The sequence below is a fragment of the Rhodococcus sp. 14-1411-2a genome (assembly GCF_002259485.1).
In the GTDB taxonomy this organism is placed as follows: Bacteria; Actinomycetota; Actinomycetes; order Mycobacteriales; family Mycobacteriaceae; genus Rhodococcoides.
Genome location: NZ_NPGA01000019.1, coordinates 460818 through 518488, shown reverse-complemented (window position 1 = coordinate 518488; position 57671 = coordinate 460818). Strand labels below are relative to the sequence as shown.

48 protein-coding genes, 1 tRNA gene and 1 pseudogene (2 of these 50 cut by a window edge) are annotated in these 57671 nt (G+C 65.0%); 21 read left to right on the top strand and 29 right to left on the bottom strand.

Annotation, left to right across the window (positions count from 1 at the left end):
- From argC to infC, 8 genes are all read right to left on the bottom strand, one after another.
- Positions 1-294: the beginning of an N-acetyl-gamma-glutamyl-phosphate reductase gene (gene argC / locus CH291_RS21095; protein WP_094688519.1), read on the bottom strand. It extends 762 nt beyond the left edge of the window; 294 of the gene's 1056 nt are visible here — the first part of the coding sequence; it begins with the start codon at positions 292-294; the stop codon falls past the left edge of the window.
- Positions 295-346: 52 nt separating this feature from the next.
- Positions 347-904 (bottom strand): hypothetical protein, encoded by a 558-nt coding sequence (locus CH291_RS21090; protein WP_068050959.1) that lies wholly within the window; start codon positions 902-904, stop codon positions 347-349.
- Between the two features lie 113 nt (positions 905-1017).
- Entirely contained in the window at positions 1018-3504 is a 2487-nt protein-coding gene (gene pheT / locus CH291_RS21085) for a phenylalanine--tRNA ligase subunit beta (RefSeq protein WP_094669220.1), read from the bottom strand.
- A 56-nt stretch (positions 3505-3560) separates the two neighbouring features.
- Positions 3561-4628, bottom strand: a complete 1068-nt coding sequence (gene pheS / locus CH291_RS21080; RefSeq protein ID WP_068283211.1) for a phenylalanine--tRNA ligase subunit alpha — start codon at positions 4626-4628, stop codon at positions 3561-3563.
- A gap of 73 nt (positions 4629-4701) precedes the next feature.
- Entirely contained in the window at positions 4702-5508 is an 807-nt protein-coding gene (locus CH291_RS21075; protein ID WP_094688518.1) for a TrmH family RNA methyltransferase, read from the bottom strand.
- Between the two features lie 38 nt (positions 5509-5546).
- Entirely contained in the window at positions 5547-5936 is a 390-nt protein-coding gene (rplT, locus tag CH291_RS21070; RefSeq protein WP_032378959.1) for a 50S ribosomal protein L20, read from the bottom strand.
- Positions 5937-6022: 86 nt separating this feature from the next.
- On the bottom strand, positions 6023-6217 hold the full coding sequence (gene rpmI, locus CH291_RS21065; RefSeq protein ID WP_008715923.1) for a 50S ribosomal protein L35: 195 nt from the start codon (positions 6215-6217) through the stop codon (positions 6023-6025).
- 116 nt (positions 6218-6333) lie between these two features.
- Complete coding sequence (infC, locus tag CH291_RS21060) at positions 6334-7074, bottom strand: translation initiation factor IF-3 (RefSeq protein WP_045199680.1); 741 nt, start codon at positions 7072-7074, stop codon at positions 6334-6336.
- A gap of 382 nt (positions 7075-7456) precedes the next feature.
- On the opposite strand from infC, the gene CH291_RS21055 reads away from it, so the two are divergent.
- The gene (locus CH291_RS21055; RefSeq protein WP_068050975.1) at positions 7457-7843 is read left to right on the top strand and encodes a DUF1844 domain-containing protein; all 387 of its coding nucleotides are present in this window, start codon (positions 7457-7459) and stop codon (positions 7841-7843) included.
- 112 nt (positions 7844-7955) lie between these two features.
- Here the strand turns inward: CH291_RS21055 and uvrA are convergent, their stop codons facing one another.
- Positions 7956-10886, bottom strand: a complete 2931-nt coding sequence (gene uvrA, locus CH291_RS21050; RefSeq protein ID WP_094640381.1) for an excinuclease ABC subunit UvrA — start codon at positions 10884-10886, stop codon at positions 7956-7958.
- Positions 10887-11146: 260 nt separating this feature from the next.
- Here uvrA and CH291_RS21045 point away from each other — a divergent pair, with 260 nt between their 5' ends.
- The 3 genes from CH291_RS21045 (at position 11147) to CH291_RS21035 (ending at position 15634) form a co-directional block, all read left to right on the top strand.
- Positions 11147-11836, top strand: a complete 690-nt coding sequence (locus tag CH291_RS21045; RefSeq protein WP_094688517.1) for an MBL fold metallo-hydrolase — start codon at positions 11147-11149, stop codon at positions 11834-11836.
- Positions 11837-11973: 137 nt separating this feature from the next.
- Entirely contained in the window at positions 11974-13164 is a 1191-nt protein-coding gene (locus CH291_RS21040) for a DoxX family protein (protein WP_068050978.1), read from the top strand.
- A 148-nt stretch (positions 13165-13312) separates the two neighbouring features.
- Positions 13313-15634, top strand: coding sequence for a HelD family protein (locus CH291_RS21035; RefSeq protein ID WP_094688516.1), 2322 nt, complete (start codon positions 13313-13315; stop codon positions 15632-15634).
- Between the two features lie 70 nt (positions 15635-15704).
- Here CH291_RS21035 and CH291_RS21030 read toward each other — a convergent pair whose 3' ends face one another.
- Positions 15705-16157: a universal stress protein gene (locus tag CH291_RS21030; RefSeq protein ID WP_068050983.1), complete on the bottom strand. Its 453-nt coding sequence runs from the start codon at positions 16155-16157 to the stop codon at positions 15705-15707.
- 184 nt (positions 16158-16341) lie between these two features.
- Between CH291_RS21030 and CH291_RS21025 the strand changes: the two genes are divergently transcribed.
- Both CH291_RS21025 and CH291_RS21020 read left to right on the top strand, forming a co-directional pair.
- Positions 16342-19197 carry an alpha/beta fold hydrolase gene (locus CH291_RS21025; RefSeq protein WP_094688515.1) on the top strand — a complete coding sequence of 952 codons (2856 nt, stop codon included), beginning with the start codon at positions 16342-16344 and terminating at the stop codon, positions 19195-19197.
- A complete protein-coding gene (locus CH291_RS21020; protein ID WP_068050992.1) occupies positions 19194-20051 on the top strand; it encodes an ABC transporter permease in 858 nt (285 codons plus the stop codon). The genes CH291_RS21025 and CH291_RS21020 overlap by 4 nt, the downstream gene beginning before the upstream one ends.
- Positions 20052-20057: 6 nt before the next feature.
- Here CH291_RS21020 and CH291_RS21015 read toward each other — a convergent pair whose 3' ends face one another.
- Together CH291_RS21015 and uvrB are read right to left on the bottom strand one after the other, a co-directional pair.
- On the bottom strand, positions 20058-20924 hold the full coding sequence (locus CH291_RS21015) for an SCO6745 family protein (protein ID WP_068050988.1): 867 nt from the start codon (positions 20922-20924) through the stop codon (positions 20058-20060).
- Between the two features lie 19 nt (positions 20925-20943).
- Positions 20944-23106, bottom strand: a complete 2163-nt coding sequence (uvrB, locus tag CH291_RS21010) for an excinuclease ABC subunit UvrB (protein WP_068050990.1) — start codon at positions 23104-23106, stop codon at positions 20944-20946.
- A 78-nt stretch (positions 23107-23184) separates the two neighbouring features.
- Here uvrB and CH291_RS21005 point away from each other — a divergent pair, with 78 nt between their 5' ends.
- Positions 23185-23730, top strand: a complete 546-nt coding sequence (locus CH291_RS21005) for a DUF402 domain-containing protein (RefSeq protein WP_094688514.1) — start codon at positions 23185-23187, stop codon at positions 23728-23730.
- Positions 23731-23746: 16 nt separating this feature from the next.
- On the opposite strand, the gene coaE is transcribed toward CH291_RS21005, so the two are convergent.
- Positions 23747-24964 carry a dephospho-CoA kinase gene (gene coaE / locus CH291_RS21000; RefSeq protein ID WP_094640082.1) on the bottom strand — a complete coding sequence of 406 codons (1218 nt, stop codon included), beginning with the start codon at positions 24962-24964 and terminating at the stop codon, positions 23747-23749.
- A gap of 129 nt (positions 24965-25093) precedes the next feature.
- On the opposite strand from coaE, the gene CH291_RS20995 reads away from it, so the two are divergent.
- Positions 25094-25303: a hypothetical protein gene (locus tag CH291_RS20995; protein WP_068050934.1), complete on the top strand. Its 210-nt coding sequence runs from the start codon at positions 25094-25096 to the stop codon at positions 25301-25303.
- Between the two features lie 157 nt (positions 25304-25460).
- Here CH291_RS20995 and rpsA read toward each other — a convergent pair whose 3' ends face one another.
- Positions 25461-26939, bottom strand: coding sequence for a 30S ribosomal protein S1 (gene rpsA / locus CH291_RS20990; RefSeq protein ID WP_027497255.1), 1479 nt, complete (start codon positions 26937-26939; stop codon positions 25461-25463).
- A 215-nt stretch (positions 26940-27154) separates the two neighbouring features.
- Between rpsA and CH291_RS20985 the strand changes: the two genes are divergently transcribed.
- Positions 27155-27982: a class I SAM-dependent methyltransferase gene (locus CH291_RS20985; protein WP_094688513.1), complete on the top strand. Its 828-nt coding sequence runs from the start codon at positions 27155-27157 to the stop codon at positions 27980-27982.
- A gap of 15 nt (positions 27983-27997) precedes the next feature.
- Here CH291_RS20985 and CH291_RS20980 read toward each other — a convergent pair whose 3' ends face one another.
- A complete protein-coding gene (locus CH291_RS20980; RefSeq protein WP_094688569.1) occupies positions 27998-29095 on the bottom strand; it encodes an isocitrate/isopropylmalate dehydrogenase family protein in 1098 nt (365 codons plus the stop codon).
- Positions 29096-29105: 10 nt separating this feature from the next.
- Here CH291_RS20980 and CH291_RS20975 point away from each other — a divergent pair, with 10 nt between their 5' ends.
- From CH291_RS20975 to trxA, 3 genes are all read left to right on the top strand, one after another.
- The gene (locus CH291_RS20975; RefSeq protein WP_094688570.1) at positions 29106-29612 is read left to right on the top strand and encodes a 2'-5' RNA ligase family protein; all 507 of its coding nucleotides are present in this window, start codon (positions 29106-29108) and stop codon (positions 29610-29612) included.
- Positions 29613-29821: 209 nt separating this feature from the next.
- Positions 29822-30820, top strand: a complete 999-nt coding sequence (locus CH291_RS20970) for a helix-turn-helix domain-containing protein (protein WP_068051869.1) — start codon at positions 29822-29824, stop codon at positions 30818-30820.
- Positions 30821-30906: 86 nt separating this feature from the next.
- Entirely contained in the window at positions 30907-31278 is a 372-nt protein-coding gene (trxA, locus tag CH291_RS20965) for a thioredoxin (protein WP_037192657.1), read from the top strand.
- Between the two features lie 84 nt (positions 31279-31362).
- Here the strand turns inward: trxA and polA are convergent, their stop codons facing one another.
- Positions 31363-34104 carry a DNA polymerase I gene (polA, locus tag CH291_RS20960; RefSeq protein WP_094688512.1) on the bottom strand — a complete coding sequence of 914 codons (2742 nt, stop codon included), beginning with the start codon at positions 34102-34104 and terminating at the stop codon, positions 31363-31365.
- A gap of 260 nt (positions 34105-34364) precedes the next feature.
- Between polA and CH291_RS20955 the strand changes: the two genes are divergently transcribed.
- From CH291_RS20955 to CH291_RS20940, 4 genes are read left to right on the top strand one after another with little or no spacing between them, the layout of a single operon-like run.
- On the top strand, positions 34365-35705 hold the full coding sequence (locus CH291_RS20955) for a branched-chain amino acid ABC transporter permease (RefSeq protein ID WP_068052133.1): 1341 nt from the start codon (positions 34365-34367) through the stop codon (positions 35703-35705).
- A 7-nt stretch (positions 35706-35712) separates the two neighbouring features.
- Positions 35713-36702: a branched-chain amino acid ABC transporter permease gene (locus CH291_RS20950; RefSeq protein WP_068052136.1), complete on the top strand. Its 990-nt coding sequence runs from the start codon at positions 35713-35715 to the stop codon at positions 36700-36702.
- Entirely contained in the window at positions 36695-37792 is a 1098-nt protein-coding gene (locus tag CH291_RS20945) for an ABC transporter ATP-binding protein (protein WP_256980927.1), read from the top strand. The genes CH291_RS20950 and CH291_RS20945 overlap by 8 nt, the downstream gene beginning before the upstream one ends.
- Positions 37789-38589, top strand: coding sequence for an ABC transporter ATP-binding protein (locus CH291_RS20940; protein WP_032394315.1), 801 nt, complete (start codon positions 37789-37791; stop codon positions 38587-38589). Before CH291_RS20945 ends, CH291_RS20940 begins: the two co-directional genes overlap by 4 nt.
- A gap of 143 nt (positions 38590-38732) precedes the next feature.
- On the opposite strand, the gene CH291_RS20935 is transcribed toward CH291_RS20940, so the two are convergent.
- Positions 38733-40067, bottom strand: a complete 1335-nt coding sequence (locus tag CH291_RS20935; RefSeq protein WP_068052226.1) for an ABC transporter substrate-binding protein — start codon at positions 40065-40067, stop codon at positions 38733-38735.
- A 173-nt stretch (positions 40068-40240) separates the two neighbouring features.
- The gene (locus CH291_RS20930) at positions 40241-40873 is read right to left on the bottom strand and encodes an ANTAR domain-containing response regulator (RefSeq protein ID WP_094688511.1); all 633 of its coding nucleotides are present in this window, start codon (positions 40871-40873) and stop codon (positions 40241-40243) included.
- Between the two features lie 120 nt (positions 40874-40993).
- Between CH291_RS20930 and CH291_RS20925 the strand changes: the two genes are divergently transcribed.
- From CH291_RS20925 to CH291_RS20920, 3 genes are all read left to right on the top strand, one after another.
- Positions 40994-41070, top strand: a tRNA-Leu gene (locus CH291_RS20925).
- A gap of 58 nt (positions 41071-41128) precedes the next feature.
- Positions 41129-41305, top strand: coding sequence for a hypothetical protein (locus CH291_RS26915; RefSeq protein WP_176460260.1), 177 nt, complete (start codon positions 41129-41131; stop codon positions 41303-41305).
- Positions 41306-41308: 3 nt separating this feature from the next.
- Positions 41309-42040, top strand: coding sequence for an AAA family ATPase (locus CH291_RS20920; RefSeq protein ID WP_094688510.1), 732 nt, complete (start codon positions 41309-41311; stop codon positions 42038-42040).
- Here CH291_RS20920 and CH291_RS20915 read toward each other — a convergent pair.
- Entirely contained in the window at positions 42025-43119 is a 1095-nt protein-coding gene (locus tag CH291_RS20915) for an AraC family transcriptional regulator (RefSeq protein ID WP_256980926.1), read from the bottom strand. The genes CH291_RS20920 and CH291_RS20915 overlap by 16 nt on opposite strands.
- A gap of 18 nt (positions 43120-43137) precedes the next feature.
- Between CH291_RS20915 and CH291_RS20910 the strand changes: the two genes are divergently transcribed.
- Positions 43138-43629, top strand: a complete 492-nt coding sequence (locus tag CH291_RS20910; protein ID WP_094688566.1) for an anthrone oxygenase family protein — start codon at positions 43138-43140, stop codon at positions 43627-43629.
- Here CH291_RS20910 and CH291_RS20905 read toward each other — a convergent pair.
- Positions 43605-43808 carry a hypothetical protein gene (locus tag CH291_RS20905; protein WP_141215240.1) on the bottom strand — a complete coding sequence of 68 codons (204 nt, stop codon included), beginning with the start codon at positions 43806-43808 and terminating at the stop codon, positions 43605-43607. The genes CH291_RS20910 and CH291_RS20905 overlap by 25 nt on opposite strands.
- A gap of 57 nt (positions 43809-43865) precedes the next feature.
- On the opposite strand from CH291_RS20905, the gene CH291_RS20900 reads away from it, so the two are divergent.
- Entirely contained in the window at positions 43866-44384 is a 519-nt protein-coding gene (locus CH291_RS20900; RefSeq protein WP_094688509.1) for a DNA-deoxyinosine glycosylase, read from the top strand.
- Here CH291_RS20900 and CH291_RS20895 read toward each other — a convergent pair.
- The 9 genes and pseudogenes from CH291_RS20895 to trpB form a co-directional block, all read right to left on the bottom strand.
- Positions 44350-45174, bottom strand: a complete 825-nt coding sequence (locus CH291_RS20895) for an acyl-CoA thioesterase (protein WP_231893833.1) — start codon at positions 45172-45174, stop codon at positions 44350-44352. The genes CH291_RS20900 and CH291_RS20895 overlap by 35 nt on opposite strands.
- Before the next feature lie 105 nt (positions 45175-45279).
- The gene (pyk, locus tag CH291_RS20890; protein WP_082073683.1) at positions 45280-46698 is read right to left on the bottom strand and encodes a pyruvate kinase; all 1419 of its coding nucleotides are present in this window, start codon (positions 46696-46698) and stop codon (positions 45280-45282) included.
- A gap of 122 nt (positions 46699-46820) precedes the next feature.
- Positions 46821-48326 carry a glutamate synthase subunit beta gene (locus CH291_RS20885; RefSeq protein WP_094640088.1) on the bottom strand — a complete coding sequence of 502 codons (1506 nt, stop codon included), beginning with the start codon at positions 48324-48326 and terminating at the stop codon, positions 46821-46823.
- Positions 48319-52902: a glutamate synthase large subunit gene (gene gltB / locus CH291_RS20880; RefSeq protein WP_094688565.1), complete on the bottom strand. Its 4584-nt coding sequence runs from the start codon at positions 52900-52902 to the stop codon at positions 48319-48321. The genes CH291_RS20885 and gltB overlap by 8 nt, the downstream gene beginning before the upstream one ends.
- Positions 52903-53168: 266 nt before the next feature.
- Positions 53169-53663, bottom strand: a pseudogene (locus tag CH291_RS27455) (TM2 domain-containing protein); the annotation flags it as partial.
- 140 nt (positions 53664-53803) lie between these two features.
- Positions 53804-54739, bottom strand: coding sequence for a TM2 domain-containing protein (locus CH291_RS20870; protein ID WP_256980925.1), 936 nt, complete (start codon positions 54737-54739; stop codon positions 53804-53806).
- Positions 54732-55751: a prolipoprotein diacylglyceryl transferase gene (gene lgt / locus CH291_RS20865; protein ID WP_094688507.1), complete on the bottom strand. Its 1020-nt coding sequence runs from the start codon at positions 55749-55751 to the stop codon at positions 54732-54734. Before lgt ends, CH291_RS20870 begins: the two co-directional genes overlap by 8 nt.
- Complete coding sequence (gene trpA / locus CH291_RS20860; protein WP_068052599.1) at positions 55748-56551, bottom strand: tryptophan synthase subunit alpha; 804 nt, start codon at positions 56549-56551, stop codon at positions 55748-55750. Before trpA ends, lgt begins: the two co-directional genes overlap by 4 nt.
- On the bottom strand, positions 56548-57671 hold the 3' portion of the coding sequence (gene trpB, locus CH291_RS20855; RefSeq protein WP_068052608.1) for a tryptophan synthase subunit beta. It continues 148 nt past the right edge of the window; only the last 1124 of its 1272 coding nucleotides appear in the window; its start codon lies off the right edge, out of view — the gene reads right to left on this strand; its stop codon occupies positions 56548-56550. The genes trpA and trpB overlap by 4 nt, the downstream gene beginning before the upstream one ends.

The following is a 57671-nucleotide window of genomic DNA, read 5'->3' as shown; positions in this document are numbered from 1 at the left end:
CTGCAGCGCGAGTTCGGCGGACTTGCCGTGCGGGAGCCCCAGGAACACGACATCGTGACCCGCGAGCTCGTCGACGGTGGTCGGCGCGAGAACGCGGTCTGCGAGAGGCAACAGATGGGGATGGAATTCACCCAGCGTCGCTCCGGCATTGCCGCCCGCGGTCAGCGTGCCGATGACCAAGGAACCGTCGCGCACTCCCGGGTGCCCGAGCAGCAATCGAAGAATCTCGCCGCCGGCGTACCCACTTGCGCCCGCCACCGCGATGCGCCTCGGCGTGGCCTCCGAAATAGTCATGCGGTTTATTATGCAGCATCATGCAAGCTCATTCATGAACGGGTCCGGTGTGTCAGCGTCCGCCCATGGACCTGCGGATCTCGTCGAGCTTCTTTCGGCCGGCGTCCTGCCGCTCGTTCCACTGCTCGTCGAGGTCACGGCCCGCCCTGGACTCTCGGTCCAGTTCCTCCGCGCCGACGGCTGTGCCCGATCGCTGTTCGACCTTGTCGCGTACACCGTCCCACGTGGGCACCCCCGAATCGGTGAAGTCACCGATCGGCGCGCTCACCGCACCGGCACCGTATCCGCTACCGACGGGCTGGTCCTCGACCAGCTCCGCATCGATTATCCCCGGAACCGTGCCGCCGAGCGGAGCCCCCGGCGGTGGATCACCGAGCGGCTGGTCGATCCGCGGCTTGGTCACCTGCGGAACGTCGACGTCGGGAACCGTCCCGGGTGGTGCACCGCGATCGGGTCCAGTGGATTCGGGCTCAGCATTGCGCAACTCGACCGCCAGCGCCGATGCGGCTGCCGCCACCGGGGCCAACCGGGACCGACCGGCCACTGCAGCCAGGATCTCCTCGATCACCTGAAGATCCGTCGCCGCACCGTCTGTTCCGAATTCACTCATGCGCTGCTCCCGTCACCCGTCGTACTCGTGACTCCACGCTACGGACACCGGAGCCCGGGTGTGCACGGATCGACTGCGCAACTGCGCTGGTTCAACTGCGCAGCTGCGCTGGTTCAACTGCGAAGCTGCGCGCCGACGGCCTTCGATGCCGCGTCGACCGCCGCATCGCGTGCAGCCGTTGCCTGATCCTCGGTCAAGGTGCCGTCTGCACCTCGGAACCGCAGCGCGAATGCCAGCGACTTGCGACCCTCGCCGACCTGTTCACCCTCGTAGACGTCGAACAGCCGGATCGACTCGAGCAGGTCGCCACCGCCGATCGTGAGCGCGGCTTCCACCGACGCCGCAGGTACGGACGCGTCGACCACCACGGCCACGTCCTGCAGCACCGCCGGATACGGCGACACCTCGGGGGCAGGGAGCGACTCGACGACGGGAAGAGCGCTCAGGCTCAACTCGACGGCACACGTACGCGGCGGCAGGCCCGCCCGCTCGAGCACGGCCGGATGCAGCTCGCCCGCGTATCCGACGACCTCACCGTCGAGCAGGACCTCCGCGCACCGACCCGGGTGCCACGGAAGGTGTTGCGCCGCCCGAAGATCGACGTGCACTCCGGACGCCTCGGCGACGGTACGCACCGCAGCGAACGCATCGGCGGCCTCTGCGGCGCGGCCGGGACCCCACGGACCCGACAACTCACGCTGACCGGTGAGCACCATGCCCACGTGCACCGGCTGCGCCGGCAACGAACCACGAAGCATGGCGATCTGGTCGTCGGTGGGCCGACGGTCGACCGGCAACGCGTCCACAGCTGCGGTGGCGTCGTGTCGGAGCACCACCTGAGCAATGCCGAACAGCGAGACGTCTCGCTGACCGCGCGCGATGTTCCGGCTCAGCATCTCGAGCAAACCGGGAAGCACAGTGGTCGCGAGCTCGGGACGGTCGGCCTCGAGTGGATTGAGTACCGAGGTGGTCGCGCGCCGTGGGTCGTCCGCGTCGAGACCCCACGTGTCGAACACGCCTTTGGGCAGGAACACCGGAGGCAACACCTCGACGTACCCGGAGAACGCGAGAGCCTTGCCGACGGCACGCCTGCGCTTCTGTTCGGCAGTGAGGCCACGACCGCCCGGGGCCGACGGCAGTACCGACGGGATCTGTTCGAGCCCTTCGAGCCGCAGCACCTCTTCCACCAGGTCGGCGCGCTGCACCAGGTCCGGTCGCCAGGACGGCGGGGTGACGATGAGCTGGCCGTGTCCGGCGTCGTCGACCGATACCTCGACTCCGCAACCGATCTGCGTCAACCGTCGGGCAGCGGTTCCGTTGGGGTACTGCACTCCGGCGATTCGGTCCGGCAGGTCGAAGTCCATCGTGACCGTGGGATATTCGGATGCCTCGCCGATATCGGTCAACACGGGCTCGATCCGGCCGCCGGCGATCTCGACCAACAACTGTGCGGCCCGATCGAGTGCTGCGACAGGCAGAGCCGAATCCACGGTCCGCTCGAAACGCTTGCTGGCCTCGCTGGAGAGCTTGTGGCGACGACCGGTGCGGAACACCGCGAGCGGATCGAACGACGCAGCTTCGAGGACGACCTCGGTGGTCGAGTCGTCGACTTCGGTGGACGCGCCGCCCATGACACCGGCCAACGAGATCGCTCCCGATCCGTCGGCGATGACGACGTCCTCGGCATCGAGAGAACGCTCGACGCCGTCCAGCGTGGTCAGCTTCTCCCCCGCATTCGCACGCCGGACGACCAGATCGCCGTCGAGCTTTGCCGCATCGAACGCGTGCAACGGCTGCCCGAGTTCGTGGAGCACGTAGTTGGTGACATCGACGGCCGCCGAGATCGGGCGTACGCCGGCCAGCAGCAGTCGACGCTGCATCCACCAGGGCGTCGTCGCCGTCGGATCGATGCCGACAATCTTGCGCAACGCGAATCGCGAAGCGCCCGAGTTCGGTTCGACGGTGACCGACCAGGCGTCACCGGTGACCTCGGTGGGGACCGTGCGCGCCGGATCCACGAACGGAAGGTCGAAACTGCAGGCCAGTTCGCGGGCGAGGCCTCGGACCGAGAAGGCGTAGCCGCGATCCGGGGTCACGTTGAGCTCGATGACCGAGTCCAGCAGACCGAGAACGGCTTTGGCGTCGTCGCCCGGAGCGGCCGTGCCCTCGGGCAGCACCAGAATTCCGGAGTGATCCTTACCCAACCCGAGTTCGAGCGTCGAGCAGATCATGCCGTTGGAGTTGCGGCCGTAGGTCTTGCGCGACGCGATGGCGAATCCACCGGGCAGGACGCTGCCCGGCAGCGCGGCCACGATCAGGTCACCCTCGGCGAAGTTCCTGGCACCACACACGATTTCCTGTGGCTCGGCTGCTCCGACGTCCACCAGGCAGAAGCGAATCGGCTTCTTGAACTCGGTCAGCTCCTCGATCGAGCCGACCCGACCGACCACGAGTGGCCCGGTCACGTTGTCCAGCGAATCGAGTTCCTCGACCTCGAACCCGACCCGCACGAAACCGGCGTCGAGTTCCTCGGGCGAGACGGCCCAGTCGGGCGTTCCCGCGTGCAGGACCTCGGTCAGCCAGGATTGTGGGACTCGCACGTGTGCTCAGCTCTTTCTTGTATCCGAGAAGAAGTGGGGCGGGTGAAGAACGTCCGTCAGGCCTGAACGCCGAAGGGCAAAGTGAACCTGATGTCGCCCTCGACGATGTCGCGCATGTCCGGGATGTCGTTGCGGAACTGAAGCGTCCGCTCGAGACCCATTCCGAACGCGAATCCGGTGTAGACCTCGGGATCGATGCCACTGGCCTGCAACACCTTCGGGTTGACCATTCCGCAGCCACCCCACTCGACCCAACCGGCCCCGCCCTTCTTCTTCGGGAACCACACGTCGACCTCGGCCGACGGCTCGGTGAACGGAAAGTAGTTGGGGCGCATGCGTGTACGGGTGTCGTTGCCGAACAACGCCTTCGCGAACGCATCCAGTGTGCCGCGCAGGTGCGCCATGGTCAGGCCCTTGTCGATCGCGAGACCCTCGACCTGATGGAAGACCGGAGTGTGCGTCGTGTCGAGTTCGTCCGTGCGGAACGTCCGTCCCGGGCAAACGACGTAGATCGGAACCTCACGCGAGAGCATCGACCGGACCTGCACCGGGGAGGTATGAGTACGCAGAACCTGACGCGAACCCTCCGGCGCGATGTGGAACGTGTCCTGCATCGTGCGTGCCGGGTGGTCGGGCAGGAAGTTCAGCGCGTCGAAATTGAAGTGTTCGGTCTCGACCTCGGGGCCTTCTTCGACCTCCCAGCCCATTCCGACGAACACATCGGCAACCTGTTCGGCGATGATCGTGATGGGGTGCCGAGCACCGACGGGAGCTCGGTCGGTCGGCAGTGTCACGTCGATGGTTTCCGCGACCAGGATCGCTGCGTCACGCTCGGCCGACAGCACGGCGCGTCGCTCGTCGAAGGCCTTCTGCACTCGATCACGCGCTGCCTTGACGCGTTTGCCCGCGTCCGCCTTCTGGTCCCCCGGGATCGCACCGAGCGCGCGCTGCGCCAGTGCCAACGGAGCCTTGCCGCCCACGTGATCGATCTTGACCTTGGTCAGAGCATCGAGGTCCGACGCGTCGGCGAACGCCTGCTCGGCCGAGTCCACTGCGGATCCGAGCGCGGACTCCTCGAGAACGGACGGATCTACCGGCTCGGGTCCGCCATCTTTCTTCGCCACGACAGCTGCACTCCTCGAGTAATAGTCGGTGTCTGCTCAGAACAGACAGGTAACGATCCTAGGTGAGACCTGCTCACGGGGTTTCGGAGCGTCGCTGCGCCCTGGCACTCGCGTACAGGCAGATCGCCGCGGCGGTCGCCAGGTTGAGGCTCTCGGCGCGGCCGTGGATCGGGATTCGAATGCGGTGATCGGCGCCGCGCGTCACGGACTCCGAGAGTCCGTGTGCCTCGTTGCCGAACAACCACGCGGTCGGTTGCGTGAGCAGCTCGTCCGCGTCGTCCAAGTCCACTTCGCCATCGGCGGCCGTCGCGACGATGGTCAGACCCGCCCTGCGCAACGCGTCGATCCCGGACTCGATCGATCGCTCCCGAGCGATGGGCAGATGGAACACGCTGCCCGCCGAGGCGCGGACGCATTTGCCGTTGTGGGGATCCACCGAATCGCCCAGCAGAACGACCGAATCCGCTCCTGCCGCGTCGGCGACGCGAATCACAGTCCCGGCATTGCCCGGCTCGGCCGTCTCCACCGGTACGGCCACCAGCCGCGGTGTTCCGGCCAACGCACGGACGATCGGGACGTCGACCAACTCGGTGACCGCGATGAGACCCTGCGGAGTGACCGTGTCGGACAAGGCTTTCGCAGCACGGTCGGTCATCGGATGAACTCGTGCGCCACCCGCCTCGACGGACGCGATGAGGTCGCGGTGGCGCTCGAGAGCATCCGCGGTGAAGAACAGCTCACGAACCAACCGGGACCGGGCCGCCTCGGACACCGCATTGAAGCCTTCGGCCAGAAAGAGCCCGGTCTTCTTGCGTTCTGCGGCTCGAGCGAGCTTGACGGCCGAAACGACCCGCGGAGTTCGCTCGGTCAGCGAATCCACGGGCCGTTTCGGTGTTGAGTCGTCGTACGTCGACTCGCTCAGGCTGCTTCTCCGGCCGGAGCGTTGACATCGGCAGGCAGCGCGGCCTTGGCGATGGCGACCAGGCTTGCGAACGCCGCAGCATCCGACACAGCGAGCTCGGCGAGGATCTTGCGGTCGACCTCGACGCCTGCGGCCTTGAGGCCCTGGACGAAGCGGTTGTACGTGATGTCGTTGGCGCGAGCTGCAGCGTTGATACGCGTGATCCACAGCTTGCGGAAGTCACCCTTGCGCGCGCGGCGGTCCCGGTACGCATAGGTCAGCGAGTGGAGCTGCTGCTCCTTGGCCTTGGTGTACAGACGTGAGCGCTGTCCGCGGTAGCCCTTGGACGCTTCGAGAATCGAACGGCGCTTCTTCTGGGCGTTGACGGCCCTTTTTACGCGTGCCACTGGTGAATCCTGTCGATCTGGGGGTGTGTGAAACCCCGAATGGTAATGGGATGAAGCCGACCGAAATCAGTCGGCGGCGGGCCGAATCAGATGCCGAGCAGGCGCTTGATCCGCGGCACGTCGGCCTTCTTGACAACGGCGACACCATCGAGGCGACGAGTCACCTTGGTGGGCTTGTGCTCGAGCAGGTGGCGACGGCCGGCCTTCTGGCGCAGGATCTTGCCGCTGCCGGACACCTTGAATCGCTTCTTGGCACCACTGTGGGTCTTCTGCTTGGGCATGAAATCCTCTTCTTCTGTAATAGCTCTTCGGTGTTGCATGGCACAGCCGTACATCGCTACGGACCAGCTGTGTACCGAAGCAGGTGTAGGGCTGTCTTACTGGTAGAGCGCGAGGCTCAGTTGGTCTGCGCCGGAGTAGCCGGAGCTGCTGCGGCCGGTGCTTCGGCAGCCGGGGCTGCATCGGCGGGCTGTTCCGGCGCGGGGGCCGGTGCGCGCTGCGCGGGCGGAGCCGCTGCGCTCTCCTGTGCCTTGACGCGAGTCTTGGCACCCTTGTGCGGTGCCAACACCATCGTCATGTTGCGGCCGTCCTGCTTGGCCGAGGTCTCCACGAAGCCGAGCTCCGCGACGTCCGCGCCCAGGCGCTGCAGCAGACGGAAGCCGAGCTCGGGACGCGACTGCTCGCGACCGCGGAACATGATGGTGACCTTGACCTTCGAGCCGGCTTCGAGGAAGCGAACGACGTTGCGCTTCTTCGTCTCGTAGTCGTGCGCGTCGATCTTGGGACGGAGCTTCTGCTCCTTGATGACGGTGAGCGTCTGGTTCTTGCGCGATTCGCGCGCCTTCTGCGCAGCCTCGTACTTGAACTTCCCGTAGTCCATGATCTTGCAGACCGGCGGACGTGCGTCGGGAGCTACTTCTACAAGATCGAGGTCGGCTTCGAGAGCCAAGCGGAGTGCATCTTCAACACGCACGATCCCCACCTGTTCACCGCCCGGTCCGACAAGCCGGACCTCGGGAACTCGGATGCGATCGTTGATGCGGGTCTCAGTGCTGATGGGGCCTCCTAGGTAGTGCGGTGTGGTGTGTAACCCGACCGCCTGCCACTGGCACAGCCCGTCGCCGTCGATCCTCGACATTCCCCGCAGCGATGTGAACCGCTGCAACGAAAAAACCCTGCTCTCGGTGTGATCCGATAGCAGGGCCCGATGTCGACCGGTCGACCCGTACGACAACTGTCGTCGTACAGTCTCCTCACTGGGAGGAAGCACGCAGGAGGCCGATGAGGACTTCCTTCGTGCGACCGGACCGGGAAGTAGCTTGTTGAAGGCTACGTGCCGGTGGGAGTCGGGCTCCACTTGCTGCCTCCGTGCGGTGAACTCCATCGAGGAGCGCACGCCGAAGACGGTCGTCGAGTTACACTACCAGCCGATTCGAGAAACCGACAATCGAGCCCGATCGCCCCCGACAGCGTCGGCACCCGATTCTCCCCGCTGCAGGCGGCGTGGGATTCTCGTAGGCATGACCAGCGCCCCCACTCCCGCCGATGGCGATCCCGCGGGTGCCGACCCCGTCGGCACCGAGCCCGAAGTCCGTGAACTCGCCGAAGTCCCCGCGGTCGAGGTCATCAGCCGCGCTGCGGTGATGCTGATGAGTTCCGCAGCCGAGAAGTTGGGACTGTCCGAGCCGGATCCCGCGGAGAGCCCCTACCTCGACCTCGACGAGGCACGCCGCGTCATCACCGCCTTGGCCGGCCTGGTCACCGCGTCGGTGGAATACCTCGGCCCCCATGCCGGACCCATCCGCGACGGCCTGCAGGCACTGCAGCGCGCATTCCGGGAAGCCTCGGCCCATCCGGACGAGCCGGGAAAGGGCCCCGGCGAGAAGTACACCGGTCCGGTGCACTGAGCAGAACACCAGCCAAGTCGAGACCGACGCACGAAGCCGCATCCGGTGACTACCGGATGCGGCTTCGTCGTTCACGGGGTCCGAACCGGACGGTGCCAGCTGACTGCAGCGCTTATCGGACGGCGGCGACCTTGCGAGGCCTACGCTTCTTCGCAGCCGCCTTCACCGGCGGGGCGACGACCGACTCCCGGGTGAGCGCCTCCTGCAGGAACTTGCCGGTGTAGCTTTCCGAGACCGCCGCCACTGCCTCCGGATCACCCTGCGCCACAACCGTTCCGCCGCCCGAGCCACCTTCGGGGCCCATGTCGATGACCCAGTCCGAGACCTTGATGACGTCGAGATTGTGCTCGATCACGATCACCGTGTTGCCCTTGTCCACCAAGCCGTTCACGACGCCGAGCAGCTTGCGAATGTCCTCGAAGTGCAGGCCGGTGGTCGGTTCGTCGAGAATGTAGACCGTGCGGCCGGTGGACCGCTTCTGCAGTTCCGCTGCCAGCTTGACGCGTTGCGCCTCGCCGCCGGACAACGTCGTTGCCGGTTGGCCGAGTCGGACGTACCCGAGACCGACCTCGACGAGTGTCTTGAGGTAGCGGTGGATCGAGGTGATGGCCTCGAAGAAGTCGGCAGCCTCCTCGATCGGCATGTCCAGGACCTCGGCGATGGTCTTGCCCTTGTAATGGACTTCGAGCGTCTCGCGGTTGTATCGCGCACCCTCACAGACCTCGCACGGAACGTAGACGTCCGGCAGGAAGTTCATCTCGATCTTGAGTGTGCCGTCTCCCGAGCATGCCTCGCACCGGCCGCCCTTGACGTTGAACGAGAACCGACCGGGCTGATAGCCGCGCACCTTGGCCTCGGTGGTCGCCGCGAACAGCGTGCGGATCTTGTCGAACACACCGGTGTACGTGGCCGCGTTCGAGCGCGGCGTGCGTCCGATCGGCGACTGATCCACCCGCACCAGCTTGTCGAGCTGATCGAGGCCGTTGATGCGGGTGTGCCGACCGGGAACCTGGCGGGCACCGTTGAGCTTGTTGGCCATCACCGTCGCGAGAATGTCGTTGACGAGTGTGGACTTGCCCGAACCCGACACCCCGGTGACCGAGGTCAGCACACCGAGCGGGAAGCTGACGTCGATGCCACGGAGATTGTGCTCGCGGGCACCGACCACGGTGACCTGACGCTTCTTGTCCACGACACGACGGGTGTCGGGCAGCGGAATCTCCATCCGTCCGGACAGATACGCACCGGTCAGCGATTCCTCGTTGGTCAGCAGGTCCTCGTACGAACCGCTGTGCACGACGCGTCCGCCGTGCTCACCCGCCAACGGACCGATGTCGACGATCCAGTCGGAGGTACGGATGGTGTCCTCGTCGTGCTCGACGACGATGAGGGTGTTTCCGAGGTCGCGCAACCGCGTCAACGTGTCGATGAGCCGACGGTTGTCGCGCTGATGCAGTCCGATCGACGGCTCGTCGAGAACGTACAGAACACCGACGAGTCCCGATCCGATCTGGGTGGCGAGTCGGATGCGCTGGGCCTCGCCGCCGGACAGCGAGCCTGCGGTCCTGGCCAGTGACAGGTATTCCAGACCGACGTCCAGCAGGAAGCCGAGGCGAGCCTGTACCTCCTTGAGGACCTGCCCGGCGATTGCTTCCTCGCGGCGACCGAGAGTGAGGCTGTTGAGGAAATTCGCGGTGTCGGCGATCGACAATTCGCACACCTCGGCAATCGACTTAGGGCCGAAGTCGCCCGCCGCGATCGTCACCGACAGGATCTCCGGCCGCAGCCGCGCCCCGTTGCAGGTGGGACACGGCACGTCGCGCATGTAGCCGTCGTAGCGTTCCTTCATCTGCTCGGACTCGGTCTGCTCCAACCGGCGGTGCAGGAACGGCATCACACCCTCGAACTCGGCGTAGTACGAGCGCGTGCGACCGTAGCGGTTCTTGTACTTCACGTGCACCTGGTGATCGCTGCCCTCGAGGACTGCGCGCTTGACCTTGGCGGGCAACTTGTTCCACGGCGCGTTCAGGTCGAATCCCATGGCGTCGGCGAGCCCGGAGAGCAGGCGGCCGAAGTACTCCGACGTCTGGCCCATCGACCACGGTGCGATGGCACCGTCGGCGAGGCTGAGATCGCCGTCGGGAACGACCAGCTCCGGATCGACCTCCTTGCGCACGCCGAGTCCGACGCAATCCGGGCACGCACCGTACGGCGAGTTGAAGGAGAACGACCGCGGTTCGAGATCGTCGATGGACAACGGGTGTCCGTTGGGGCAGGCGAGCTTCTCGGAGAACCGGCGCTCACGGTCCGACGCATTCTCGTCACGGTCGACGAAGTCGAGCACCACGATGCCGTCGGCCAGCCGAAGGGCGGTTTCCACCGAGTCGGTCAGACGCTGCTTCGAGCTCGACTTGACGGTGAGGCGGTCGACGACGACCTCGATGTCGTGCTTCTCCTGCTTCTTGAGCACCGGCGGGCTCGTGAGCTGATGTACGACGCCGTCGACGCGAACACGCGAGTAGCCCTGCGTGTTCAACGAGTCGAACAGGTCGACGAACTCACCCTTGCGGGTACGAACCACCGGCGCTAGAACCTGGAACTTCAGGCCCTCCTCCATGTCCAGCACCTGATCGACGATCTGCTGCGGAGTCTGCTTGGCGATCTGCTCGCCGCACACCGGGCAGTGAGCCGTTCCTGCACGCGCGTACAACAGCCGGAGGTAGTCGTAGACCTCGGTGATGGTGCCTACGGTCGATCGCGGGTTGCGGTTGGTCGATTTCTGATCGATGGAGACCGCAGGCGAGAGGCCCTCGATGAAATCGACGTCCGGCTTGTCCATCTGGCCGAGGAACTGCCGCGCGTATGCGGACAGCGACTCCACGTAGCGACGCTGCCCTTCGGCGAAGATCGTGTCGAAGGCGAGTGAGGATTTGCCCGATCCGGACAGACCCGTGAACACGATCAGCGCATCCCGCGGCAGGTCGATGTCGACTCCCCGCAGATTGTGCTCCCGTGCACCTCGCACTATCAGGCGATCCGCCACTGTGTTCCCTTCTTTCCGAACGAGCACGTCCAGCCGAGTTGCTGCGGGGCGCAGCACTGCACGACCTTCGAGTCGCGTGATGACGTGTGATGCCGACGCACCGGTCACACGTCGTGTAACCGTGGACCCCACGTCGAAAACCTGTTGTGGTGAGGGACGAACCTCACGCAGTAGCAATGGTAGATCCAGGCACCGACACCCTTTTCCAGCTGCGCGACCCCGACGCCCATCATGCCGTCGACGACGGTAGCGTCCTGGAAATGGACGAGCACCTCATGGTCATCGATGACAACTACACCGGCGTCGTCTCTCAGGGCTCGCAGCCGCAGCGGCGAACGATTCCCGGAGCGACGATCACGAAGATGTCGGTCGGCCCCATGGACAACAACACCTACCTTGTCGTCTGTTCCGCAACAGGCCACTCGGTGCTGATCGACGCTGCAAACGAGGCCGACCGCATCTCGTCGCTCATCGACAGGAACGCGCCGACGCTCTCACTCATCGTGACGACTCATCAGCACGCCGACCACTGGCAGGCGCTGGCAGACATCGCCGGCGGTACGGACTCTCCGACCGCAGCCCACGAACTCGATGCAGGTCCCCTGCCTGTGGCTCCCGACCGCCTGCTCGCCGATCGGGACACCGTGACGGTGGGAGAGCTCACGTTCGATGTGGTGCACCTGATCGGACACACTCCCGGCTCCATCACACTCGCACTGACCGATGCCGAGGGCGCGCGCACCCACCTCTTCACCGGAGATTCCCTCTTTCCCGGTGGCGTCGGCAAGACGGGCAGCCCCGAGGATTTCACCCGTCTGCTCGACGACGTGACAGCGAAACTGTTCGACCGCTTCGACGACGAGACCGTTGTCTACCCGGGGCACGGTAAGGACACGACGCTCGGTGCCGAGCGCCCTCACCTGGACGAATGGCGCGCCAGGGGTTGGTAACGATCGGCGTGCTTGAGACCGCGAACCACGGGGTATGAATAGTGTGACAAAAGGACGCACAGCGGTAGGTTTTCGGACCGCCGTGCCGTCCATGGTTCCACCGCCGATGACACGAGAAACTACGCAGGAGGCTGTCAATGCTGGTCCGCCGTATCGCCCGTCCGCTGATGTCTACGATTTTCATCGCAGGGGGCGTCGACGCACTCCGTAATCCCACCGGCAAGGCCCAGGCCGCCACCCCGTTGATCGAGCAGGGCAAGGACGTCCTCCCCAACGAGGTCACCGCGAACGTGCCGAACGACCCGGAGACGCTGGTCCGTATCAACGGTGGAATCCAGGTCGCGGGTGGCATTCTGCTGGCCACCGGCAAGGCACCGCGCATCGCCTCGCTGGCTCTCGCCGGAAGTCTCGTACCGACGACGCTCGCCGGACACGCCTTCTGGAACGAGACCGACCCGGAGACCAAGGCTGCGCAGCGAATCCACTTCTTCAAGAACCTGAGCCTGCTCGGCGGACTGCTCATCGCAGCCGTCGACACCGAGGGCAAGCCGTCCGTCGCATGGCGTAGCAAGCGGGCAGCACGCCGCGCGCAGGAGACCGTCGTCTCGGCACTGCCGGGTCACTCCACCCATGAGACCGGTGAGCGCGTCAAGGAAATCGCAGCCGTCGCCGCGAGCCGCAGCGCCGATCTGGCCGAGGCTGCACAGCCGAAGCTGGCCAAGTTCGCCGATGCCGCCCAGCCCAAGTTGGCCAAGCTCGCCGATATCGCTACCGAGAAGGGCTCGGAGCTGGCCGACGTAGCTCAGCCGGCACTGAACCGCTGGGCTCACGTGGCCGCCGACAAGGGTTCGGTGCTCGCCGAGGAAGCACAGAAGCGTGGATCCAAGCTCGCCGAACTGGCCGCCGACCGCGGTAGCGACTTGGCCGACGAGGCACAGAAGCGCGGCTCCAAGCTCGCCGACAAGGCAGCCCATCGCGGGACCGACCTGGCGGAGCTCGCACAGAAGCGTGGCTCCAAGCTCGTCGACGTCGCTGCCGATCGTCGCGGCGAATTGGCCGATGTCGCGCAGAAGCGCGCGTCCAAGCTCGCCGATCTGGCGGCCGAGAAGGGTTCCGTCCTCGCCGACGAGGCGCAGAAGCGCGGAGTCACGTGGGCCGATCTGGCGTCCGATCGCGTCGACACGCTGAGCAAGCGCGCTCGCAAGCGCGCCGAGAAGCAGAGCAAGGAGCTCGAGAAGGTGACCGAGCAGGCTCGCGCCAAGCTCGAGAAGCGAGTTGCCAAGGCTCAGAAGAACTTGGACAAGAAGCTGCAGCAGTACGCGAAGTAATTTTTCGCAGACACCACACAGCGACGTTCGCGTAGACGGCCCTGCCCCGGAACCAGCGGTTCTGCGGCAGGGCCGTTGTGCGGCGTAGACTGCTCTGGCTGATTTCGAGGCGATATCTTCGCCTCGGCCGAACTCCCGAGGAGACCCTTTGCCGGACGACGGCCACACATCGAGCGACTCCGTGGTGCCGCTCGAAGAAGACTTAGAGCAGGCGCATCTGACGCGGCTGTACACGCAGCTCGACGCGTTACGCGAGTATGCCGCGAACCGACTGCGCGCAGTGCTGTTGGAGACCGGCGGCACCCCGCAGGCCCGCAGCGAACGGGAATCGTTCAACCAGATGTACACAGAGGACATCGCCAAGTACGACGCCGCCGAGAACGGACTGTGCTTCGGGCGCATCGACCTCGATCCCGAGACCCTCGACCCCAAGGTCGACGACCGGCCCGAGCGATACATCGGCCGCGTCGGGATTCTCGACGACAAGAACGACTACGAGACACTGCTGCTCGACTGGCGAGCACCGATGGCCCGGCCGTTCTACCTGGCGACGCCCGCCGCACCCGAAAACGTGTTGCGGCGCAGACACATTCGTACCCGCGGCCGGCGAGTGACATCGATCGCCGACGAATTCCTCGACCTGAACTCCGCCCGATCGTCGAACGATGCCGCCGTGGCAGGCGGCGTCGCGAGCGAAGGCGCGCTGCTTTCGGCGCTCGATGCCGCACGTACCGGTCAGATGAACGACATCGTCGAGACGATCCAGAGCGAGCAGGACGCGATCATCCGATCGCAGCATCGCAGTGTGTTGGTGGTTCAGGGCGGACCGGGGACCGGCAAGACTGCCGTCGCGCTGCACCGCGCCGCCTATCTGCTCTACACCTACCGTCAGCAGCTCGGTAAGAGCGGCGTGCTGATCATCGGACCCAACGCCACGTTCCTCGACTACATCGGTCAGGTGCTGCCGTCACTCGGCGAGACGGGCGTGCTGCTGTCCACGATCGGCGACCTCTACCCGGGAGTCCGTGCGCAACGCGAGGACTCGGCCGTGGCGACCGAGGTCAAGGGCAGGCTGTCGATGGTGGAGGTGCTGACGCAAGCGGTACGCGACCGTCAGGAAGTTCCCGCGCAGCCCCGTCGGCTGAAGTTCGACACCTACGACATCACGCTCGATCGCAAGATCGTCACCAGGGCTCGCGGCCGTGCCCGCTCGTCCCGGCGACCGCACAACCTGGCTCGTCCGCTGTTCGTGTCCTCGGTCATCGACCAGTTGGCCAACCAATTGGCAGCGAAACTCGGACAGAACCTCGTCGACGGGTCCAGCCTGCTCAGCGCCGACGACATCGCGGACATGCGCGACGAGATGCGCGAGGACCGGGACGTCATGGCCGCCGTCGACGAACTGTGGCCGGATCTGTCTCCCCAGCAGGTTCTCCGCGACCTGTTCGCCTCGCCCGAGAAAATCGCCTCGGCCGCGCCTGCACTGGACGAGATGGAGCGCGAAGCCCTCGTCCGCCGAGGCCACGGGTTCTCGTCGGCCGACGCTCCCCTGCTCGACGAACTCGCCGAGCTACTCGGCGTCGACGACGCGGCCGAACGTGAACAGGCACAACGTCAGTGGCGCGGCCAGATCGCCGACGCCCAGGGTGCCCTGGACATCCTGACCGGTTCGGCACCTCAGGACCTCGAGGACGAACTCGACCCGGAGATCCTGATGGCCTACGACCTCATCGACGCCGATCAGCTTGCGCGACGGCAGAATTCGGGCCAACGACTCACGACGGCCGAACGGGCCGCCGGTGACCGAACGTGGACCTACGGGCACGTGATCGTCGACGAAGCGCAGGAACTCTCTGCGATGGCGTGGCGAATGGTCATGCGGCGCATACCGAATCGGTGGATGACACTGGTGGGCGATACGGCGCAGACCGGTGATCCCGCCGGTACCTCGTCGTGGGGTTCGGTTCTGGAACCGTATGTGGCCAAGCGCTGGAAGCGAACCGAACTGACGGTGAACTATCGAACACCGTCGGAGATCATGACGGTGGCACACGACGTGTTGGCTGCCATCGACCCCGAGCAGTCCGAGCCGCGGTCCATCCGCAGCACCGGGGTACGACCGTGGGCCCAACGAGTGGCACCGGACGATCTGATCACCGCGGTCGAGAAGCGAGTGGCCGAGCACCCTCGCCCAGGCCTGAGTGCCGTGCTGGTTCCCGCAGGCCACGTCGACCGATTCCGCCATCTGGCATCGGAACTGGTCACCGTATCGACGGTCAAGGACGCCAAGGGACTGGAATTCGACTCGGTGCTGATCGTCGAACCCGGTGCCATCGTGGCGGATTCGGTCAAGGGTATGAACGACCTGTACGTGGCGCTCACCCGAGCGACTCAGCGACTCGGCGTCGTGCACGCGGACGCACTACCGGGTGAGCTCTCGGCGCTGCAGCCGTTCGAGCCGGAAGCCTAGAGAACCGCATACACCACCGGCCCGCTCCGTCGATTCGACAGAGCGGGCCGGTGGTGTGTGCAGCGTGCACTCAACGGACGGTGTGCACGATCAGAACGTCGCAGGTGGACTTGCGAGCGGCGTCCGACGGAACCGAACCCAACAGACGGCCCGTCAACGAGTTCAGGCCGCGGTTGCCGACGACGAGCAGGTCACCCTTGACCTCGTCCACGAGTGCCAGCAGCGACTCGACGGGAGCACCGACGATCGCCTTCTCCTCGATGTTCTTCGCACCGGCCTTGGTGGCGTGCTCGCGCGCCGTGCGCAGAATCTCACGCGTCGGTGCCGATCCGGTGATCTGGTAGGCGTCCTCGCGCAATGCGTCGGCGGCAGCGGACGTGTCCTTCGGATCGGCCGGGTAGTACGCACAAGCGATCACCAGGGTGGCAGCGGCGTCTCCCGCCAACGCCGCGGCCTTCTCCACTGCCCGCAGTGACGATTCGGAGCCATCGGTCCCGACGACGACGGTGCGGTAGGCGCTCATTCATTCCTCCATTTGTCGGTCACACACACAGATGTGACACTTCTGCTCGAACTCGATTGGTGCAAGTCACAGGACCGAAAAACGTGGTCCGGGGACTGATTCGCTGACATTAGCCGGAACCGGCCGATCGGCACGTGAACTTGGGGAACAACACGATCCGCGCCACTCACATACATTGGTTTCCATGCCGATTCCCCGCCCGCCACTGTCGAGACGGGCCATGACTGTCGGTGCCGCCGTGATTGCGGTTCTGGCTGTAGCCGCCCTCGCATTCGTACTCCTCCCCCAGGATTCGAGCGCCGACACATCCACGCGTGATGCGCGCATCACGCTACCGGACAGCCCCGGATCGACGGGCACCGTCGACATCGACGCTCGTCTGTACGTCCCCGCCGTCACCCCCGCTCCGACGGTGCTGCTCGCCCACGGCTTCGGCGGCAGCAAGGACTCGGTCGACGGCGAGGCACGTGACCTCGCAGCCCGCGGGTACACCGTGCTCGCCTACAGTGCACGCGGGTTCGGCGACAGCACGGGATCGATCTCTCTCAACGACCCCGACCGCGAGGTCGCCGACGCACGCGAACTCATCGACTGGCTCGCCGAACAACCGGAGGTGGAACTCGACGCCCCCGGTGACCCGCACGTGGGTGTCGCCGGCGGATCGTACGGCGGCGCACTGGCTCTGAGCGCAGGCGGCACCGACCCCCGGATCGATTCGATAGCCGCAGCGATCACCTGGAACGACCTGGGTCAGGCGCTGTTCCCCAACTACGGCGTCACCTCCGCCGAGGGCCGAGAGGCCCTCGGCGACACCGCCACCCCCGCAGCTGCCGAATACGGCGGACCCGGCGTCCTCAAGCGCGGCTGGGCGGGAGTGTTCTTCGGAGTGGGCGCGTCCGGTGCAGCACCGGCCGGCGACGGAAACGGCACCGACGGCACCCAAGCGGGCACCGCCGAGGAGACATCCGCCTGCGGACGGTTCGCACCCGAGTTCTGCGACGCCTACGCCCAGTCCGCAGTGACCGGAATACCCAGCCAACAGCTCCTCGATCTGCTCACGGCCCACTCGCCGGTCGCGGTGGCGTCGAACATCACCGCGCCGACCCTGCTGGTTCAGGGTAGCCAGGACACGCTGTTCGGTCTGGATCAGGCCGACGCGACGGCTCGTCAGATCGCGGCGGCCGGTGGGAACGTCACCGTGCGATGGTTCGACGGCGGTCACGACGCAGGTGGGACGGACGGCACGAGCGATCAGGCCATCGCCGACTTCTTCGACACGACCTTGCGTGAGAGCGATGCTGCTGCAGATAGCCAGCCGTTCGTCTACTCCACTCAGCGGGCAGCCGACGAGCGCGGTGGCGACCGCAACCGCCGAATGACGGCTCCCGACTACCCGGGGCTCATCCCCGACTCCGACCCCACCGAGACTCGATCGCTGACGTTCACTCCCGCTGCGGAGAACCAGTCGATCATCCGTCCGCCCGGAGCGTCGCCGTCGGCGATCTCGTCGATACCCGGTTTGGGCTCGGTGCTCTCGACCCTGGGATCGACCGGGGCCGGAGCAGCCCTGACCGCGGACCTGCCGGGCCAGTCTGCAACGTTCACCAGCGAACCCGTCGATTCGTCCGTGACGGTCACCGGTGTGCCGCGGGTGAATCTGCGGGTGGCGTCGTTGGCCTCGCCGGGTCAAGCGGTCCTGTTCGCGAAGCTCTACGACGTTGCGCCGAACGGCACGAGAACGCTTCCGGGCGGGGCTGTCTCGGCGATCCGCCTGCCCGACACCGAGGGCATCGATCCCGTCGATGTCACCGTTGCCCTGCCGGGCATCAGCTACCTCGTCCAGCAGGGTCATCGCCTCGAACTGAGCATCTCCACCACCGATCAGGCGTACGCCGTGCCGCTCGAACCCGCACAGTTCAGCGTGGCCATGACCGACAACACCATCGCGTTGCCCACCGTCCCCGCGGAAGCGAGCGCCAACAGCACCGTTCCGGTGGCACCACTGATAGGCATCGGGATCGTCCTGCTCGCGGTCGCCGGTGCGATCGTGACCGGGGTCGTGCGGACCAGACGCCGCGCGGTCGCCGAAGTGGACGAGAGTCTGATCGACACTCCTCTGGTGATCACCGATCTGGCCAAGACGTACTCCAACGGCTTTCGCGCAGTCGACGGCGTCAGCTTCGAGGTGAAGCAGGGCCAGGTTCTGGGTCTGCTCGGGCCGAACGGTGCAGGCAAGACCACCACCCTGCGCATGTTGATGGGCCTGATCACTCCCACCGGTGGTGACATCAGGGTCTTCGGCCACAAGGTGACGCCAGGAGCACCGGTGCTGTCCAGGTTGGGCTCCTTCGTCGAGGGGTCGGGCTTTCTGCCGCACCTGACCGGAACACAGAATCTGCGGCTGTACTGGGAAGCGACAGGTCGCCCGATGGAGGACGCCCATGTCGAGGAAGCCCTCGAGATCGCAGACCTCGGCACCGCGATCGAACGCAAGGTCAAGTCGTACAGCCAAGGCATGCGGCAGAGGCTCGCCATCGCCCAGGCCATGCTGGGGTTGCCGGATCTGATGGTCCTGGACGAGCCGACCAACGGACTCGACCCACCGCAGATCAGGACGATGCGCGACGTGCTGATCAACTACGCGAAGACCGGACGAACCGTGTTGGTGTCGAGCCATCTCCTCGCCGAAGTGGAGCAGACCTGCACCCACGTGGTCGTCATGAATCGCGGATCGGTGATCAGTTCCGGCACTGTGCGCGAACTGACCGCGGCAGGCGGACAAACGGAGATCAGGGTCGACGACGCCGCCCGCGCGCAGTCGGTGCTCGGTACCTCCGGCCACGAGGGCGCAGTGATCGTCGACGACGGCACGGTGACCGTCGACCTGACCGACGCCGATGCCGCCGTCGTGATCCGAGAGCTCGTCACCGCGGGGATCTCGGTGCGCGGATTCTCGCAATCGACGCGCCTCGAAGACGTGTTCCTCGACCTCGTCCACCGAGACACCCCAGGGTCTTCCACCAGCAAGGATCGTTCATGAGCACCACACACGCAGACGGGCGCGCTGCCGGATACACCGGCGGTAGCACCTTGCCGTTCCGTACCGAGCTACGCAGGCAACTGGGTCGTCGACGCACTCAGCTGGCGATCGGCTTCCTGGCGCTGCTGCCGGTAATTCTCGCCATCGCCTTCACCGTCGGCAGCTCGAGTGCGGACTCGGATGCCGATGGGCTCATCGAGCTCGGCACCCGCGGTGGCATGAACTTCACGGTCTTCGCTCTGTTCATGTCCGTGGGCTTTCTGCTGATCGTGGTGGTGGCCCTGTTCTTCGGCGACTCGGTGGCAAGCGAAGCCTCGTGGTCGAGCCTGCGGTACCTGCTGGCCATTCCCGTGCCCAGGAGTCGTCTGCTGACGCAGAAGGCACTGGTGTCGGCGACGCTGTCCAGTGTTGCGATCCTGGTGCTCGTCGGGGTGTCGCTGTTGATCGGCACCGTGATGTACGGCGCGGAATCGCTGATCACCCCGCTGGGTGAAGGACTGCCCTACGGCACCTCGCTGGTACGGCTGCTGATCGCGGTCGCCTACATCGGGATCAACCTGCTGTGGGTCGCGGGCCTGGCCATGCTGCTGTCCGTGCTCACCGACGCCCCTCTCGGGGCCGTCGGCGGTGCGGTGATGACGTCGATTCTGATGCAGATTCTCGACCAGATCACGGCACTGGGATCACTCCGCAACTACCTGCCCGGGCACTACGCCAATTCGTGGATCGATGCATTCGGCACGAGCATCGACTGGAACGACATGGTGGTCGGTTCGTTCTCGGCCGTCACGTACGCGGCACTGTTCGGGTTGATCGCGTGGCGACGCTTCGGCACCAAGGACATCACCAGCTGAGGCGGGCTACTTCTTCTTGATCGCGGGCCCGAACACACCATCCGGAATGACGCCCGCACCGACGATCGTCTCGCGCCACGGCGTCGCGAGCGAAACCAGCCGAGCGGCACCGTCCTCGCCGAGGGCGGCCCACGGTGCAACGGCGAGGTCGTTGGTGATGTCCTCGACCAACGTACGGAGATCTTTCCCGTCCTGGGTCAGCGCACCGTCGGACGAGAGCAGCTCACGGTCGGCCAGAGACGCGACCGCCCCGTCCCACTGCTCGGTCGACCATCCGCGACGCTTGCGGGCGAACTCCTTCTCGAAGCCGTAGCCGGTGGCGGTATGGGTGATGAGTGCTTCGAGACCGCTCAGTCCCGCCGTCTGCAGCGCCGCGAGGTGACCGTCGCCGCGGTATTCGCGGATCAGAGTCAGGGCGTGCCACAGCACGAGATGCGGAGCTGTCGGCCAGTCGAGCTCGGCATACGCGGCGTACAGGGGTCGGCCGTCGTCACCGGGAATGCCACGGGCTGCGATCGATGCCAGGTCTGCGGCCTCGGCCATGTCCGCGGACGTCAGGACCTCGGGCCCGAGCAATCGGGCGAAGGCGGCATCGAGCGTGTCGTACCGGATTGCCATGATCTCGTCGGGCGACGCGATATCCCAGGCGGCCGGAATGAGCGGCGCGATCAGTTCACGATTGAAGTTGTAGAACGTAGCGGTGACGACACCTGCACCGACCCGCCCCAGAGGCGCTGCCCGGCCCGCGAAATAGCAGGCCCGCGGCGGCAACCCTGCGGCGACGAGAGCGTCCTGCGTCTCTGGAAGGAAATAGGTCATCGAGTGAATGAGCTCGAGCGCGCGAGAGGTGCGGCCGGCGGTGGTTGCGTCCATCGTTGAACCGTAACCGAACCTATTTGAGGCCTGCTGCATCCATCCCGCGCAGCTCCTTCTTCAGATCCTGGATCTCGTCGCGCAGTCGGCCGGCGAGCTCGAACTTGAGCTCGCGTGCCGCGTTCATCATCTGATCGGTCATGTTCTTGATCAGATCGGCCAGTTCGGCGCGGGGCATCGACGAGACGTCCTGGCCCTCGTACACCCCGGTGCTGACCGACCGGCCCGCCTCGCCCTGCGCTCGCCGACCCCGGCTGGCGTTGCGCCCGGATCCCCCGACTTCGACGACCGACTCGGTGTCCTCGGCTTCCTGGTACACCTGGTCGAGGATGTCGGCGATCTTCTTGCGCAGCGGCTGAGGGTCGACGCCTCGTTCCTTGTTGTACGCGATCTGCTTCTCACGCCGACGCTCGGTTTCCTCGATCGCGTAGGTCATGGAGTCGGTCATCTTGTCGGCGTACATGTGGACCTCGCCGGAGACGTTTCGGGCGGCACGGCCGATGGTCTGGATGAGGCTGGTGCCGCTCCGGAGGAAGCCTTCCTTGTCGGCGTCGAGAATCGCCACCAGCGAGACCTCGGGCAGGTCGAGACCCTCACGGAGCAGGTTGATGCCGACCAGCACGTCGTACTCGCCGAGTCGGAGCTGCCGGAGCAGTTCGACGCGGCGCAGCGTATCGATGTCGGAGTGCAGGTAGCGGACACGAATGCCCAGTTCGAGCAGGTAGTCGGTCAGATCCTCCGACATCTTCTTGGTCAGCGTGGTCACCAGCACACGCTCGTCCTTCTCCGCGCGTTCTCGAATCTGATGGACCAGGTCGTCGATCTGGCCCTTGGTCGGTTTGATGACGACCTTGGGATCGACGAGTCCGGTCGGACGGATCACCTGCTCGACGAACTCTCCCCCGGTCTGGCCCAGCTCGTACTTTCCCGGAGTTGCCGAGAGGTAGACCGTCTGACCGATCCGCTGAGTGAACTCCTCCCACGTCAACGGCCGATTGTCGGTCGCGGACGGCAGGCGGAACCCGAAGTCGACGAGGTTGCGCTTGCGGGACATGTCGCCCTCGTACATCGCCCCGATCTGCGGAACCGTCACGTGAGACTCGTCGATGACGAGCAGAAAGTCCTCGGGAAAGTAATCGATCAACGTGGCAGGCGCGGTACCTGCACCGCGTCCGTCGATGTGCCGCGAGTAGTTCTCGATACCCGAGCAGAACCCGACCTGCTTGATCATCTCCAGGTCGTATTGCGTCCGCATCCGCAGCCGCTGAGCCTCGAGCAGCTTTCCCTTGCCCTCCAGCTCCGCGAGCCGACCTTCGAGTTCGGCTTCGATGTCCTTGACGGCCCGTTCCATCCGCTCCGGCCCGGCAACGTAGTGCGTGGCCGGGAAGATGCGCACCGAATCGACCTGCCGAACGATGTCGCCGGTCAGCGGATGGAGGTAGTACAGCGCTTCGATCTCGTCGCCGAAGAACTCGATGCGAATCGCCAGTTCCTCGTAGGACGGAATGATCTCGACCGTGTCACCACGAACTCTGAACGATCCGCGGGTGAAGGCCATGTCGTTGCGGGTGTACTGCACGTCCACGAGCAACCGGAGCAGCGCGTCACGCTGCACTTCGACGTTGACCTCCAGCTCGATCGACCGATCGACGTAGGACTGCGGGGTACCGAGACCGTAGATGCACGACACCGACGCCACCACGACCACATCGCGGCGCGAGAGCAGAGATGCCGTCGCCGAGTGCCGCAGCCGCTCGACATCGTCGTTGATCGACGAGTCCTTCTCGATGTAGGTGTCGGTCTGCGCGATGTACGCCTCGGGCTGGTAGTAGTCGTAGTACGAGACGAAGTATTCGACTGCGTTGTTGGGCAACATGTCTCGCAGTTCGTTCGCCAACTGCGCCGCCAAGGTCTTGTTCGGTGCCATCACCAGAGTGGGGCGCTGCAGCTTCTCGATGAGCCAGGCAGTGGTGGCCGACTTACCGGTACCGGTGGCACCGAGCAGTACGACGTCCTTCTCGTCCGCCTTGATCCGCCGTTCCAGCTCGGCGATGGCGGTCGGCTGATCGCCTGCCGGCGTGTGTTCGCTGACGACCTCGAACGCCGGTCCGGTGCGCTCGATTGCGCCTACCGGACGGTGCTCGGAGTGCGCGACAACGGGATGTTCGGATGCAAACGCCATTTCACAAGCGTAGACGCGACCACCGACAAGTTCCGTCGGGCAGACCCCGGACGTCGGTTCCCGGTAGCTTCTACAGGCATGGTCGCTCACACGTCAGCCGGTGCGCACACCGTCGTTCATGCCCCCAAGCACGAGACGTTCGACCTCGTCGCCGAGACGAACGTGGATCCCAAGGGGTTCGTCCGTGTCGTCGACGAATACCGCGTCGAGCCGTGGGGGCTGTACATGGCCCGCCCGTCCGATCACGCCCACTTCGACTACCTGGAGTCCTGGTTGCTGCCCGCTCTGGGGCTACGGGCCTCGGTGTTCCACTATCTGCCCGCGCACGCCCGCGATCAGGACTACTACGTCGACATCGGCGAGTACACCGCCGGCGCCACCCGATGGACATCCGTCGACCACTATCTCGACCTCAGCGTGCGTACCGGCCGCGATTACGACCTGCTCGACGTCGACGAGCTGTTCGACGCTCGGGTGGCGCGCCATCTCGACACCCCCACGGCCGAGCTCGCGCTGGCCAGATCGATCACGGCCATCGAAGGACTGACGCGGCACGACTACGACCTGAACGCGTGGCTCGCATCCCTCGGAATGCCGACCGAGTGGAACGGCAAGCCGTCCTGACTCGGTCGGCCCCGATTCACGCGGTCCAGTCGGTCTGCTCCGCCCACTGCCATGCCCGACGGTATGCCACATCGAACCATGGGGCTTTCGCGTTCTCGTAGGCCTCGATGGCCGAGCCGAAGTCGGTGATTCCGGCAGCGGCCTCGGAGGCGCGTCGCTTGATTCCGGCGTATTCGGTGGTGATGTTGTCGTCCGCTCGCAGCCAGTCCCGGAACAGCAGGGCGAACGTCTGATTCGGCCAGCCGTCGACCCGGATATGTACGTTCGCCGGCCGGCCGGGGTCTGCGCTGCCGTGAAAACGCTTGGCCCACACGGCAGGATCGGCTTCTCCGCCGATTCCGTATGCGGGCTTTGGATAGTCGAAGTTGCTGGCCTCTCGCCGAGGGAACCCTGCCACGCGCAGCTGCTCGGCGACAGCATCGGCGTCGTCGAGCCCGCGCACGGTGATCTGAATGTCGATGACATCCTTCGCGTCGAGACCGGGCACCGCGGTGGAGCCGATGTGGTCGATTCGGACCGCTTTGTCCGCGCAGGCAAGGGCCAGGCGCGAGATGATGCGTCGGGCCTGCGATTCCCACGTGGGGTCGGCCGTCACCTGTTCCGGATGAACGCGCGCGATGATCCCCTCCCTGATGTTGCGCTCGAAGGGAATCAGGCGCTCGTTCCACAGGGCTCGGACGACGTCGTCGACGCTGCCTGGCGCACCGGTGTTGTCGATCCACACGTCTGCTGCAGCGCGGCGCGCATCATCGGTTGCCTGCGCTGCGATCCGCGCGCGAGCGTCGGCCTCGGGCATGCCTCGCTGTCCCGTCAGACGACGCACCCGTTCCTCGGCGTCGACCCACACGATGACCACGAGGTGAAAGAACGGGCCCATCGATCCCTCCACGAGGAGCGGAATGTCCTGCACCACTACGGCATCCGGCGCTGCACCGTCGATGATCGCGGCGGTGCGCTCGCCGACCAACGGATGAACGATGGCGTTGAGCTTCTTGCGGGATTCCTCGTCGCCGAATGCCTTGGTCGCCAACGCCGGACGGTCGAGCGAGCCGTCGGGTGCGAGAATGTCGACTCCGAAGGTGTCCGTCAGTCGTTGCAGCCCAGGCGTTCCCGGCTCCACGACTTCACGGGCAAGCACATCGGAGTCGACGAGCACTCCCCCGAGTTCGGTCAGCACCTTGGCAACGGTCGATTTTCCGGCACCTATTCCACCGGTCAGTCCCAGTCTCAGCATGCAACCAGTCTGACACTCGAACACGCCGAATCACACCAGCCTCAAATGCACCGTTTTCGGAGGTGGGTCGGTTATCTTCGACGGGCGAGACCTCGATGTGCCGACCCACAGCTATTGAAAAGGACACCCATGCGAAGCAATCAGATCCAACCGGGTCGGCACCGCCTTGGCATGGATGCAGGCGTTCATTGCATTCTCATCCCGGAAGTAGCCTCGGCGTTGGCCGACCATCGGCGTAACTGGTTCACCAACCTCCTGACCCCCGCCCGCCACAGCTTCGCCAGCATGCGCAAGCGCACGGAGAGCGTCGGCCAGTGGAGTCCAGCCACCGCCGCGTAGTTCGCACTCCCCCTCACACATGGGCCCGGTTCATCGGAACCGGGTCCATTGTCGTGTCCGCAGCTTCTCTGCTCCCCTGATTCGAAACGAGAAAGCCCCGGTTCTCACGTGGAGAACCGGGGCTCGGTGTCACACCCTCACGGGTGGACCACTTCTATCAGGCGTTGCCCGACAGCTTCTCGCGAAGTGCAGCGAGCTGCGCATCGCTGGCCAGCGAACCACCGGTCGAGGCCGGAGCCGACGCTGCGGGAGCGTCGCCTTCTGCATCGGCGGGGGCCTGACCCGACTCGGAGGAGTAGTTGGTGTTGGCGGCTTCGGCAGCTTCGTCCTTGGCCGTCTTCTCCATCTGAGCGGTGTGCATCTTGTGGCGACGCTCCGCCTCGGCGTAGCGACCTTCCCACTCTTCACGCTGCTTCTCGTAACCTTCGAGCCATTCGTTGGTCTCGGAGTCGAAGCCTTCGGGGAAGATGTAGTTGCCACCCTCGTCGTACGAGTCGGCCATGCCGTACTTGGACGGATCGAACTCTTCTGCGTAGTCCTCGTTGGCCTGCTTGAGGCTCAACGAAATCCGGCGACGCTCGAGATCGATGTCGATGACCTTGACGAGTGCGTCGTCGCCGACACCCACGACCTGGTCCGGAACCTCCACGTGGCGCTCGGCCAGCTCGGAGATGTGCACGAGGCCCTCGATGCCCTCTTCGACGCGCACGAATGCACCGAAGGGAACGAGCTTGGTGACCTTGCCGGGCACGATCTGGCCGATCGCGTGGGTGCGAGCGAACTGGCGCCACGGATCTTCCTGAGTTGCCTTGAGCGACAGCGAAACACGCTCGCGGTCCAGGTCGACGTCGAGAACCTCGACGGTGACCTCGGTGCCGACCTCGACAACCTCGGACGGGTGATCGATGTGCTTCCAGGACAGCTCGGAGACGTGCACGAGTCCGTCGACGCCACCCAGGTCCACGAAGGCACCGAAGTTGACGATGGAGGACACGACGCCCTTGCGGACCTGGCCCTTCTGAAGCTGGTGCAGGAACTCGCTGCGGACCTCGGACTGGGTCTGCTCGAGCCATGCGCGGCGCGACAGGACCACGTTGTTGCGGTTCTTGTCGAGCTCGATGATCTTGGCCTCGATCTCCTTGCCGACGTACGGCTGGAGGTCGCGGACGCGACGCATCTCGACGAGCGAGGCGGGAAGGAAGCCACGAAGACCGATGTCCAGGATGAGTCCACCCTTGACGACCTCGATGACGGTGCCCTTGACGGCCTCGTCCTTCTCCTTGAGCTCCTCGATCGTGCCCCAAGCGCGCTCGTACTGAGCTCGCTTCTTGGACAGGATCAGACGGCCTTCCTTGTCCTCCTTGGTGAGGACGAGTGCTTCGATCTCATCTCCCACGGAGACGACCTCGTTGGGGTCGACGTCGTGCTTGATGGAGAGCTCGCGGGAAGGAATGACGCCTTCGGTCTTGTAACCGATGTCGAGTAGAACCTCGTCACGATCGACCTTGACGATGGTGCCCTCGACGATGTCACCATCGTTGAAGTACTTGATCGTGGCGTCGATGGCGGCGAGAAAATCCTCTGCGGAGCCGATATCGTTGACGGCTACCTGCGGTGAGGTTGTGGTTGAGGGCATGTGTTGAGTTGCTCCGGACGGGTTGGGTATCGGTTGATGGATGTTCGGTCGGACTTGGTGAAACGTGTGCAACACGAGCATCTTCGGCGAATCCGTTGCCGGATCCGTGTGCGCCGAGGTCGAGGGAACCCGACCTGGGCGCAGCATGAACACACTCGCGTTGAACAGGGTACGCGATGCCGCAGTACCAGCACAAACCCGGTTAGAGTCGGCGTGTGACCGATCTTTCCACACCGTCGTCCACTCCCGGCCGCGGCCGAATCGATTCGGTCGCGAGTGACCGCGCGAGTCGTCTCTGGTGGGATTCCGACGCCGAGAGCTACCACCGTACGCACGGCGCGTTTCTCGGAGTGTCGACCGAATCCGGGGAGTTCGTCTGGTGCCCGGAGGGGCTGCACGAGGGCGACGTGCATCTGCTGGGCGACGTCGCGGGCAAGGACGTCCTCGAAGTGGGCTGCGGCAGTGCACCGTGCGCCCGCTGGCTCGGAACCCAGGGTGCGCGCGCGATCGGTCTCGACATCTCGATGGGCATGTTGCAGCGCGGCGTCGATGCAATGGCCGCGGGCGGGTCGACGGTTCCGCTGGTGCAGGCCAGTGCCGAGTCCTTACCGTTTGCCGACGAGCGGTTCGACATCGTCTGCTCGGCCTTCGGTGCGGTGCCGTTCGTCGCGGACTCCGCCAATGTGATGAAGGAAGTCACGCGGGTACTGCGGCCGGGCGGGATCTGGGTGTTCGCCGTCAACCATCCGATGCGCTGGGTGTTTCCCGACGATCCCGGGGTCGGCGGTCTGACCGCGACGATTCCGTACTTCGATCGAACCCCGTACGTCGAATACGACGCCGACGGGACTCCCAACTACGTGGAGCACCACCGGACGATCGGTGACCGCGTGCGCGAGCTGGTCGCCGCAGGTCTCGAGGTGCGCGACATCGTCGAACCGGACTGGCCGGAATGGCTCGACCGCGAGTGGGGACAGTGGAGTCCACTGCGCGGGCAACTCTTTCCGGGCACCGCGATCTTCAGCAGCCGCAAACCGCTCTGACCGAGTGCGCCGCGATCAGCGCCGGTGCACCCGGGCTTCCACGGCCTCGGTGAATGCGCTGGTCGACGCCTGCCCACCGAGGTCGGCTGTCGCGACCCCGGATTCGACCGTGGCGTCGACGGCGTCACGGATCCGGCCGGCGGCCGCGGCCAGCCGATCGTCCGTGTGGCGCGGGGCGAGCCACTCGAGCAGCATTGCAGCGGACAGGAAGAGTGCCGTCGGATTGGCCCGGTTCTTCCCTGCGATGTCCGGGGCCGACCCGTGCGAGGCCTGCGCCATCGCCTGGGTTTCCGAGGAGTTGATCGACGGCGCGGTGCCCAGCGACCCGGACAGCTCACCTGTCAGATCCGACAGAATGTCACCGAACATGTTCTCGGCCACGATGACGTCGTAGTCCTCGCCCCGCCGAACCAGGTGCGCCGCGAGCGCGTCGACGTGCTCCTCGGTGACCTGGACGTGAGGAAATTGCTCGCCCACGGCGCGGCACGCATCGCGGAACAGCCCCGTCGTCATCGACAGCACGTTGGTCTTGTGCACGATGGTCATTTTCCTGCTGCGTCGCTCGGCCAGCGAGAATGCCTCACATGCAATGCGTTCGCAGGCCGCGCGCGTGAACACTCCGACGGCCAACGCCACATCGGGAGTGGGCATGAACTCCCCGCTGCCGACGAACATGTTGCGATCTGCGTAGAACCCCTCGGTGTTCTCCCGCACGACCACCAGATCCATTCGCGGGGACAGCGCCCGTACGCCGGGCAGTGCCTTCGCCGGCCGGATGTTGGCGAACAGGTCGAATTTCTTGCGAATCCGTCCGCCTGGAGTCAGTTCGGATCGGAACGGCTCCGGATACGACGCGCTGTCGTGCGGTCCCAGAATCCAGCTTTCGAGCTCACCCAATTCGTCCAGCGTGCTCCCGGGTACCGGCGTTCCGTGCTGGTCGATGGCGTCCATGCCCAGCGGGAGGCGCACCCAGTCCACGGCCGGGCCGCCGACGGACGCCAGGGCCGCGTCGACCACCCGGATCGTCGCGGGCACTATCTCGTGGCCTATCCCGTCGCCGGTCATGGCCCCGATCCTGAGCGTCGTCGTATTCCGGCCGTCAGTCTGCGACATCATGGGCTCCATGGTGCAGTCCGCAGAACTACTACTCGACTCCGGCCTCGACGCTGCGGTGCGCCGCGAGTGGGCGGCGCTGTCCGAGGCCGGGCTCCCGAGCCAGAACCGCCACCGCGGTGAGTCGAATCGCCCGCACATCACCGTCGCAGTGGCGTCGTCGATGCCGACCGCGGTGGACGATGGCAATGCGGTCCGATTCGATCCGTTCGATGTGCGCCTGGGCGGGCTCGTCGTGTTCGGCGGTCGAACGATCACCCTGGCGCGACTGGTCGTTCCGTCGAGCGAGTTGCTCGATCTGCACGGCCGGATGCACGAGGCCGTGGGCGAACGTTCGCTCGACCACCTCGAACCCGGCCGATGGACACCGCACGTGACGGTGGCTCGCCGGTTGACGCCCGAGGAGGCAGGAGCGGCGGTGCGCCTGCTCTCGGCGGACATCGACGATCTGGTGGGATCTGCGGTTGCGCTGCGCCGGTGGGACGGCGATGCCAAGCGCGAATGGCGGATCGGCTGACCCCGGGCACCCTAGAACCGGAAGTCGCCGAACTGGGTCACCTCCGCGTGGGTATCGGGAGCGAGGCCTGCGAGCACGAGGACGTCGAGGGCCAGGAACAACAGCACAACTACCAATACAATTGTCATGCCGCTAGCCTCCAACCTGCGAACAGTGCGCACGAGTGGCAGTAAAGCCATATATCGACGACTTTCTGCCATACTTTTTTCATGCTGAAACGAGTGGTTGTCGCGCTGATGCCGTTGACCGAACAGTTCGAGCTGGGCGTCGCCTGCGAGGTGTTCGGATTCGATCGCTCGGACGAGGGCCTACCCACCTACGACTTCTCTCTGATCGCAGGTGTCCCCCAACCGATCCGCACCCGCGTCGGTTACACCATCGACGTGCCGCACGATCTCGACAGTCTCGACAGCGCCGATCTGATCATCATTCCGGCCGGTGGCACCGAGACGGCTGTGGACGGCAGCTTCGTGTGCGGAACCGAATACGACGCATCCATCGAACCCCTGCTGGCCAAGCTTCGCGCAGCGGTGGAACGAGGCGCGATGGTCGCGAGCCTGTGCAACGGTGCTTTCGTACTCGGCAAAGCGGGACTTCTCGACGGCAGACCCTGCACGACGCATTGGCGGCACTCCGCCTCACTGGCCGCAAAATACCCCCTGGCACAGGTGGATCCGAACGTCCTCTACGTGGATGCGGGCAACGTACTCACCAGCGCAGGGACGGCAGCCGGAATCGACCTGTGCCTGCACATCGTGCGCAAGTACCAGGGCAGCGTCGTGGCCAACGGGATCGCTCGCCGGATGGTCGTTCCTCCGCATCGTGATGGCGGCCAGGCTCAATTCGTCACCAGTCCGCTGCCCGCCACTCGTACCGAGACACTGGCTCCGCTGCTGGACTGGATGACCGAGAATCTCGACTCCGAGCTGACCATCGGTCGACTGGCGGCGCGGGTGAACATGTCGGCGCGAACCTTCGCCCGCAAGTTCGCGGCCGAAACCGGAACCACACCCGCGCGCTGGCTCAACGACCAACGAGTACTGGCGGCGCAGCAGCTGTTGGAGAACTCGGATCTGCCGATGGATTCGATCGCCGAGGTGGTCGGTTTCGGCAATGCCGCGGCCCTGCGGCAGCATTTCGTGAGGTTGCGATGCACCACGCCGAATGCGTATCGCCGCACGTTCCGTGCCGCACCCCAGCCCGCCTGATACAGGCGCTCCGACCCGACCGGGATGATTCCGGTCAATACCTGCGTTGAGACACACCAGAAGCGCAATCAATCGAAAGGGACCGCGTGGCCACTCAGACTTTGACCCAGCAGAATTTCGACGAGATCGTGACGAACAACGACGTGGTGTTGGTCGATTTCTGGGCGTCCTGGTGCGGACCGTGCCGCCAGTTCGCGCCGACGTTCGAGAAGTCGTCCGACGCGCACCCCGACGTGGTGCACGCCAAGGTGGACACCGAGGCCGAGCAGGGACTTGCTGCCGCGGCGCAGATCCAGTCGATCCCGACGATCATGGCGTTCCGCGAAGGAATTCTGGTGTACGCACAGCCCGGTGCACTGCCTGCGCCGGCGCTCGAGGACCTCGTCGGTCAGATCAAGGCACTCGACATGGATGTCGTGCGCCAGCAGATCGCCGAGCAGGCTCCCGCGGCGGAGTAGTTTTCCGCCGCTGCACACGACGCGAAGGGCCGCTCACCGAATTCGGTGAGCGGCCCTTCGTCGTTCTTCCTGCGCGGCCTCGAATCAGTGCGCAGCGGCATCCCAGCTGCGGCCGGTGCCGACCGAGACTTCCAAGGGCACCGACAGTTCGATGGCCGAGGACATCTTGTCGCGTACGAGCGCTTCGACTTCCTCACGCTCGGATTCGACGACCTCGAGCACCAGTTCGTCGTGGACCTGCAACAGCATTCGTGACTTCAGCGTCGACTCCGCCAGTGATCGGTGCACGTCGATCATCGCGACCTTGATGATGTCTGCGGCGGTGCCCTGGATCGGGGCGTTGAGAGCTGCCCGCTCGGCGACCTCGCGGCGCTGACGGTTGTCGCTGTTGAGATCGGGCAGGTAGCGGCGCCTGCCGTACAGCGTGGAGGTGTATCCCACCTTGCGCGCTTCCTCGACGGCGTTGCGCAGGTAGTCACGGACACCACCGAACCGCGCGAAGTACGCCTCCATCTGCTGCTTCGCCTCGTCGGTGGAGATCTTGAGCTGCGCGGCGAGACCGAATGCGCTGAGTCCGTATGCCAATCCGTACGACATCGCCTTGACCCGGCGACGCAGTTCGGGGGTGACCTCCTCGATCGGCACGCCGAACGCCCGGGCACCGACGAAACTGTGCAGATCCTCGCCGGTGTTGAACGCCTCGATCAGACCTTCGTCGCCGGATACGTGCGCCATGATGCGCATTTCGATCTGGCTGTAGTCGGCAGTGAGCAGCGTGTCGTATCCGGCCCCGACGACGAAGCCGTCACGGATGTGGCGTCCCGCCTCGTTGCGTACCGGAATGTTCTGCAGGTTCGGCTCGGTGGACGACAGTCGTCCGGTGGCCGCGACCGTCTGGTTGAACGTGGTGTGAATGCGTCCGTCGTCGGCGACGGATTTCAACAGGCCGTCGACCGTCACCTTCATCCGCGTCGCGTCCCGGTGATCGAGCAGGAATTTCAGGAACGGATGCTCGGTCTTCTCGAACAGCCCCTGCAGCGCATCGGCATCGGTGGTGTACCCGGTCTTCGTCTTCTTCGTCTTGGGCATGTCGAGTTCCTCGAACAGCACCACCTGCAACTGCTTCGGAGATCCGAGGTTGATCTGCTTGTCGATCACGCCGTAGGCGGAGTTCGCGGCCTCGTCCACCTGCGCGGCGAATCCGGACTGCAACGCGCGGAGGTGATCACCGTTCACGGCGATACCCGTTGCCTCGACATCGGCCAACACCGTCAGCAGCGGCAGCTCCATCTCGGAGAGCAGGGTGGTCGACTCGATGGCGGCGAGCTCGGCGTCCAACGCATCGGCCAGGTCGATCACGGCCCGCGCCTTGAGAATCTCTCCCTCCGCGAACGCCGCATCGGCGGTGTCCTCGGCATCGAGCAACGACATCTGACCTTCACCCGCATCCTCCACCCGGAGTTCGCGTTTGAGGTAGCGCAACGACAGGTCGTCGAGATTGAACGATCGCTGACCGGGCCGCACCAGGTACGCCGCCAGCGCGGTGTCGGTGGTCAAGCCGCCGAGGGTCCAGCCGCGCCCACGAACCGCATGCAGAGCCCACTTGGCCTCGTGCAGAGCCTTGGGTTGCGATGCATCTGCGAGCCAGACCGCGAGTGCCTGCTCGTCGGATTCGTCCAGAGCGGTCGTCGTGACGAACGCGCCCTCGCCGTCGGCCGCGGCGATCGCCACCGACGTCGCATCGCTGTCGAACGGCCGACGCGGGCCGAGAATCGACAGCCCACTACGCCTGCCGTCGGCTGCGTGTTCCGCGAGCCATGCGGCCAGTTCACCCGGTGCGACGATGCCGCCGCGGACGTCGAACCCTTCCTCCGCCTCGGGTTCGACCGACGCGAGTGTCTCGAACAACCGGTCCCGCAGAATGCGGAACTCCAGGTCGTCGAACAAGGCGTGGATCTTCTCGCGGTCCCACGGAGCGAGTTCGAGCTGATCGGGGGTGTAGGGCAACGGCACATCTCGGACCATCTCGGTGAGCTCGCGGTTGAGCACCACGCTCGACAGGTTGGCGCGCAGTGCATCTCCCACCTTGCCCTTGACCTTGTCCACGTTGTCGACAAGGGCGGTGAGGGAACCGTATTCGATGATCCACTTGGTCGCCGTCTTCTCGCCGACACCAGGAATGCCAGGAAGGTTGTCGCTCGGGTCTCCGCGCAGGGCCGCGAAGTCAGGGTACTGCGACGGCGTCAACCCGTACTTGGTGGCGACCTCGTCGGGAGTGAACCGAGTCAGATCCGAGACGCCCTTGCGCGGATACAACACCGTGACGTTGTCGGTCACGAGCTGCAGCGCATCGCGGTCGCCGGTGACCACCAGGACGCGGTAGCCGAGCGCCTCTGCCTGGGTCACCAGAGTGGCGATGATGTCGTCCGCCTCGAAGCCGGCCTCTGCCATCACCGGAATACCCATGGCCCCGAGTACGTCCTTGGTGATGTCGACCTGGCCGGCGAACTCGTCCGGGGTCTTGCTGCGGTTGGCCTTGTACTCGGGGAACCGCTCGGCGCGGAAGGTCTGCCGCGAGACGTCGAACGCCGCCGCGATGTGCGTCGGTTTCTCGTCCCGCAGCAGATTGATCAACATCGAGGTGAACCCGTACACGGCGTTGGTGGACTGACCGCTGGTGGTCTTGAAGTTGTCCGCAGGCAACGCGAAGAAGGCACGGAACGCCATCGAGTGGCCGTCGATGAGCAGCAACGTGGGCCGCTCCCCGCCCGCCTTCGCGTCGGTATCGGCTGCGGGCGCTGCACTTTTCTCCGTTACTGGGCTCACGGTTGACCAGTCTAGGGAGCGGGTCCGACAACTCGAAGCCGGATGCAGGCGCCGCGACGCGATCGCTCTCACGGCGCGCGTCGTGCACCGCGAAACACAACCGATACTTTCCGGAAATCTCAGTCGCCGATTTTGCGTCGTTTCAGCGGATAGAGTCCGACAATTGCAGTAAATCCCCAACCCGTGACTCAACGACAACCGTCCGGAGGACGTGCGTGGCTCCAAATGTTCGATGGACCAGAAAGGTGCAACCGCCGAGGTTGCGCGCAAGATCTGCCGTTCGGCTCTTCCAGCGAACACTCCTACTCGCCGTTCTGAGTTCCATTGCCGCGCTGCTGTTCAGTGCGCCGGCATTGGCCCAGGAACCTACCCCCACTCCCCCGGCAGCACCGGGGACCAGCGCCGAACAGGCACCGCCTGCGGACGCGGTCAGCGTCGCCGGATCTCTCAACAACGGTGGCGAAAGACTCATCGGCGTCGATGTCGCGGCGCTGGACGCGTCCGGCTCCGAAGTCGCCCGCACCACCAGTGAAACCGGCGGCCGGTGGACCCTCGAATTGTCTCCCGGCACATACACATTCCAGGTGGTCCAGGAAACGCTCCCCGACGGCGTCAGCGTTCAGGGCGAGGTCCAGCGCGATGTGGAGGCCGGGCGTTCCAACACCGTCATCTTCTCGTTCGGCGAGGCCAGAACCGCCACCAGCATTCCGTTCTACGAGAAGTTCGTACGCACTACGGTCGACGGCTTTCGCTTCGGCCTCGTCATCGCGCTCGCCGCGGTCGGACTGAGTCTGATCTTCGGCACCACCGGTCTGACGAACTTCGCGCACGGAGAGATGGTCACCCTCGGTGCCGTCGCGGCGTGGTTCTTCAACGTCAGTGTCGGGATACAACTCATCCCGGCCACGCTGCTGGCGATCGTCGTGGGAGTCGCGATCGGCTGGCTCAACAACGCTCTGATATGGCGGCCGTTGCGCAAACGAAGGACCGGCCTCATCGCACAGCTCGTGGTGACGATCGGCCTCGCGATCGCACTGCGCTATCTCATCCTGATCTTCTTCTCGGACCGCTCCGAACCCTTCGACGACTACCAGGCTCAGACCGAGAACAACTGGGGTCCGCTCTCGATCACCAACGTCAACCTCGCCTGCATCGTCATCAGCATCGTCGTTCTGGTCGGCGTCGCACTGATGTTGCAGCGCACCAAGATCGGCAAGGCCATGCGTGCGGTTGCCGACAACCGGGACCTCGCTGCGTCCTCCGGCATCAACGTCGAGCGCGTGGTCACGTTCGTCTGGTGCCTCGGCGGCGGCCTGGCTGCCCTCGGCGGCGTGTTGTTCGGGCTCTCCGAACTCGGCGGTCGCGTCCAGTGGGAGATGGGCTTCAAACTCCTGTTGCTCATGTTCGCCGGCATCACACTCGGTGGACTGGGAACGGCCTACGGCGCCTTCCTCGGTTGCGTCATCGTCGGTCTGCTCGTGCAGTGGTCGACGCTGGTCATCAATCCCGATCTCAAATACATCGGAGGGTTGCTCGTCTTGATTCTCATCCTCGTCGTCCGTCCACAGGGCATCCTCGGCTCGCGACAAAGGATCGGGTGACCTTCACATGGATATCATCGGCGCACTTCAGATCTCACTCGCTCAGCTGGTCGGCCCGTCGGCCATCTTCTACGCTCTACTCGCCATCGGCCTGAACCTGCACTTCGGTTACGCCGGACTGCTCAACTTCGGTCAGATCGGCTTCGCACTGCTCGGCGGCTACGGCGTCGGCATCACCACGATCACCTACGAACAGCCGCTGTGGCTGGGCATTCTGGTCGGCCTCGCTGCAGCCGGGTTACTGGCCCTGGTTCTCGGCATTCCGACGCTGCGACTGCGAGCCGACTATCTCGCGATCGTCACCATCGCCGCCTCGGAAATTCTCCGATTGGTGTTTCGGTCCACCGCAACGGATTCGGTGACCAAATCCACCAACGGCATCACCGGCTTCGCCGGCCCGTTCACCAGTATGAGCCCGTTCGAGGGTGGTAAGTCCTACGAATTCATCGGCGTGCGGTTCCTCGGCAACGATCTGTGGGCCATGCTCGTCGGCTGGACGCTGGTCCTGCTGCTGTGCGGCGTGGTCTACCTGCTGACGCACAGCCCGTGGGGACGCGTCCTCAAGGCTGTCCGTGAGGACGAGGACGCAGCCCGTTCCCTGGGCAAGAACGTCTTCGTCTACAAGATGCAGGCACTGGTTCTCGGTGGCGTCATCGGCGGTATGGGCGGTGTGTTCAACGCACTGCAGACCCAATCCATCAACCCGGACTTCTACTCGACGGCGCAGACGTTCTTCGCCTTCGGCGCACTGATTCTCGGTGGGGCGGCAACAGTGTTCGGCCCGGTACTGGGCGCGATGCTCTTCTGGTTCCTGCTGTCCATTCCCGATGCGATTCTGCGGCAACTGATCTCCGGCGACGACCCGGTGCTCAATCTCACCGGCGCTCAGGTCGGTGCCACGCGATTCGTGCTCCTGGGAATCCTGATCGCCGTCTTGATGGTGTTCAGACCTCAGGGCATTCTCGGCAACAAGCGAGAGGTTCAACTCAATGCCTGACCCGAGCAAGGATGCTGCTGCAACGGCCGCACCGAGCAAGAAAGCAAGCACACTCGAATCACGCGCTGCGCAGGCGTTGTCGAGCGATCAACGCGCCGCCCTGTTCGCCGGTGTTCCCAACGAACCCGGCGCACCGAAACCGGACGCCACGATGGTCGTCGACGGCGTCTCGCGCACCTTCGGTGGCCTCAAGGCCGTCGACGTGGCGCACCTCGAGATTCAGCGGGGCTGCATCACCGGACTGATCGGGCCCAACGGCGCAGGCAAGACCACCCTGTTCAACCTGCTCACGGGATTCGATCGACCCGACACGGGAACCTGGTCGATGGACGGTCAGGAACTGGGCCGGATGCATCCGCACCAGGTGGCCCGCAAAGGTGTGGTGCGCACGTTCCAGTTGACCAAGGCGCTGTCGAAACTGACTGTGCTGGACAATGTTCGGCTGGGTGCGACGGGTCAGCGCGGTGAGCGCATGATCAACACCTTCATGCCGTGGACGTGGAAGGCCCAGGAACGTCAGATCACCGAACGCGCCTACGAGCTACTGGGCCGCTTCAAGCTCGACGCCAAGGCCGACGACCTCGCCGGCTCGTTGTCCGGCGGCCAGCGCAAGCTGCTGGAGATGGCGCGTGCGTTGATGACCGATCCGTCGGTGGTCATGCTCGACGAGCCCATGGCCGGGGTCAATCCGGCTCTGACGCAGTCACTTCTGGGGCACATCAAGTCGCTTCGCGACGACGGTATGACGGTGGTGTTCGTCGAGCACGACATGGACGTCATCCGCAACATCAGTGACTGGGTGGTGGTGATGGCTCAAGGCAGCATCATTGCCGAGTCCACCCCCGAGGAGCTCTCCAACAACGGAGCCGTCGTCGACGCGTATCTCGGTAGCCATCACGATCAGGCTCTCGAGTTCGATGCCGACGGCAATCCGGTCGGTGCCACAGCGGAGCTGGCGGAGGCACTGAAGAAGGCCGAGGCCGAGGAACTCGAAGCGGGAGGCGACCTCTCGGAGCCGGAGTTCGCCCGCCCGATCGCAACCGACGGCACCGAAGGCGGCTCGCACCGGGCCAAGGAGGACGACCGATGAGCGAACAAACATTGACGCCGGCGGAATTCGCCGCGACACCCGAGGAACATGCTCGACTCGCCGAAGGTGCACTGCTGCGCGCGGACGGGTTGGTGGCCGGATACATCCCCGGTGTCAACATCCTCAGCGAGTGCAACTTCTTTCTCAACGACGGCGAGATCGTCGGCATCATCGGACCCAACGGTGCCGGGAAGTCGACTCTCCTCAAGACCCTGTTCGGTCTGGTCGCCGTCCGTGAGGGCAGCGTCAAACTGCGCGGCGACAACATCACCTCCGCAGAAGCGCATGTGTTGGTCACCAAGGGAGTCGGCTACGTTCCGCAGACGCAGAACGTGTTCCCGTCACTCACCATCGAAGAGAACCTCGAGATGGGAATCTATCTGCGTCCCAAGAAGTTCGGTGAGCGTTTCGAGTTCGTCAGCGAGCTGTTCCCGCTGCTCGGCGAGCGCAAGAAGGTCAAAGCAGGCGCGCTGTCCGGCGGCGAACGACAGATGGTCGCCATGGGACGCGCACTGATGATGGAGCCGTCGGTACTGCTGCTCGACGAGCCGTCGGCCGGATTGTCTCCGATGTTCCAGGACGAGGTGTTCATCCGCTGCAAGAAGATCAATGCAGCGGGCGTCTCGATCATCATGGTCGAGCAGAACGCTCGTCGCTGCCTCCAGATCTGCGACCGTGGCTACGTACTCGATCAGGGCCGCAACGCCTACACCGACACCGGTCCGGCATTGATGAACGACCCGAAGGTGATCGAGCTGTACCTCGGCACACTGGCGGGAAGCAAAGAGAAGAAGTAGCTGCTCGGCAAACGACGACGGCCCCGGTTCGACATCGAACCGGGGCCGTCGTCGTTGCCGTCGAACGTGTGACACCTACGAAGACCTCTGGGCCCGAGTCCTGATCGAGGACTCGGGCCCAGAGGCCGTGTGACAGTTACAGATCACTCACCGACGACGATGTAATCTTCCGTCGTCAGGGTGTTGTCCGGTCCGAAGACCAGGTTGCCGTAGGAACCGGTGGCGGGCTCTCCTGCGTCACTGAAGTTCAGCGCGCCGGTGATTCCGTCGTAGTCGATATCGGTTCCGGCCTTGACGAGCGGAAGGCACTCGGCGTAGCTGGTGCACTTGGTGCCGTCCTTGGTGACGCTGTTGATGTTGGCCGCGATGTCGGTACCTGCCGTCGACTTGGCCTGCTCGGCAGCCAGCGCCGAGATGATCACTGCGTCGTAGGACTCACCCGCGTAGTTGAAGTCCACCAGAGCCGGATCGACGACCTTGAGACGATCCTGGAATCCGGTGCCGACATCGGTCAACGGAGTGGTGCCGCGCATCGTGTCCAGCAGACCCGCTGCGACCGACTCACCGAGGGCGTTGCCCATGTTGCCGTCGACGCCGTAGACCAGCGTGCCGTCGGACGGTCCGATGCCGATCTCGTGCATACGGGTGATGATCTTCGCGGACTCCTCGAAGCCGATGATGGCCACGGCGTCCGGGTTGAAGTTCTTCACACCGTCGACCTCGGCGTTGAACGACTGTGCGTTCGGGTCGTAGATCGTGGTCTGGATCTGGTCCGCCGCGATGCCCGCCTCTTCGAGGTTGTCCGCGGTGTTCGCGGCCAGGCCCGTGCCGTACGGGTCGTTGAGCGCGAGGATGGCGACGCGCTGCGCACCGTCCTGGGCGATCAGCTGGGACAGGGCCTGTGCCTGCAGCACGTCGGTGGGTGCGGTACGGAAGTACTGCCCCTTGTCCGGGTAGCAGACGAACTGATCGGACGTGTTGGCCGGCGAGAACTGCACGACGCCTGCGCTGGCGATCTTGTCGATGACCTTGAGCGAGACCGAGGACGACGCTGCACCGACGATGACGTCGGAACCGCCGGCGAGCAAGCGGTCCACCGTGGTGTTGGCGGTATCGGTCGTCGTGTCGCCCGAGTCACCGGGGATGAGCGTGACGGGCTGCTCGAGGACGCCACCGGCTTCGTTGACGTCGTTGACGGCCAGCTGCACACCGGCAACTTCGGGCGGGCCGAGGAAGGCCAGGGTTCCGGTCTCGGGGAGAAGGGTTCCCACCACCAGCGGGGCCGTGTCCGGGGTTGCCCCGGCAGTGGCCTGCTCGGGCGTGCAGTCGGTGGAGACGGTCGTTTCCGCGGCTGCAGTGCCGCCGCTGGCACTGGTGGAGTCGGTCGAGCCCGAGTCGTCGCTCGACGAACAGCCGAACAGTGCGAGCGAGGTAACGCTCAGCACCGCAGCCGTGCGGACATAGGTCCGAATTGCCATCTAGGTTCTCCTTGAAATTGCTCGTCGATGAAGCGCACCTGAGTTACATGTGGCTCACGTGTGGGTCAGACGCTAATGCTCGGAGCCGATTCGCAAGGCCTAGAACGACGCTCGTGACCTGACTGTGACCTAGAGAGTCGAAGTTTTACGTGGCCGTAGCTTTCGCCGGCCGATCAGCTGTCTCCCACGGGCTTGTTCGCAGGGCTACCGAGCGTGTCGATCACGACCTCCGCGACGGCCTTCATCGTCGTCCTGCGATCCATCGCGGCGCGCTGAATCCACTTGAACGCCTGCGGTTCTGTGAGCGATTGCGATTCCATCAGGATGCCCTTGGCCTTCTCGATGAGCTTGCGCGTCTCGAGCCGATCCTGCAGATCCACGATCTCGGATTCGAGGGCGGAGATCTCACCGAAACGGCTGGCGGCCAACTCCACCGCAGGCATCAGATCGGCTTTGGTGAACGGCTTGACCAGATACGCCATGGCCCCGGCATCGCGCGCTTTCTCCACGAGTTCGCGTTGACTGAACGCGGTGAGAATGACGACGGGCGCAATGCGCTTCTCAGCAATCTCCGACGCCGCATCGATTCCGTCCCGACGCGGCATCTTCACATCCATGATGACCAGATCGGGACGCAGTTCGACGGCCAACTCCACCGCCTGCTGACCGTCGGCCGCTTCACCGACCACGTCGTACCCCTCCTCGCGGAGCATCTCCACGAGGTCCAATCGGATCAGGGATTCGTCCTCTGCCACCACCACACGAAGCGGGGGCTTGCCAGTACCGTGCGCACCAGGAGCATTCATCTGTATCGGTCTCCTTTGACAGTCATCGCCCATCAGGGCCGTCGAGCATCTGAAGGGTACCGGTGCGCGAGGCCGAAAGCGCATCTTCTAAACTCGTCAATCGTTGCTTGAAAGACGCCAGCCCTCGTATCCCAATTGGCAGAGGAAACGGATTCAAAACCCGTCCAGTGTGAGTTCGAGTCTCACCGAGGGCACCACAGCAGCCACGAATCGGTATCGGTAAAGGCCGCTCGTGATCGCGCCTACAGTGGAGTGATGTACATACCCAGCAGTCTTCGTTGCCACGACACCAGTGCGGGCAATTTGTGCGCAGCGAAGGTCGACCATCGTTTCGGGGATTCGGCGGACCGGTCCGCCCAGTGGGTCTTCTACACCTGCAGCGCCGATTCCACTCACGAGACCGGTTACGTGGACCGCCTGGTCACTGCCTGAACCATGTTCGTAGAACGCGCGTACGTCCATGCCGACGATGTCGGATCGGACTGGCCCTTCACCGTGCCTGCTGTCGCCGACCTCGCTCGCGACGGACTCGAGTTCCTGGCACCGGTCACAATTCTGGTCGGAGACAACGGTTCCGGTAAATCGACTCTCGTCGAAGCAATAGCCGAGGGTTTCGGAATCGATGCCCGCGGCGGTCGCGCGGCGCAGCAGTCGCGTCGACTCGACGAGGTGACCAGCGCGCTCGGAGAGGTACTCGAACTCGAGACCACGCCACGAGGTTCTCGAATGCTTCGTGGCCCACGACCGAACAAGCGCGGCTTCTTCCTGCGCGCCGAGACCGCGTTCGACATGGCCGAGAACCTCGGCGGCGTGCCGGGTTTCTGGGACGAGAACACCGCCGAGATGAGCCACGGTGAAGGGTTCCTGACCATGTTCGGTGCAATGTTGGACGAACCCGGTTTCTACGTTCTGGACGAGCCCGAATCGGCCCTGTCGTTCACCGCGAGCCTGCAGCTCGTTGCACTGATGTCCGAGCTGGGCAATGACGGCGCGCAGATCGTCTGCGCCACCCACTCACCGATTCTGGCGTCGACGCCCGGTGCGGACATCGTCGAAGTAGGCGAACACGGTCTACGCCGAAGCACTTGGGACGAACTCGAATTGGTACAGCACTGGCGCCGCTACCTCGACGACCCCAACAGCTATCTCCGTCACCTGCTCGACTGACCGTCGGCCATCGACACCTCACGACGGCGACGCACACTTCCCGGCGAGACGCCCGTGGCGCGCTTGAACGCCTTCCCGAACGCAGCCTCCGACAGATACCCACTGCGCCGGGCCACTTCGGCCATCACCACGTCCTCGGATCGCAACGTGCCGTACGCGACCTGCATCCGCCACGTCGCGAGATAGCTCATCACGGAATCACCGACCAGCTCGGTGAAACGTGCCGAGAACGCAGAGCGAGACATGTTCACCCTCGATGCCAGACCCGCAACGGTCCACCGCTCGTGCGGGTGTCGATGGATCATCGCCAACGCCGTTCCGATCCGATCGTCCTGCAATGCACCGAGCCAACCCGACTGCGCACCTGGCGTATTCGCGATCCACGACCGCAGCGCGTGGATCACCAGAATGTCGGACAGCCGGGTGATCACCGCTTCTCCCCCGGGCTCGAGCACACGCGCCTCGTCCGCGACCATAGCCAGTACGTTCTGCATCCTCGATTGCCTCGGGCCCGGATCAGCGTCGACCACCACCAGCGCGGGCAACAGGCGAACGAGCTTCTGCGCTGCAGGATGATCCAGCCGCACCGCCCCGCACACGAGAGTCGCAGCACGGCCGGCACCGCCCGCGTCGTGAGTGAGCACCGCGTAGCGATCGCTGATGTACTCGTGCGGGAGATCGTGAACGCTCGTCGCCTGAACCGATGCGTCGCCGGCTGCGGTGAGCACGTGCCCTCGCCCGTGCGGTACCAACGCGAAATCGCCGGGGATCAGCTCACGCGTCGGCTCGCCGGGAACCGACAATGCGCAACTGCCGTCGACGACCGTGTGAAACCACAGCGCATCCTCCATGGCGGGCAATGCGAGACCCCAGGATCCGCTCATCTCGGAGCGCACGTAGAACGATCCGGTCATCCGTAGAAAGCGCAGCGCTTCACCCAGGGGGTCGGACGACTTCCAGGGATCTGCGCCGCGCATGCACCGATCGTCCCACGAAATGGACGATCGGACATCGAACGCGGCTGTGTGCGCATTGCTCATCCAGCCTCTCGGGACGAGGGTGGACAACTGAACGCTCACCTACTGGAGGGAATCACCGTGTTGGATCGAATGCTCGCAGTCGCCACCGCCGTTGCCGCCGTCGGATGTGGGCTCGTTGCCGGAGTGCTGCTCGCCTTCTCCATCAGCGTGCTCCCCGGCCTGGCAACACTGCCGGTACCCGACGCGATCGCCGCCATGCAGAGATTCAATGCTGCGATTCTGAACCCACTGTTCCTGGCACTGTTCGTCGGGACAGCCGTATCGTGCACTCTCGCAGCGATTCTCGCCGTATCGACCGGTCGGGGTTCACCGGTGCTGGTCGTGAGCGGAGCCGTTCTCTACGTTCTCGGATGCGTCGCGATCACGGCCGTTGCGAACGTCCCCCTCAACGACGCGTTGGCCGGGGTGGATCCAGGCAGTGCTGCCGGTGCCCAGGTGTGGCAGAACTTCACCGAGAAGTGGACGCGATGGAACACCGTCAGAACAGTGGCCGCGACTGCGGCCTGCGCCGTTCTGATCCTCGGTCAGGGTAGATCGGCGCTGGGCTGATCGGACACCGAGTCCTGGTGTCGCTTACGGATTTCTTCCTCGAACCGCGCGATGAGGTGGTCGGTGTCTGCCGTGGACACATCGCGTGCGCCCTCGTCCATCGAGGCGTCACGACCCCGGCGCAATGCAGCAAGTTCGGCTTCGAGTTCGTTGTTGTCGAGTACACGTGGATCCAGCATGACCTCCATTGTGGTCCCCTGTCCGGTGCCCCCGCGGGGATTTGCTGTAATCACGCTATGAACGTCGTGTACAGCTTCGCACCGATTCTCGGCCGCGGCGCGAACACCTTGATTCTGGGCTCGATGCCCGGCGTCGCGTCGCTGGCCGCGCAGCAGTACTACGCGCATCCACGAAATGCGTTCTGGCCGATCATGGGAACGCTGTTCGGTGCAGGCCCCGAACTTCCCTACGATGCGCGCACCGAGCGTCTGCGCAGCCAGGGCGTCGCGATATGGGACGTGCTGAAGCTGTGCACGCGTGAAGGAAGCCTGGATTCGGCGATCGTCGAATCGTCCATCGAGACAAACGATTTCGAGCAATTGTTCGCCGAGAATCCCGGCATCGACAGGGTGTTCTTCAACGGAGCCAAGGCCGCCGAGACCTACCGGCGGTACGTGAAATCGGCAACGCCCCAGGTGGGATTCGAACGACTACCGTCGACCAGTCCGGCGCACGCAGCACTCGATCTGCAGGCGAAGACGCGAATATGGACCGACGCACTCAGTCGCGGACCCGTTTCGGGAAGTGCCGGATGAGACCTTCCTGAACGACGGTGGCGAGCAGCTGCCCGTCCATCGAGAAGAAGCGGCCGGTGGCCAGTCCCCGCGAGCCGGCCGCGACCGGGGATTCGGTGGCGTAGAGAGCCCATTCGTCGAACCGGAACGGCCGGTGAAACCAGATGGAGTGATTCACGGTCGCCGCAACGATGCGGTCGAGTCCCCACGACAGGCCGTGGGTGGTGATGATCGAATCGAGCACGGTGGTGTCCGACGCGTAGCCCATGGTCGCGGCGTGGAAGATCGACGCGTCGGGCAGATCCCCGTCGGCCTTCATCCACACGCGATTGTGATTGAGCTTCTCCCCGGTGCCGTGCATGATCCACGCGGGATCGTTCGCGTAACGCATGTCGATCGGCTTGAGGGCGTCGACGAACATCTGCAGACGGTCCTCGTACCCGACGAAATGATCGCCGAGCGGAGGCAGTGCGTCGGGATACGGAACCTCGGGAACCTCGACGCTGTGCTCGAGGCCCTTACCGAAATCCTGGAAGGCCGCGAGCATGACGAACAGCTCGTTGCCGTCCTGTACGGCGGTGACCTGCCGGTTGGCGAAGGCTCGGCCGTCGCGCTGTCGCGAGACCCGGTACTCGATGGGCTTCTTGACGTCACCCCCGCGAATGAAGTGCGCGTTGATCGCGTGCACGTCCCGCGACGTACCGGATACGGTCCGGCCCGCCGCGATCAGGCCCTGAGCAACGAGCTGCCCCCCGAACGTTCGACTGCCCACCTGCTCGGGGTGAACCCCGAGGAACACGTCCTCCTCGATCTCCTCGAGTGCGAGGAGATCGAGGAGCGTCTCGAGATCTGTCCTGCGTACAGCTGTACTGCTCGGCGCGCTTTCGCTGACGCCGGTTCCCCCCGCTTCGACCACTTACCGGTCCTCTTCTCCGATTCGGTGCACATGGATCAAGTTGGTCGAGCCTACTGTGCCGGGAGGGGCACCGGCCACGATCACGACCTGATCGCCCTTGTTGTACCGACCGAGTTCGAGCAGCGCCTTGTCGACCTCTTTGACCATCGCGTCCGTCGAGCCCACATCGGGGACCAGGAACGTCTCGGTTCCCCAGCTCAGCGACAGCTGGCTGCGCACCTCGGAGATGGAGGTGAAGGCGAGCAACGGAAGCTTGGTGTGCAGACGGGCCAACCGTCGAACGGTGTCACCCGACTGGGTGAACGCAACGAGTGCCTTCGCGTCCAGACGCTCACCGATGTCGCGGGCGGCGTAGGAGATGACGCCACGCTTGGTGCGCGGGACGTGCGTCAGCGGAGGAACACTGTCGCCCTCGGTCTCGACCGTCTCGACGATGCGAGCCATGGTCCGCACGGTTTCCATCACGTACTTACCGACCGAGGTCTCACCGGAGAGCATGACCGCGTCGGTACCGTCGAGCACTGCGTTGGCGACGTCGGACGCCTCGGCGCGCGTCGGGCGGGAGTTCTCGATCATCGATTCGAGCATCTGGGTCGCGACGATGACGGGCTTGGCGTTGGCGCGGGCGATCTGGATGGCACGCTTCTGCACCAGCGGTACCTGCTCGAGGGGCAACTCGACGCCGAGATCACCGCGGGCGACCATGATCGCGTCGAATGCGAGCACGATGGCTTCGAGATTGTCGACGGCCTCGGGCTTCTCGAGCTTGGCGATGACGGGAACTCGACGGCCCACGCGGTCCATCACGGCGTGGACGAGTTCGACGTCCGCGGGAGAACGGACGAACGAGAGCGCGATGAAGTCGACACCGAGGGCAAGGGCGAACTCGAGGTCGGCGATGTCCTTCTCGCTCATGGCGGGAACGGACACATCCATGCCCGGCAGGGACACGCCCTTGTTGTTGCTGACCGGTCCACCTTCGGTGACACGGCACAGTACGTCGTTGCCTTCGACGCCGGTGACCACGAGGCCCACCTTGCCGTCGTCGACGAGGAGGCGGTCGCCTTCCTTGGCGTCCTGGGCCAGCTCCTTGTACGTGGTCGACACCCGGTCGTGAGTGCCCTCGCACTCCTCGACGGTGATGCGGATCAGCTCACCGGCCGCCCAGGTGGTCGAGCCCTCGGCGAATCGGCCGAGACGAATCTTCGGTCCCTGCAGGTCGGCCAAGATACCCACGGCTTTGCCGGTGGCGTCCGATGCTGCGCGGACCCTCTCGTAGTTGGCCTGATGATCGGGGTGATCACCATGGCTGAAGTTCAGTCGTGCGACATCCATTCCACTCTCGACGAGTTCGCGGATGCGCTCTGTGGTTGCGGTTGCGGGTCCAAGGGTGCAGACAATCTTCGTACGTCGGCTCACGAAGGCGAGCCTAGCCGCTGGACGCCGCGTTCTCTATCGCAGACGCGACCACCCGGATACTACCGACGGGTAGCCGCACTACCCCGCAGCTGGGACGGTCTGTACCGGTTCAGAGACGGGAGTCACACGACCGCCAGAGGCAGTGCGGTCGGGTGTACGGGCGACGGCAATTCCGAGTGTCCGGTGAGGAAAGCATCGACTCCGTGAGCCGCGGATCGACCCTCCGCGATCGCCCACACGACCAACGACGCACCGCGATGCGCATCCCCGCACACGAACACGCCCGGTGCCGTGGTTTGCCAGTCGGGACCACACGAGAGCGCACCCCGCTTGGTCAGCGCCAGGCCGTACTCGTCGAGCAGCGGACCGTGCTCGACACCTTCGAAACCGATCGCGAACAACGCCAGATCACAGGGCAATTCGATCTCCTCCCCGATGGGTGTGACGATGCGTCGACCGTCCGCGTCGCGCTGCACCTCCACCTCGGCGAGCACCATCGCACGAACGTGCCCGCGCTCGTCACCGAGGAATCGCTGCACCGCGACCTGATGACGCACGACGCCACCCTCGGCGTGCGCGGGTGAGGTGCGCAGCACCAGTGGCCACGACGGCCACGGCGAGAGACTGTCGTCGCGAGCCCCGGGCAGAGCGGGGTTGTAATCGAGTTGCGTCACCGACGCAGCACCTTGGCGGTGCGCCGTTCCCAGGCAGTCGGCTCCGGTGTCGCCGCCGCCGATGATGACCACGTGCTTGTCCGCAGCGGAGATCGACGTGGGACCGTCGCCCTCGCATTCCTTGTTCGACGGCACCAGATGCTCCATGGCCAGGTGGATGCCGTCGAGTTCGCGACCGATGACCTCGGCGTTGTCACGGGCCCGCAGAGCTCCGACTGCGAGAACGACTGCGTCGAAGGATTCACGCAGTTGCTCGACGGTGAAGTCGATTCCGACCTCGCAGTCGGTGACGAAGTGCGTTCCCTCGGCCCGCATCTGCATGAGCCGCTGATCCAGCACGGACTTCTCGAGCTTGAACTCGGGGATGCCGTAGCGCAGCAGACCGCCCAGACGATCGTCCCGCTCGTACACGGTGACGTCGTGCCCGGCGCGTGTGAGCTGTTGCGCCGCGGCCAATCCCGCAGGGCCGGACCCGACGACGGCCACCCGCTTGCCGGTGGTGATCGTCGGCGGCTGCGGAACGATGCTGCCGTCTTCCCAGGCCAGGTCCGCGATGGTCTGCTCGACCCGCTTGATCGTCACGCTTCCGCCGGTGGCCGCCTCGGAGATCGACAGCACACATGCCGATTCACACGGGGCCGGGCAGACCCTCCCGGTGAACTCCGGAAAGTTGTTGGTCGCGTGCAGCCGGTCGCTGGCCGCATCCCAGCGGCCGCGGCGCACCAGGTCGTTCCATTCGGGGATCAGATTTCCCAGCGGGCAGCCCGCAGTACCCGAGTGGCAGAACGGAATACCGCAGTCCATGCAGCGACGCGCCTGGTCGGAGACCTCGGCGGCACGCTCGCTCGTCGGCTGGTGCGAGTACACCTCGTTCCAGTCCTTGACGCGCTCGCCGATCGGACGCTTGGCGGCCTCACGCTTGACGACTTTCAGAAATCCCTGTGGATCAGCCACGTGCAGCCTCCATGATCGCAGCATCGACGTCGCGCCCTTCGGCACGCGCCATTCTTGTCGCTTCCAGCACCCGCTGGTAGTCGACGGGCATGACTTTGGTGAACAGCGCAGACCGACGTGGCCAGTCGGCCAGCAGCGAGGTCGCGACGGTGGAACCGGTCCACCGGCGGTGATTCTCGACGGTCTCGCGCAGCCACACCAGATCGTCCGGGTTGGGCACCTGCAGTTCGACCATCGCCATGTTCACGTCCGCCGGATCGAGACCGAGGACGTACGCGATGCCGCCGGACATACCTGCAGCCATGTTGCGACCGGTCGGCCCGAGCACCACGACCCGACCACCGGTCATGTACTCGAACGCGTGGTCGCCCACGCCCTCGTTCACCGCGACGGCTCCCGAGTTACGGACCGCGAACCGCTCCCCTGCCTTGCCGCGCAGGTACACCTCACCCGAGGTGGCACCGTAGAGAATCGTGTTTCCTGCGATCACGTTGTCCTCTGCGACGAACGGTGCGTCGTCGGCTGGGCGCACGACTATTCGGCCGCCCGACAATCCCTTACCGACATAGTCGTTCGCGTCACCGACCAGATCGATGGTGATACCCGGCGGCAGGAAAGCCCCGAGAGACTGACCGGCCGATCCGGTGAACGCGATGCGAATGGTGTCGTCCGGCAACCCGACCGCGCCGTAGCGCCGGGTGACCTCGGACCCCAGCAGCGTTCCGACGGTGCGATTGACGTTGCGTACCGGCAGCTCGAGCTTGACCGGATGCGCATCCTCCAAAGCTCCCTCGGCCAACTGGATCAGAGTCCGGTCCAGCGCGAGATCGAGACCGTGGTCCTGCGCGCGGAGGCGTCGACGCTGCGTCATCGGGGCACCGTGGCGGTCGACGGGCATCGCGAAGATCGGGGTCAGATCGAGTCCCTTGCTCTTCCAGTGCGCCACTCCGGCTGCCGTCTCGAGCACGTCGGCGTGACCGACCGCCTCGTCGATACTCCGGAAACCGAGCTGCGCGAGGTACTTTCGCACGTCCTCGGCGATGAACTTGAAGAATTCCTCGAGGAACTCGGGCTTGCCGGTGAACCTCTTGCGCAGCTCCGGGTTCTGGGTGGCGACACCGACCGGGCAGGTGTCCAGGTGGCAGACGCGCATCATGATGCAGCCCGCCACGATCAGCGGGGCCGTCGAGAACCCGAACTCCTCTGCGCCGAGCAATGCCGCAACGATGACGTCGCGTCCGGTGCGCATGCCGCCGTCGCACTGCACGGTGATGCGATCACGCAGGCCGTTGAGCACCAGCGTCTGCTGGGCGTCGGCGAGGCCGATCTCCCACGGAGCGCCTGCATGCTTGAGAGAGGTCAACGGCGCAGCACCGGTTCCGCCGTCGTATCCGGAGATGAGAACGACGTCGGCGTGTGCCTTGCTCACCCCCGTCGCCACCGTGCCGACGCCGACGGAACTGACGAGCTTGACGTGCACGCGCGCCTTCTCGTTGGCGTTCTTCAGATCGTGGATCAGCTGCGCGAGATCCTCGATCGAGTAGATGTCGTGGTGCGGGGGCGGCGAGATGAGGCCGACACCCGGCGTCGAGTGTCGGGTCTTGGCCACCCATGGATACACCTTGTACCCGGGCAGCTGACCGCCCTCGCCCGGCTTGGCACCCTGCGCCATCTTGATCTGAATGTCCGTGGCGTTGACCAGATAGTCGCTGGTGACACCGAACCGACCGCTGGCGACCTGCTTGACGGCACTGCGTCGCGTCGGATCGTAGAGCCGGTCGACGTCCTCGCCGCCCTCCCCCGAGTTGGACCGTCCGCCGAGATTGTTCATCGCGACGGCCATAGTCTCGTGCGCCTCGGCGGAGATGGATCCGTAGCTCATCGCGCCGGTGTTGAACCGGGTGACGATCGACTCGACCGATTCGACCTCGTCGAGCGGAACCGGCGGCCGGACACCGTCCTTGAACTCGAACAGACCGCGCAGCGCACCGCCCTCGCGAGCGAGCCGGTCCACCTCGTCGGTGTACTTCTGGAACACGTCGTATCGACCGGTGCGCGTGGCGTGCTGCAGCAGGAACACCGTCTCAGGGGTGAACAGGTGCAGCTCACCCTCGCGTCGGAACTGGTATTCGCCGCCGATTTCCAGCCGGCGATGGACGCGGTCGGTCGGATTCTCGGGGTACGCCCTGCGGTGGCGCAGCTTGACCTCCTCGGCGAGCACGTCGAGGCCGACGCCGCCGAGCTTGCTGACCGTGCCCTTGAAGTACTCGCGCACCACCTCGCGATCGAGACCGACGGCCTCGAAAACCTGTGCGCCGGTGTAGGACCCGACGGTCGAGATGCCCATCTTCGACATCACCTTGAGTACGCCCTTGCCGAGACCGTACAGATAGTTCCGTACCGCGATCGTCGGTTCGACTCCGGTCAGTTCGCCCTCGCCGACCAGATCCTCGATCGATTCCATCGCCAGATACGGATTGACGGCTGCGGCACCGAAGCCGATGAGCAGCGCCAGATGGTGCACCTCGCGCGCGTCACCGGATTCGACGACGAGCGCGATCTTGGTGCGCTCCTTGGTGCGAACCAGGTGATGGTGCACCGCCGAGGTGGCCAGCAGCGACGGGATCGGGGCCCGAGTGTGATCCGAATCGCGATCGGAGATGATCAGCGTGGTGTAGCCCGCAGCGATCGCTTCCGATGCCCGGGCCCGCAACTCCTCGATGGCCTCGGCAAGGCCTTCGCCGCCGCGCTCCACCTCGTACAGCCCACGCAACACCGTGGCCGACAGTCCCGGATGGTCTCCGTCGTCGTTGATGTGGATGATCTTGTTGAGCTCGTCGTTGTCGAGCACCGGCCACGGCAACACGATCTGCCTGCACGACGCCGCAGTGGGCTCGAGCAGGTTCTGCTCCGGACCCATCACCCGCGCGAGCGAGGTCACGATCTCCTCGCGGATCGAGTCCAGCGGCGGGTTGGTGACCTGTGCGAACAGTTCGATGAAGTAGTCGTAGAGCTGACGCGACCGCTGTGACATCACCGCGGCCGGGGTATCGGTACCCATCGATCCGAGCGGCTCGCCCCCGGATGCGGCCATCGGCGTCAGCACGACGCGGAGGTCTTCCTCGGTGTAGCCGAAGGCGACCTGCCTGCGCACCACCGAGTCGTGGTTGTACTGGATGTGAGCCCGCTCGGGCAGGCTCTTGATCTCGAGCAGGCCGGCGTGCAGCCACTCCTGGTACGGATGTTCGGTTGCCAGTTGGAGTTTGATCTCCTCGTCCGGCACGAGACGTCCGGCGACGGTGTCGATCAGGAACATCTTTCCTGGCTCGAGGCGACCTTTGGCGACGACCTCGGATTGGGGCACGTCCAGCACGCCTGCTTCACTGGCGAGGATCACACGCCCGTCCGCCGTCTGCCACCAGCGGCCGGGGCGAAGGCCGTTGCGGTCCAGCACAGCTCCGACATAACTGCCGTCGGTGAACGTCACGCAGGCCGGACCGTCCCAGGCCTCCATCATCGACGAGTGGAACTGGTAGAACGCCCTGACACGCGGATCCATCGTGCGGTGGTTCTCCCACGGCTCGGGCACCATCACCATCACCACGTGCGGCACGCTGCGTCCGCCGAGGTGCAGTAGTTCGAGCACCTCGTCCAGCGACACCGAGTCCGAGGCATCGGGGTTGCAGATCGGGAACAAGCGCTCCAGGTCCCCGGGAATCAGGTCACTCGACAGCAACGCTTCGCGAGCCCGCATCCGGTTTCGGTTGCCCTTGACGGTGTTGATCTCGCCGTTGTGGGCGACGTAGCGATGCGGGTGCGCCAGCGGCCACGACGGGAACGTGTTGGTCGAGAAGCGACTGTGCACGATGGCAATGGCGCTCTTGCACAACGGGTTACGCAGTTCCGGGAAGTACAGCGGCAGCTGCATCGTGGTGAGCATGCCCTTGTAGACGATGGTGCGCGAGGACAACGACGGAAAGAACAGTCCCGACCCCTCGGCCTCGATCTCGGGGGTGACCCGCTCGGAACGCTTGCGCAATCCGTAGACGAGACGGTCGAGAGCGAGACCGGCCGGACGCGTGCCGTCGACCTCGGGAGCGGTGACGTAGAGGTAGCTCATGTACGGCATGCAACCGAGGGCGGTGAGGCCCACATCGGCTCGATCGGGATCGACCTCGACCGGAACCCAGCCCAGGATGTCCAGACCCTCTTCGGCCGCAACGGATTCGACGCGCTCGACGGCGATGGCCCGCTCACGGATACCCTGCGGCAGAAAACACACTCCGGCCGCGAACGTGTTGTCACCGTCGGCTCCGGGCGCGGGCAGGTCGAACGGCGCGAGGGAGTCGAGGAGTTCGACAGGGAGCTGAATCAGAATGCCCGCGCCGTCACCGCTGTTGGGCTCGGCACCGGCAGCTCCACGATGTTCCAGGTTCTCCAGTGCCAGAACCCCGTCGGCGACGATCGCGTGAGAGCGGCGACCCGCGATGTCGGCGATCATCGCCACGCCACAGGAATCCTTCTCCGAGCTCGGGTCGTACAGACCTTGCTCCGCAGGCATCCGAGAAAACAGCACCACGATCACCTCCACGTAGGCCGGTGGGGTGCGTGCAAGCGGTGCAGTGTCTTCGACCCTGCGCCGGAAGTCTCGGCAACCCCGTCGGCTGGTCGGCTCGGATCGACCGAAACGGTCGGATGAGCCGAATTGAACTGCCTATCGGGAATTCACCGGGACAGCTCTGGCCCGCGAAAGAATCCGGGATCTCTCCCGGATGGCGAAATCGTAGCAGCTGGCATTCGCATCGATGCAATCACGAATGTCGGCTGTGACGAATGCGATCGTCAGTCGCGCAACGGTCGACCGTGCTGATCACGCACGCTGCCGGTGAGCATCAATATGCCGTCGATCAACGGCCAGATTCCGCCGATACCGCAGGTGAGCCACGTGACGGCTATCTGCGCCACCGCGATGCCCGGCTGGTTGAGATAGAAGCGACCTGCTCCGAACGCGCCCAACAGGATGCCGAGCAGACCTGCCGTCAGCTTCTGCTTGTCCGAGAACGGCTCACCGGTGACCGGGTGCCGACCGTACGGAGCCATCGGGTCCATGTATCCGGGCCCGCCCGCGTACTGGGGACCACCGTATTGGGGAGCGCCGTACTGAGGACCGCCGTACTGTTGGCCGCCGTACTGGGTAGCGCCGTACTGGCCGGACCCCTCGGATGGCGGTGGGTAACCGGTGCCGGGTGGAGGCCCGAACTGCCCCTGCTCGTCGACGCCGGGAGTGCCGTAGGTCGGAGTGCTGTACTTGGGATCGGGTGCGCCGTAGACGGGACCCGGCCCTGTAGGGGTGTTCTTCTCGAACGAGATCGTCGGCTCCGTCGAACCGGATCCGTCTTCCGGCGAACCGTTGGACGGCCATTTACCTGAGTCACTCACGTCGGGCTCCCTTGTGCGGATGCGGTGCGAACAAGGGTTCAGTCTCTCAGTTTTCGCCCCTGAGGGTCCGTCACATTGCCCACCAGTATCAGCACGCCGTCGACGAGGTGCCAGACGAACAGCCCGAACAACACGATCAGTCCGAGGCCGAACACTGCGGTGAGCAGCACCCCGAAGAAGAACAGGAGCAGCTGGGCGACACCGATCCCGATACTGCCGAGATAGAAGCGACCGACACCCAACCAGCCGAGAAATATCTGCAACAGGCCGCCGACGATCTTGGACTTGTCCGACAGCGGCTCGCCGGTCATCGGATCACGCCCGTACGGCGCATCGGGGCCTACACCGAACCCGGGTCCGCCCTGGTAGCCAGGGGGTACGCCATAGCCCTGCTGGCCGTAGCTCTGTTGCGGGAAACCCTGCTGGCCGTACCCCTGCTGTGGGTAGCCCTGCTGTTGATAACCCGGCTGTGGGTAACCCTGCTGTTGATACCCCTGCTGACCGAAATTCTGTGGCTGGCCGAAATTCTGTGGCTGGCCGAAATTCTGTGGCTGGCCGTACCCCTGTTGCGGATAGCCCTGCTGCGGATACCCCTGCTGAGGATACCCCTGTTGCGGATAACTCTGCTGGCCGTAACCCTGCTGCTGGTAGCCGGGGGGTGGCGGGAATCCACCAAGCGGATTGTCGGTACTGCCGTCCGGACTCGGTGCCGGGTAGCTCGGCGTGCTGGACCAACCCGGCCCATTTCCGATACCCGAGTACGTGTCCCACCCCGGACCCGTGGGGCCGGTCGGACCGTGCGAGGGCGCGGACTCCGAGGTTCCAGGAGGCTCCGAGAGCGACGCTTCGGCAGTGGCGTCGTAGTCGAACGGCGTGCCGAACGATGCGGTCCGCTCGGTCGCGTTGTCGCTGGAATCGGCAGTGCCGGAACCCGGCTCGGGCTCGGGTCCAGGGGTCTTGTCGAAATCAACCACGCGTACTGCCTTCTTCCTCGGCTTTCTTGTCGGACTTCCCAGCGGGCTGCACGTCGGCGGTGCCCGCGTCCGTGGTGTCGTCGACCGGCGTCGGGCGCGAGCCTGTCGCATCCGACGAGGTGACCTCGGAGACCTCGCGATCCTCGTCGTCGTTCGACCTCAGCGTTGCCGGTTCTTCTCGGCCCTTGGTGGCGATCACGAAGTACGCGACCGCCAGAACGAAGATGATGGCGGAGGTGAAGGTGTTGATGCGGATACCGGCGATCGTCGTGGCGAAGTCGTCGCGCATGAGTTCCACCCAGAACCGCCCCGCGCAGTATCCGGCAACGTACAGCGCGAACAGTCGACCGTGGCCGATCGGGTACTTGCGGTCCACGAGAACCAGAAGGACGACGACCGCGACGCTCCACAACAGCTCGTACAGGAACGTCGGATGCACCACTTTTTCCACGAAACCGGTCGAGACTCCGTTGAGTGGATCGAGCCGTCCGTTGGCGTCGACCCGTTCGTAGATCTCCAGACCCCACGGCTGGGTGGTGGCACGGCCGTACAGTTCCTGGTTGAAGTAGTTGCCGATGCGGCCGATCGCCTGGGCGAGCAGAATCGGTGGGCCGACGGCGTCACCGAATGCCGGCAACGGAATTCCGCGTCGACGGCAGGCGATCCAGGCACCGACGCCGCCGAGGAACACCGCTCCCCAGATTCCCAATCCGCCGTTCCAGACGTACAACGCTTCGATCGGGTTTCCGCCGGGACCGAAGTAGGTCTTCCAGTCGGTTGCGACGTGGTACAGACGCCCGCCCAGCAGCCCGAACGGGACGGCCCAGACTGCGACGTCGAGGACTGTGCCCTTGGTTCCGCCTCGGGCCACCCAGCGTCGATCACCCCACACCACAGAAACGACGATGCCGATGATGATGAACAGGGCGTAGGCCCGCAGAGCCAACGGTCCGACGTGCCACACCCCCTGCGGCGGACTGGGAATGTAGGCCAGGATCGCGGTCGAAGTCACGACGCTACGTTAGCGGAACGGACACCCTCGGCGAGTTCCGTCGTCAGGTCGCGCACGGCGTCGAGTCCCTTGTCCACGGCACTGACCAATGCCGAACCGACGATCACGGCGTCGGCATACCGGGCGATCTCGGCAGCCTGCGCACCGGAACGGACACCGAGGCCGACACCGATCGGGATGTCGGAGTGCTCACGAATGCGCGCCGAGAGCGCGGGGGCCATCGAGGACACCGCGTCGCGGGCTCCGGTGACGCCCATAGTCGAGGCCGCGTAGACGAAGCCGCTACTTGCTTCGACGGTGCTGACGAGCCGCTCCTCGGTCGACGACGGAGCGACGAGGAAGATTCGGTCGAGTTCGTAGCGGTTCGAGACCTCGATCCATTCCTGTGCCTCGTCGGGAATGAGATCCGGAGTGATGATTCCGAGCCCACCAGCGCCTGCGAGATCCCGCGCGAAGTTCTCGATGCCGTACTTGAGCACCAGGTTCCAGTAGGTCATGACGACCGCTTTTCCGCCCGCGGCAGAGACCTGCTCGGTGACTGCGAACACGTCCTTGACCCGAGCACCGGCTCGCAGCGCAACGTCGGCTGCGGCCTGAATCGTGGGGCCGTCCATCACCGGATCGGAATACGGGATGCCGACCTCGACGATGTCGCATCCGGCGTCGACCATGGTCTTGAACACCTCGACCGAGCGCGGCACGGTCGGAAAACCTGCCGGGAGGTATCCGACGAGCGCTGCGCGCCCTTCGGCACGGCATTGCGCGAAGGTCCCCGAGAGGCGAGAGTCGTTGTTGCTCATGGCTTGATCCCCACTTCGTCGTCCACGTTCGCTTCGCCGCCTCCGTCGATCAAACCGAACCACTCGGCCGCGGTGTCGACATCCTTGTCGCCACGCCCGGACAGGTTGACCAGGATGATCGCGCCTTCACCCAACTCCTTGCCGAGTGTCAATGCACCGGCGATGGCGTGCGAGGACTCGATGGCCGGAATGATGCCTTCGGTCCGGCACAGCAGCTTGAAGGCGTTCATGGCTTCGGTATCGGTGATGCCGCGGTACTCGGCGCGCCCGATGTCGTGCAGGTACGAATGCTCCGGACCGACGCCCGGGTAGTCCAACCCCGCCGAGATGGAGTGGGAGTCGACGGTCTGACCGTCCTCGTCCTGCAGCAGATACGAGTAGGCACCGTGCAGCGCTCCCGGGGTTCCACCGCTGATGGTCGCGGCGTGGCGACCCGTCTCGACGCCGTCACCTGCCGCCTCGAAACCGATCAGTCGAACGTCGGCGTCGTCGATGAAGGCGTGGAAGATGCCGATCGCGTTGGAGCCACCGCCGACGCAGGCAGCGATGGCGTCGGGCAGCCTGCCCGTGGACGCGAGCACCTGCTGCCGCGCTTCGAGGCCGATGATGCGCTGGAAGTCGCGCACCATGACCGGGAACGGGTGCGGCCCGGCGACAGTGCCGAAGCAGTAGTACGTGTTGTCCGCGTGGGTGACCCAGTCGCGCAGCGCCTCGTTGATCGCGTCCTTGAGAGTGCGTGAACCGGACTTCACTGCGACGACTTCCGACCCGAGCAAACGCATTCGGGCGACGTTGAGGGCCTGGCGCTCGGTGTCGACCTCGCCCATGTAGACGACGCAGTCGAGACCCATCAGCGCACAGGCCGTGGCGGTCGCGACGCCGTGTTGACCGGCACCTGTCTCCGCGATGACACGAGTCTTGCCCATCCGCTTGGCGAGCAAAACCTGGCCGAGAACGTTGTTGATCTTGTGAGAACCGGTGTGGTTGAGGTCTTCTCGCTTGAGAAGAATCCGAGCGCCGCCTGCGTGCTCGGACAGCCGTGTCGCCTCGAAGACCGGTGACGGGCGACCGGTGTAATCGCGCTGCAGTCGGTCGAGTTCAGCGAGGAACTCGTTGTCGC

Bases quoted from the DNA above. Each gene is read 5' to 3' on its own strand.
- CH291_RS21090 (WP_068050959.1), bottom strand. From the start codon at position 904: ATGAGTGAATTCGGAACAGACGGTGCGGCGACGGATCTTCAGGTGATC.
- rpmI (WP_008715923.1), bottom strand. From the start codon at position 6,217: ATGCCCAAGCAGAAGACCCACAGTGGTGCCAAGAAGCGATTCAAGGTG.
- infC (WP_045199680.1), bottom strand. From the start codon at position 7,074: ATGTCGAGGATCGACGGCGACGGGCTGTGCCAGTGGCAGGCGGTCGGG.
- CH291_RS21055 (WP_068050975.1), top strand. From the start codon at position 7,457: ATGACCAGCGCCCCCACTCCCGCCGATGGCGATCCCGCGGGTGCCGAC.
- CH291_RS21045 (WP_094688517.1), top strand. From the start codon at position 11,147: ATGGACGAGCACCTCATGGTCATCGATGACAACTACACCGGCGTCGTC.
- CH291_RS21040 (WP_068050978.1), top strand. From the start codon at position 11,974: ATGCTGGTCCGCCGTATCGCCCGTCCGCTGATGTCTACGATTTTCATC.
- CH291_RS21030 (WP_068050983.1), bottom strand. From the start codon at position 16,157: ATGAGCGCCTACCGCACCGTCGTCGTCGGGACCGATGGCTCCGAATCG.
- CH291_RS21025 (WP_094688515.1), top strand. From the start codon at position 16,342: ATGCCGATTCCCCGCCCGCCACTGTCGAGACGGGCCATGACTGTCGGT.
- CH291_RS21020 (WP_068050992.1), top strand. From the start codon at position 19,194: ATGAGCACCACACACGCAGACGGGCGCGCTGCCGGATACACCGGCGGT.
- CH291_RS21015 (WP_068050988.1), bottom strand. From the start codon at position 20,924: ATGGACGCAACCACCGCCGGCCGCACCTCTCGCGCGCTCGAGCTCATT.
- uvrB (WP_068050990.1), bottom strand. From the start codon at position 23,106: ATGGCGTTTGCATCCGAACATCCCGTTGTCGCGCACTCCGAGCACCGT.
- CH291_RS21005 (WP_094688514.1), top strand. From the start codon at position 23,185: ATGGTCGCTCACACGTCAGCCGGTGCGCACACCGTCGTTCATGCCCCC.
- coaE (WP_094640082.1), bottom strand. From the start codon at position 24,964: ATGCTGAGACTGGGACTGACCGGTGGAATAGGTGCCGGAAAATCGACC.
- CH291_RS20995 (WP_068050934.1), top strand. From the start codon at position 25,094: ATGCGAAGCAATCAGATCCAACCGGGTCGGCACCGCCTTGGCATGGAT.
- rpsA (WP_027497255.1), bottom strand. From the start codon at position 26,939: ATGCCCTCAACCACAACCTCACCGCAGGTAGCCGTCAACGATATCGGC.
- CH291_RS20980 (WP_094688569.1), bottom strand. From the start codon at position 29,095: ATGTCGCAGACTGACGGCCGGAATACGACGACGCTCAGGATCGGGGCC.
- CH291_RS20975 (WP_094688570.1), top strand. From the start codon at position 29,106: ATGGTGCAGTCCGCAGAACTACTACTCGACTCCGGCCTCGACGCTGCG.
- CH291_RS20970 (WP_068051869.1), top strand. From the start codon at position 29,822: ATGCTGAAACGAGTGGTTGTCGCGCTGATGCCGTTGACCGAACAGTTC.
- CH291_RS20950 (WP_068052136.1), top strand. From the start codon at position 35,713: ATGGATATCATCGGCGCACTTCAGATCTCACTCGCTCAGCTGGTCGGC.
- CH291_RS20945 (WP_256980927.1), top strand. From the start codon at position 36,695: ATGCCTGACCCGAGCAAGGATGCTGCTGCAACGGCCGCACCGAGCAAG.
- CH291_RS20940 (WP_032394315.1), top strand. From the start codon at position 37,789: ATGAGCGAACAAACATTGACGCCGGCGGAATTCGCCGCGACACCCGAG.
- CH291_RS20935 (WP_068052226.1), bottom strand. From the start codon at position 40,067: ATGGCAATTCGGACCTATGTCCGCACGGCTGCGGTGCTGAGCGTTACC.
- CH291_RS20930 (WP_094688511.1), bottom strand. From the start codon at position 40,873: ATGAATGCTCCTGGTGCGCACGGTACTGGCAAGCCCCCGCTTCGTGTG.
- CH291_RS26915 (WP_176460260.1), top strand. From the start codon at position 41,129: ATGTACATACCCAGCAGTCTTCGTTGCCACGACACCAGTGCGGGCAAT.
- CH291_RS20920 (WP_094688510.1), top strand. From the start codon at position 41,309: ATGTTCGTAGAACGCGCGTACGTCCATGCCGACGATGTCGGATCGGAC.
- CH291_RS20905 (WP_141215240.1), bottom strand. From the start codon at position 43,808: ATGCTGGATCCACGTGTACTCGACAACAACGAACTCGAAGCCGAACTT.
- CH291_RS20900 (WP_094688509.1), top strand. From the start codon at position 43,866: ATGAACGTCGTGTACAGCTTCGCACCGATTCTCGGCCGCGGCGCGAAC.
- trpA (WP_068052599.1), bottom strand. From the start codon at position 56,551: ATGAGCAACAACGACTCTCGCCTCTCGGGGACCTTCGCGCAATGCCGT.